The 57,671-nt window shown below is 42.8% G+C and carries 34 protein-coding genes (2 of these 34 running past the window's edge); 29 read left to right on the top strand and 5 right to left on the bottom strand.

Annotated elements, in window-relative coordinates:
- Positions 1-932: the 3' portion of a family 43 glycosylhydrolase gene (locus J3P43_RS10065; protein WP_255901789.1), read on the top strand. The gene continues 697 nt to the left of window position 1, outside the view; 932 of the gene's 1,629 nt are visible here — the last part of the coding sequence; the start codon falls outside the window, past its left edge; it ends in the stop codon at positions 930-932.
- A 410-nt stretch (positions 933-1,342) separates the two neighbouring features.
- Here the strand turns inward: J3P43_RS10065 and J3P43_RS10060 are convergent, their stop codons facing one another.
- Complete coding sequence (locus J3P43_RS10060) at positions 1,343-2,719, bottom strand: glycosyl hydrolase 53 family protein (protein ID WP_255901787.1); 1,377 nt, start codon at positions 2,717-2,719, stop codon at positions 1,343-1,345.
- Positions 2,720-3,221: 502 nt separating this feature from the next.
- Between J3P43_RS10060 and J3P43_RS10055 the strand changes: the two genes are divergently transcribed.
- The 10 genes from J3P43_RS10055 (at position 3,222) to J3P43_RS10010 (ending at position 23,656) form a co-directional block, all read left to right on the top strand.
- Positions 3,222-5,420, top strand: coding sequence for a fasciclin domain-containing protein (locus J3P43_RS10055; RefSeq protein ID WP_255901785.1), 2,199 nt, complete (start codon positions 3,222-3,224; stop codon positions 5,418-5,420).
- Positions 5,421-5,444: 24 nt separating this feature from the next.
- Positions 5,445-8,699, top strand: a complete 3,255-nt coding sequence (locus J3P43_RS10050) for a SusC/RagA family TonB-linked outer membrane protein (protein ID WP_255901783.1) — start codon at positions 5,445-5,447, stop codon at positions 8,697-8,699.
- 16 nt (positions 8,700-8,715) lie between these two features.
- The gene (locus tag J3P43_RS10045) at positions 8,716-10,212 is read left to right on the top strand and encodes a RagB/SusD family nutrient uptake outer membrane protein (protein WP_255901781.1); all 1,497 of its coding nucleotides are present in this window, start codon (positions 8,716-8,718) and stop codon (positions 10,210-10,212) included.
- Between the two features lie 10 nt (positions 10,213-10,222).
- Complete coding sequence (locus tag J3P43_RS10040) at positions 10,223-11,935, top strand: fasciclin domain-containing protein (RefSeq protein ID WP_255901779.1); 1,713 nt, start codon at positions 10,223-10,225, stop codon at positions 11,933-11,935.
- Between the two features lie 64 nt (positions 11,936-11,999).
- Positions 12,000-13,502, top strand: a complete 1,503-nt coding sequence (locus tag J3P43_RS10035) for a fasciclin domain-containing protein (RefSeq protein ID WP_255901777.1) — start codon at positions 12,000-12,002, stop codon at positions 13,500-13,502.
- A 24-nt stretch (positions 13,503-13,526) separates the two neighbouring features.
- The gene (locus tag J3P43_RS10030) at positions 13,527-16,733 is read left to right on the top strand and encodes a SusC/RagA family TonB-linked outer membrane protein (RefSeq protein WP_255901775.1); all 3,207 of its coding nucleotides are present in this window, start codon (positions 13,527-13,529) and stop codon (positions 16,731-16,733) included.
- A 13-nt stretch (positions 16,734-16,746) separates the two neighbouring features.
- The gene (locus J3P43_RS10025) at positions 16,747-18,639 is read left to right on the top strand and encodes a RagB/SusD family nutrient uptake outer membrane protein (RefSeq protein ID WP_255901772.1); all 1,893 of its coding nucleotides are present in this window, start codon (positions 16,747-16,749) and stop codon (positions 18,637-18,639) included.
- 628 nt (positions 18,640-19,267) lie between these two features.
- Positions 19,268-20,290, top strand: coding sequence for a GntR family transcriptional regulator (locus J3P43_RS10020; protein WP_255901769.1), 1,023 nt, complete (start codon positions 19,268-19,270; stop codon positions 20,288-20,290).
- Positions 20,291-20,651: 361 nt separating this feature from the next.
- Positions 20,652-20,867 carry a hypothetical protein gene (locus J3P43_RS10015; RefSeq protein ID WP_255901767.1) on the top strand — a complete coding sequence of 72 codons (216 nt, stop codon included), beginning with the start codon at positions 20,652-20,654 and terminating at the stop codon, positions 20,865-20,867.
- Positions 20,868-21,238: 371 nt separating this feature from the next.
- A complete protein-coding gene (locus J3P43_RS10010; RefSeq protein WP_255901764.1) occupies positions 21,239-23,656 on the top strand; it encodes a DUF4982 domain-containing protein in 2,418 nt (805 codons plus the stop codon).
- Between the two features lie 332 nt (positions 23,657-23,988).
- Here J3P43_RS10010 and J3P43_RS10005 read toward each other — a convergent pair whose 3' ends face one another.
- Positions 23,989-28,065, bottom strand: a complete 4,077-nt coding sequence (locus J3P43_RS10005; protein ID WP_255901761.1) for a hybrid sensor histidine kinase/response regulator transcription factor — start codon at positions 28,063-28,065, stop codon at positions 23,989-23,991.
- A gap of 298 nt (positions 28,066-28,363) precedes the next feature.
- Here J3P43_RS10005 and J3P43_RS10000 point away from each other — a divergent pair, with 298 nt between their 5' ends.
- The 5 genes from J3P43_RS10000 to J3P43_RS09980 all read left to right on the top strand — a co-directional run bounded on the left by J3P43_RS10000 (position 28,364) and on the right by J3P43_RS09980 (position 36,021).
- Positions 28,364-28,735, top strand: a complete 372-nt coding sequence (locus J3P43_RS10000; protein WP_255901758.1) for a hypothetical protein — start codon at positions 28,364-28,366, stop codon at positions 28,733-28,735.
- Between the two features lie 108 nt (positions 28,736-28,843).
- Entirely contained in the window at positions 28,844-31,147 is a 2,304-nt protein-coding gene (locus J3P43_RS09995) for a TonB-dependent receptor (RefSeq protein WP_255901755.1), read from the top strand.
- A gap of 1 nt (position 31,148) precedes the next feature.
- Positions 31,149-31,982, top strand: a complete 834-nt coding sequence (locus tag J3P43_RS09990; protein ID WP_255901752.1) for a PepSY domain-containing protein — start codon at positions 31,149-31,151, stop codon at positions 31,980-31,982.
- Between the two features lie 178 nt (positions 31,983-32,160).
- The gene (pta, locus tag J3P43_RS09985) at positions 32,161-34,254 is read left to right on the top strand and encodes a phosphate acetyltransferase (protein WP_255901750.1); all 2,094 of its coding nucleotides are present in this window, start codon (positions 32,161-32,163) and stop codon (positions 34,252-34,254) included.
- A 564-nt stretch (positions 34,255-34,818) separates the two neighbouring features.
- Positions 34,819-36,021: an acetate/propionate family kinase gene (locus J3P43_RS09980; protein WP_255901747.1), complete on the top strand. Its 1,203-nt coding sequence runs from the start codon at positions 34,819-34,821 to the stop codon at positions 36,019-36,021.
- 66 nt (positions 36,022-36,087) lie between these two features.
- Here J3P43_RS09980 and J3P43_RS09975 read toward each other — a convergent pair whose 3' ends face one another.
- A complete protein-coding gene (locus tag J3P43_RS09975; protein WP_255901745.1) occupies positions 36,088-36,981 on the bottom strand; it encodes an AraC family transcriptional regulator in 894 nt (297 codons plus the stop codon).
- A 129-nt stretch (positions 36,982-37,110) separates the two neighbouring features.
- Here J3P43_RS09975 and J3P43_RS09970 point away from each other — a divergent pair, with 129 nt between their 5' ends.
- The 5 genes from J3P43_RS09970 to J3P43_RS09950 all read left to right on the top strand — a co-directional run bounded on the left by J3P43_RS09970 (position 37,111) and on the right by J3P43_RS09950 (position 48,844).
- Positions 37,111-38,457, top strand: coding sequence for a sugar porter family MFS transporter (locus J3P43_RS09970; RefSeq protein WP_255901742.1), 1,347 nt, complete (start codon positions 37,111-37,113; stop codon positions 38,455-38,457).
- Positions 38,458-38,467: 10 nt separating this feature from the next.
- A complete protein-coding gene (locus tag J3P43_RS09965) occupies positions 38,468-41,824 on the top strand; it encodes a tetratricopeptide repeat protein (RefSeq protein WP_255901740.1) in 3,357 nt (1,118 codons plus the stop codon).
- Positions 41,811-44,708, top strand: coding sequence for an exo-beta-1,4-galactosidase (locus tag J3P43_RS09960; protein WP_255901738.1), 2,898 nt, complete (start codon positions 41,811-41,813; stop codon positions 44,706-44,708). Before J3P43_RS09965 ends, J3P43_RS09960 begins: the two co-directional genes overlap by 14 nt.
- Before the next feature lie 42 nt (positions 44,709-44,750).
- The gene (locus J3P43_RS09955) at positions 44,751-47,180 is read left to right on the top strand and encodes a beta-galactosidase (protein ID WP_255901735.1); all 2,430 of its coding nucleotides are present in this window, start codon (positions 44,751-44,753) and stop codon (positions 47,178-47,180) included.
- A gap of 281 nt (positions 47,181-47,461) precedes the next feature.
- Positions 47,462-48,844, top strand: a complete 1,383-nt coding sequence (locus tag J3P43_RS09950; protein WP_255901732.1) for a sensor histidine kinase — start codon at positions 47,462-47,464, stop codon at positions 48,842-48,844.
- On the opposite strand, the gene J3P43_RS09945 is transcribed toward J3P43_RS09950, so the two are convergent.
- Positions 48,837-50,243, bottom strand: a complete 1,407-nt coding sequence (locus tag J3P43_RS09945; protein WP_255901730.1) for an ATP-dependent DNA helicase — start codon at positions 50,241-50,243, stop codon at positions 48,837-48,839. The genes J3P43_RS09950 and J3P43_RS09945 overlap by 8 nt on opposite strands.
- 48 nt (positions 50,244-50,291) lie before the next feature.
- Between J3P43_RS09945 and J3P43_RS09940 the strand changes: the two genes are divergently transcribed.
- Genes J3P43_RS09940 through coaD form a run of 3 tightly spaced genes read left to right on the top strand, consistent with a single transcriptional unit; the run spans position 50,292 to position 52,192 of the window.
- A complete protein-coding gene (locus J3P43_RS09940; RefSeq protein WP_255901728.1) occupies positions 50,292-51,131 on the top strand; it encodes a DUF3822 family protein in 840 nt (279 codons plus the stop codon).
- Positions 51,122-51,676, top strand: coding sequence for an RsmD family RNA methyltransferase (locus tag J3P43_RS09935; protein WP_255901725.1), 555 nt, complete (start codon positions 51,122-51,124; stop codon positions 51,674-51,676). Before J3P43_RS09940 ends, J3P43_RS09935 begins: the two co-directional genes overlap by 10 nt.
- Before the next feature lie 54 nt (positions 51,677-51,730).
- Positions 51,731-52,192, top strand: coding sequence for a pantetheine-phosphate adenylyltransferase (coaD, locus tag J3P43_RS09930; RefSeq protein WP_255901723.1), 462 nt, complete (start codon positions 51,731-51,733; stop codon positions 52,190-52,192).
- Between the two features lie 11 nt (positions 52,193-52,203).
- Here coaD and J3P43_RS09925 read toward each other — a convergent pair whose 3' ends face one another.
- A complete protein-coding gene (locus J3P43_RS09925; RefSeq protein ID WP_255901720.1) occupies positions 52,204-52,806 on the bottom strand; it encodes an NUDIX hydrolase in 603 nt (200 codons plus the stop codon).
- Positions 52,807-52,924: 118 nt separating this feature from the next.
- On the opposite strand from J3P43_RS09925, the gene pyrE reads away from it, so the two are divergent.
- The 5 genes from pyrE to clpB all read left to right on the top strand — a co-directional run.
- Positions 52,925-53,581 (top strand): orotate phosphoribosyltransferase, encoded by a 657-nt coding sequence (gene pyrE, locus J3P43_RS09920; RefSeq protein WP_255901718.1) that lies wholly within the window; start codon positions 52,925-52,927, stop codon positions 53,579-53,581.
- 10 nt (positions 53,582-53,591) lie between these two features.
- Positions 53,592-53,987 carry an SRPBCC family protein gene (locus tag J3P43_RS09915; protein ID WP_255901716.1) on the top strand — a complete coding sequence of 132 codons (396 nt, stop codon included), beginning with the start codon at positions 53,592-53,594 and terminating at the stop codon, positions 53,985-53,987.
- A 51-nt stretch (positions 53,988-54,038) separates the two neighbouring features.
- Positions 54,039-54,467: a hypothetical protein gene (locus tag J3P43_RS09910; protein WP_255901714.1), complete on the top strand. Its 429-nt coding sequence runs from the start codon at positions 54,039-54,041 to the stop codon at positions 54,465-54,467.
- Positions 54,468-54,556: 89 nt separating this feature from the next.
- The gene (locus tag J3P43_RS09905; RefSeq protein ID WP_255901712.1) at positions 54,557-54,814 is read left to right on the top strand and encodes a DUF4377 domain-containing protein; all 258 of its coding nucleotides are present in this window, start codon (positions 54,557-54,559) and stop codon (positions 54,812-54,814) included.
- A gap of 274 nt (positions 54,815-55,088) precedes the next feature.
- On the top strand, positions 55,089-57,671 hold the 5' portion of the coding sequence (gene clpB, locus J3P43_RS09900) for an ATP-dependent chaperone ClpB (protein ID WP_255901709.1). 36 nt of this gene lie beyond the right edge of the window; the window shows 2,583 of its 2,619 coding nt (coding positions 1-2,583); the start codon lies at positions 55,089-55,091; its stop codon lies beyond the right edge, outside the window.

Genomic DNA, 57,671 nt, shown 5'->3' with positions numbered 1-57,671 from the left:
TTCAGATTTACCACAGCTCTGGTCGGGAAGGAAACTGTATGTTTAAGTACAAGGGGAAATATTATATGGCTGCTTCTAATTTATACGGCTGGGACTCGTCATTAGCCTATTACCTGGTGGCAGATAATATTTATGGGCCGTATCAACCAGTCAATAACATGCTTGTAATGGACGGCGCCTCTGAAGATTACGCCCATGTTACGCAAACCGGCTTTTTTGTTACTCTTCGTGGCAGCAAGCAGGAAACGGTTATTTACTGCGGGGATAGATGGGCGGATTTCGCAGGTAATGGCCTTGGGTACAACCAGTGGGTGCCATTGTCGTTTAACGGAGCGAAGCCTTATTTCAATTCTCTCGGCTCATGGAACCTTGATGCCAAAACAGGTGAGTGGGAAGTTGCCGCTGATAATAATTGGGTAAAAAATGGCAGCTTTGAAGCTGACCGGAAAAAAATGCCCAGCCCGGTGAAACCCGTTCAAACCTATTTGATAGGTTGGGAAACTGCGGTGCTAAAAGGAAATAAGGTTTCTCTCGACACCGCCACCTCTCCTGTGCTTAATTATGCCAATACAGAGGAGGAAAGGAAGGTGGTGATAGGCGAACGAGGCCTAAACATTAGCGATAAAGTACCTTTCGAACGGAAAGTTTCGCAGGTTATCAGCTCATCTCCGTACGTGAAGCTACCTAATGGAGTGTATAATCTTAAAGCTTCAATCAAAAACACTGAGGGGTTTGATAAGCTGGAGATGTATGCAGAAAGCGGAGGCAAGAGGCACGCTACGAATGTAAAGGGTGGAAGCCAGCAATTTAGAATGGTAGAGCTTAAGGGTGTGCAAGTTAGAAACGGAAAAGTAGAGGTCGGTTTTCTTGCTAAGGGAAAAGCATTGGCTTCCTGCCAGGTTGATGATATTTCCCTTATAAAAGCGAAATAAAAAAAATTATTTAAATGTAGAGCCCTGCTAACTAGAATCTGGCAGGGTTTTTTTATTTGGATGCAAGTGTTTGCCAATGCTTGGGTGCAACATCTGGCTAGTTTACTTGTCTCGGAAGCCTTTGAGAGGCGTAAGGTTGAATGTCAGATTGTTTTATATTCTCTTAGGAAGATTATCCAGATAAGTTTTGCTGTTTGGTGCAAAATCGGTGATAGTTTAAATACACAGCAAATTCGGTACACGGGCCTGTTCAGAGAGTTCTCGACTAAGCTCCATGATCTCGCATATGCGGAGGGAGCAAATTTTGTGAGCCGTCTGAAGGATGTTTTTTATGTAAGGCGAGGATAAGTGGTGTCGGATTAAAAAGCTAAGGCCTTCATTTCTGAAGGCCTAGCTTTTTGGGCGTGGGTTTATTTTAAATATTTCTCTGAGATTGGAGTAAACTGGTGCAGATACTCATTTGACTTACCAGTTCTGTCGAATACCGCTTCACCCCAGCTTAGGGGCTCCCAAATAAAGCTGCCTATACCCTTGCCTCCGGGTACTGTGAACGCTATTTCGTTCACGAGAGGCTTCATTTGGCTATATTCCGCAACCATAATTTGTCTGTTGTACTTCTTGGAAAGGGCGGCCATATTCTTTTTTAGATCTTCCGGAGTTCCATGCCATTTAGGGTAGTAAGATAAGCCGATAATATCGTAAGGGACATTGCGTTTAGCCATCGCATCATAGAAAAATTCCGATTCTTCTATTTGTCCTCCAAGAGCTACGTGTAGCATAATAGTAGCATTAGGACTAACTGCCTTAACACCCTTAAAGCCCGCATAAAATAATTGTGCAAGACTATCCAGATTGTTTATATGTCCATCCGGCCAAATCATGCCGTGGTTAACCTCGTTACCCACCTGAACCATATCAGGCTCAGTTCCCTGGTCTTTAAGTTGCTGCATCGCATATTTAGTGAATGCCTCAACAGAATCTTTTATAGCTGCAAAATCCTTCCCTACCCATGCCAGAGGCTTTCTTTGCTGCTGCGGATCGGCCCAGTTATCGCTGTAATGAAAATCAAGGAGAAATTTCATTCCTGCAGCTTTTACTCGCTTAGCTAGTTTCTTGGTGTTTTCAAGGTCGCAAAACCCGCGGTTCGGGGAATAGCCTCTCGGTTGAGAAGGGTTATTGAACAAGCGGATACGTATATAATTAATTCCGTGATCTTTTAGAATAACCAGAGCATCCTTTTCAACTCCATTGTCACTGTATTTTGCGCCCCTTGCTTCGTTTTGCGGCAAGAAAGAAATGTCAGCGCCCAATATCTTATCTGAAATGGTTTTGGGCTTATAGCTCGCCGTTGTAACCTTAGTAGGTTTTCCTGGCTGTATGCTATGGATTTCAGTAGCTCCTTCCCTAAGGCTATCGCCATTAGCCTTAAATTTGATAATGGATCGCGATTTTCCAGCCTTTAATATGATGTTAGCCTTTCCTGCCAGGTTCGCTTTCCAGGTGGTATCAGTACGCATGCTCTCAGCATTCACGCCGTTGATGCTTATGATTTTAGCGTCGCCAGAAACTTTGTAAGAAACGGGCTTGCTAACACCGCTCACTTCATTCCCTTTATTATCAATTAATTTGGCAACAATCAGAACTTCGTCTTTGCCATCGGCAAAAATGGTAGTTCTGTAAGCAGTTATTTGAATTTCCGTGGGCTTGGCTACCTGGGCCTTGACGTCTTGGGAGTAAAAGGTGAGCACAGTTGTGGTACTTACCAGAAGTTTAAAAAAGTTGGACATAGAAATCATATAGTTTTATTATTAATTGTTGACAGGTACTAAAATTTTTGTTTTGGGTATTCGAATTTTTGTGCCGGTGACATTTGCTGCAATAAACTTAAGCATGAATTTCTTTAGGGCATGCACTTTGGGATTCTGTCACCAATCTGTTACCAGTCGCATGTTTGTTCTCTTTTGAACATTAAAACAGGTTCAAAATACGCCGATAGAGGCTTTAAACGCTGTTTTTTTGATGCAAATTCCTCCAAATATGGCATTCAGAGCCGTCCGGTGTGACAAATAGGATAAAATACAGAACCAATTAGATAAGTAGAAATCCTTCATTCTCAGTTCTTTTGAATAAGAACCAATAACCAATTTTAAAACAACCAATAACCAATAATAATAATGTATGATTAAAGCTTTACTTTCTTAGCTAGTGAACCAATTGAACCCGGAATCTGAACCATTTATCCGGGTGTCCTTGTTTAATCTGTAATTACATAATATATACATAATCAATATGAAGAGATCAATACCTGGTTTATTGTACCTTTTGCTACTCATTTTATTTGCCGGCTGTAATAAGAAGGAGCTGGATGAGTTTTATGGCAGACCATCAAATCTTGCACCTCCAATTTATGATCAGCTGCAGGCTAACGGTTACACCAGTATGCTGGCAGTGATCGACAAGGCTGGCTATAAAGATATTTTAGGAAAGGCCGGCTACTGGACACTATTTGCACCTACTAATGAAGCGTTTCAGGCTTATGCGGAATTAAAGGGCCTGTCTAGTATTAATGACATAGACAAGAAGACGGCTGAAACTATTGTTAGATATAATACACTCTATAACTCATACAGAAAAGATAACATCAGCACATTCGAAAGTCCGGAAAAAATTCTGGAACCGGGACTGTCATTCAGGAAGAAGAGTACCTATTATGACTTCGTTTATGAGGAAGACGGCAAAAAATATCTGGGAACAAATTCGAATGGAAACTACAATGAGGCCGATAACAATAATAAATATGTGCCGTTTTTTACTGACGCTCTTTTCGCTGCTACCAATATTACTTTGGAGGATTATAAGACGTTCTTCCCCAATGCAACGTTTTCCGGCTTTAATGTAGTGGACGCAAGTGTCACGCAATCCGATATAGTAGCTCAGAATGGTATGATACACGCGGTTGATAAAGTGCTACTGCCTCCTGTTAATATTATGGAGTATTTGTCATCCAAGCCCGAGTACAGTGAATTTAAAAAAATACTTGAGCAAGATGCCGTATTGACAACTAATTACAAATTGCAGACTCGTTACAAGGCAATTTCGGGATCGGACGATACCGTATTTGTTAAGCGGTATGCAAATATGTCTTTCTCTCCGAACAATGAGAATTTTCTATCGACCGGAAGTTCCGACGCTCAGGCGAATTTCTGGAGTGCGATGATTCCGACCAACGAACATGTAATAGCATACAAGGAGTATCTTCTGAAAGATTGGGGACCGGAGCTTTCGCCAGCCATGAGAAGGCATTTCATTGATTCACACCTTTGGAACAGAGCGCTCTGGCCAAGTGCGCTGACAACCACCGCCAATGCAAAGGCAGAGGAGATCACTTTTGATCCCAGCAAAGTTCTTGAGACGAAGATGCTAAGTAATGGAAATTTTTACGGTATTGATGCGATACAGGAAGCGAATGTGTTTCGTACGGTTTACTCTAAGCCATATCTAAACCGGAATTATCTGTTGCAGGTTAGGGGATTAGATAGAAACCTTAGAAATAAGATAATTGAACCGCTGGATAAGTTCGGATTAATTATGCAGTCTGATGAGCAGTTACTGGAGGCCGGTTACACATTCAACGAAGCGATTAATAACTACAGCTGGAGAAATCCTGCGACTGGTGCTACAATCGTAGATAACAATGCCAGAAACCAATTCTTGAGGCTTATTCATATGTCTGTAATCGACAATTCTTTCGCCAACATTACCGATTTATCCGGGAAGGGAGTATTAAAGGGATCAAAGGGAGAAAGCGAAGTGGAGGAATACTTGATATATGATAATAACAAGATTTGGGCGTCAGGAAATATAGAAACCAATACACCATTAACTATTACTAAGACAGAGCAAACCGTGAATGGCCCCGTGTTTACGGTTTCAGGAGTGCTGGCCTACGGAACAAAGCGTTTGGGTACTAGAATTCAGGAGCTTGCTGCAGCTAAACCTAGTTTATATGGCTACTTTTTCGATTTTTTAAGCAAATCCACCCTGTGGAACAGCAATGGTTCTATTGCAGGTGTTTCTCAGGGCGTCAAATATACGGTGCTAATACCAACTAACCAGGCAATCATGGAAGCTGTAAAGCGTGGCGAACTGCCCGGAAATAAAATTACAGGGATTCCAACTACAACCCGGTCTGCCAATCTAGCTGAACAGGCTGAAATCAATCGTTTTATACTGTATCATTTTGTAGATAAGGAAACAGTTGCTCCCGATGGCGATCCATTTAAACAGGGCCAGATGTCAACAGTGTATGATGACCCGGCAAATCCAGAAAGCCCGGATACTTATATTAGAATTGAAACTACTCCCAATGCTATGGTGGTAACTGATAATCTTGGAAATACTGCCAGTTTAGTTTTGTCGGGCAGCAACAACCTTGCAGACAGAGCGCTGATACATTCTATCGACCGGATATTGTTATATACTAATTAAACGAACGAAGTAAACGTATAAAAAATGAAAATTTGTAGAAATTGGTTTTTCTTCCTCGCCTTTGTGCTGAGCAGCACAATTGCTATGGCCCAGACCACCATTCGGGGGAAAGTAATTGATGAAAAAGATAAGGAGTCTGTGATAGGTGCATCAGTTGTGGAGATTGATAAAGACGGACGGACTGTATCTTCCTTCGTAACAGATATTGACGGGAATTTCGCAATAAAAAATATATCGCCTTCAAACCGGTTAAAGTTTTCGAGTCTTGGCTATCAGCCTCTTACCGTAGCTATCAATAGCCGGACTGTGATTAATGTATCGTTGAAACCATCGTCACGTCAACTTACTGAGGTGGTTATTCAAGGTGCCCGGACATTCAATAACGGCCTTTTGAACATTGATCCTAAACACAATACGATGGCTACGACCACCATAAACGCAAAGGATCTTGAAGAACTTTCAGCTCAATCGATTGATCAGGCCCTTCAGGGAAGGATGCCGGGTGTTGACATTGGTACTTTATCCGGAGACCCCGGTGCTGGTATGTCTATCCGGATCAGGGGTACTTCTACCCTGAACGGAAATACCAATCCTTTAATCGTAGTAGATGGTATGCCGTTTGAAACTACTATCCCATCTGATTTTAACTTCGGAAATGCTGACGAGCAGGGGTTTGCACAACTTCTGAGTATATCGCCTCAGGACATCAACACCATTACTGTGTTGAGAGACGCAGCTTCGACAGCGATGTGGGGTTCAAGAGCGGCTAACGGAGTGTTGGTAATCACAACCAAGAGGGGAGCATTTAGTAAACCTCAGGTTGGTTATACCTTCAGAGGAACGATGCAGAAGCAGCCGCCTACTTTTCCGCTTTTGACAGGCGACGAGTATTCGGTGCTCATACCAGAGATGGTTCGAAATGCAACAGGTATCCCGATGAATCTGACAACTAACAAGGAGTTTTCGTATGATCCTTACGAGCCGGCATATTTTTATAATTATTCCCGGAATACAGACTGGCTGGGGACAATTACCCAAGTGGCTTATTCTCACCAGCACGATGTTAGTTTAAGCGGTGGGGGGGAAAAAGCCCAATACCGCGTTTCTGTAGGATATTCGGATCAGCAAGGTACCACAATTGGTACCGGCGCCAATTTGATCAGAACGCGGGTGAACCTGGATTATAATGTTTCTAGTAAAATTCGCTTCAGCTCTGATTTTTCTTACTCCCATACCAATACCCTGATGAATTATACAAATCCTCGAGGGGAAGCGTATACCAAGATGCCTAACATGAGCCCTTATCTGTATGACGAATTCGGAAACCTGACTTCCAGGTATTTTTCACCGGAAAGGAATATCGAGGGGCAGTACCCAAACACTTTTAATCCACTCGCCATGGCGGAAGCCGCCAGCAGTAAATCTATTGGAGAGCGTCTCGTTCCGTCATTTAGGCTTAATTATAATATAACTCCTGCCTTGCTGGCAACAATGCAGGTTCGTTTTGATATTAATAACACTAAAACAAATAATTTTTTACCCCAGATAGCCACTGGAAGACCTTTCACCGAAGACGTTGTTAACCGGGCTTCCGATTCTGACGGGGATCAATTTAATACCTACGGACAGTTCAATCTTACCTATTCACCTAAATTTAAAAGCGAGAATCATGCGTTGACGTTGTTTTCCTCCCTTCAGGCCAGAAAAAATGACAATATCTCCAGCTCGATGACCGTATCAAATACTGCGTCTCTGCTATTTCAGGACCCAACGAACGGAGGCCGCACAAATCTGAACAATTCCTTGCAGGGATCAATGGGCGTAACCAAGGATGTGGGAGCATATTTTTCCGCAGCTTATACGCTATTGAAGCGCTATGATTTTAATCTGGGTTTTAGAACCGACGGTGATTCCCGTATCAGTCCGAAACATCGGTTTACAACATATCCTTCTTTATCAGCTAAATGGCATGTTTCGGATGAGAAGTTCATCAAGAATCTTGATTATAACTGGATTGACGACATCAGCTTCCGCGTAAGTTACGGTTCTTCCGGAAACCCGCCTAGCGGAAGTTTTTTCAGTATTTATCGTCCGACATCAACCATGAACTATGCCGGAGCATATATGGGGGTAGCTGGTGTATTAAATTCTAACCTTCAGATTACCTCGCTACGCCCTGAACGCACAAACGGCCTGAACGTCGGCTTCGATTTGTGGTTATTCAAGAGCAGGATTAAGGTTGCTGCTGATGCGTACAATAACATTACCCATGACATGTTTCTTAACGGTCTAGCGATTCCAAGTACATCAGGCTTCAGCACTGTGTCGGGCAATAATGGCAAGATGACGAACAGTGGCTTTGAGTTGTTGTTGCAAACAAATCCTATAAAATCAAGAACCTGGAATGTGAATTTCGATTTCAACTTTGCCAGCAACAAAAATGTAATTAACGAAATATCTGAGTTTTACCCCAGGGATAACGGTAACGCATCGTCTCAAGGTAATGGACAGTACAAAACCTTCCTTCAACTAGGCAATCCGTACGGTTCGTTTTACGGGTTTAAAACCAGAGGTGTTTATAAAGATGTTGATGCTACCATTGCTAGAGATGTGCATGGTAAGCCGATTGTGTCACCAGCCGGAGAGACTATATACATGCGCTTCAACTATCCATCAACAGATTATGTATTTCAGCCCGGAGATGTTGCTTATGTGGACGTTAATAATGATGGAAACATAAACCATATGGATCAGGTGTACCTGGGAAATGGAGTTCCTAAGATAACGGGAGGCTTTGGGCAAAGAATTGGGTATAAAGGAAAATTGACCCTGACCACTTTCTTTACCTACCGCTTAGGTTTCCAGTTGGTTAATGAGGCTAAGATGAATACTGTCAATATGCATTCATATGCCAATCAAAGTACTGCTGTTCTGCGCCGATGGAGAAATCCCGGTGATGTTACAGATATGCCTCGTTCTTTGCTGAATGCCGGTTTTAACTGGCTTGGTTCTGACCGTTTCGTTGAGGATGCGGGCTTTGTTCGCTTGCGTCAGGTAACTTTGAATTATACTCTTAATCAAAAGATCGTCGATAAGATACGTCTGAAAAGAGCAAGTGCTTACGCAACTGTAGAAAACGTTTACACATGGACAAAGTATACAGGGCAAAATCCTGATGTTGGTTCAAGACCTGTTACAGGTCCTTTTGATTACCCAACAGATAATGCAGTTACTCCACCAGCAAGAACTTTTGTTCTGGGCTTAAATTTAGGGTTTTAATTAATTAATAGTAACCATGTATAAAAATATCATATATAGAATATTACTTGCTTTAATAGTGGTATCCTCTGCATCCTGTCAGAAGTGGCTGGATGTGAAGCCACAGGACGGGCTCATAAAGCAGGAATTCTGGAAGACTAAAGAACAACTGCAAAGTGCAGTGACAGGCACCTATATCTCTTTGGTTGACAATAATATTGTGAGCCAGTTGTTTCGCTGGGGTGAGTTGAGGGCCGACCTTGTAATGGTTGCTCAGGTTCCAGGTAAGCCAAGTAATGATGAAATTCAACTAGGTAACGGAAATCTTTTACCCACCAATTCAATTGCAGATTGGTCTGGTATTTACCGGGTGATTAACAACTGTAACCAGGTGATTGACAACGCTGCTGGTGTGTCTCAAAATGATCCGACAGTTAGTATGAAGGAAGTGAATGAATCGGTGGCGGAAGTTAAGGCAATAAGAGCGCTGTTATATTTTTATCTGCTTAGATCGTACCGCGATGTGCCCCTGCAGTTGCAAGGTGTATCAGAAGATACACAGGTAATGAGTCTTCCAAAGAGTGGTCCTGACGAGGTTGCGGCCCAGATATTAGAGGATCTTAAGTTTGCTGAAGAGCACGCAGTTGAAACGTTTGTTGCAAATCCTTCATTTGACAAGGGGCGGATAACGAAATTTGCAGTCTTCGCTATTCAGGCAGATGTGTATCTATGGCTTGATCGATATGAAGAAGCCCTGCAGGCATGTAACAAAGTAATTGAGTCTGGAAGATTCAGGTTAGTTCCGGGTGATGGCGCTACTTTCTTCAACGATTTATACTTTGAAGGTAATTCTGACGAGACCATTTTTGCCTTTCAATACACTGTTGAAAGGCCAAATCCATTCTATAGTATGTTTCAGGCTGCCGCAAAGCCCTTAACTGCCAGTACAGCGGCTCTGGATGAGATTTTCAAAAAGGATATTAATGATCCGGAGGCGAAAGATCTCAGGGCAGAAGGTGTATCTTTTCATGCTACAGACCTGTCTATCTGGAAGTATACCGGTAAAAACGACAAAGATCCGAGAGAGGCCAACCAGTCTATTGCGAAGTATAACATTTACAGGTATGCGGATGTGCTGTTGATGAAGGCCGAGGCTCTCGCTTACATACCTGGTAACGGTCAGGCGGTTATGGATTTAATCGACCAGGTGAGAGATCGGGCACGTGCTTTAGACGTAACTAAGCAAGATCCTGATCTAAATAATTCATCAAGCCTTGCACAATACGTATTTGATGAAAGAGGGCGTGAATTTGCTTTTGAGGGTAAGAGGTGGTTTGACCTATTGAGGTTTGCCAAACGGAATGATTACGAAAATCTCGATCTGTTGATAGCCAGGGCTACCTTAAACGTGCCAAGTAATCTGAGCCAGAGTGTGGCTATAAAACTCAGTGACACCAACAGTCATTATCTCCCGGTTCCTTTCAGGGATATGCAGGCAAATAAAAACTTAGTTCAAAATCCGTTTTACAAATAAATTTTAGGATATGAAAACCCAAAAACTAATTTCAAACCCCTTCATCGCCCTTTTATTAGGGATAATGATGATGATCGCAGTCGGTTGTAAGAAGGCCTCTATAGTAGACCTCACTTCAAATGATGTTAATATCACCGGCTATCTGGATAAGTATCCGGACCAGTTTTCGGAGTTCAGAAAGGTTTTAGAGCTCTCCGAAACCAGCAGCTTTCTCCAGGCTTATGGCGCTTATACCTTGTTTTTGCCTACTAACGACGCTGTTAAGGCATTTTTAAACGAGAAGGGCTTATCTTCAGTAGAGCAGATGAGCAAAGAAGAGCTTTTGGATATCGTTACATTTCACGTAGTCCCTGATTCTATCAAAACACCGGATTTTACTGATGGTAAGCTTCGGAATGCCACAATGTACGGTCAATATCTGGTTACCGGGGCCGTGAGTGTAAATGGTGCATCGAGTATCCAAATTGATAAACAGGCAAAACTGGTTACAGGGAATATTAGCGTAGGTAACGGTGTTATTCACGTGATTGACAAGGTGATGAAGCCTGCGCCGCTTACTGTGGCACAAACTCTGGAGGCCGATCCTAAATACAGCATCTTTACTGCGGCACTTAAACTGACAGGCTATTTTGAGAGGTTAAACAAAAATCCAAAAACTAATCCCGAAGCTTCAGAGCAGTATCTAACAGTTTTTGCTGAAACGGATGAAGCGCTCAAGACTGCTGGCTTTAATAATTTAGACGATTTAGTTCAAAGATATTCAAAGTTTGAGGATCCTTCAAAACCTGGTAATCCTCTTGATCCCGCCGATAGCTTAAATCTTTATGTTGCCTATCATATCACAAAAGGGGCACATTATTTTGTGGATATTGTAAATCCCGTGCGCTTACCTACCCTTGCTGTAAAAGGTATAAATACTAAAACTAAAAGTAAGACAGAGATAGTTATCGATGAAGTAACCATAAATGGTGTGGTACATCCAGGTGCTCCGGTGCTTCGTGAGACAGGTGACCTGTCGGCCAGAAACGGGGTTGTTCATGCTGTGAACCAACACTATAAAATTGTTTTCCGCCCTGCGCAAGCCCTATACTGGGATGTTGCAGACCAACCTGAATTCAGAGCCCAGGCAGGCTTTGGAAGCGCCGATATAACCTGGGATCTTAAAAAGTCAAAACCCATGGCTAATTTAAAGTGGAACGATTATGCCATGGTGTACGACTGGATGGGCAGTAAAGGTTTCAGGGGTGATGTATTGCGTACGCAACTCGCCGACCCTAGAACCGGAAATGCCCGCGCAAATTATATAGAGTATCACACGCCGTATCTCGCTCCAGGAAGATATAAATTGTGGGTGTGCTATTTAAGAGCCGGATCGAACGGCGCCATGACGTTCTATTTTAACGGCGTAAGGCTGAACCGGGGGGTGAATATGAGGGACGAGAGTAAAACAGACGACTGGACCGATGAGCAGCGGGAACAGAACGGCTGGAAACGTTACATGGGCCCGGTTACTACCCCTATGAATGATGGAATGGGACGCCTTTTAGGAGTTGTGGAAGTAACTGAAGGCGGTACGCAGATACTAAGACAGGAACTTGGCGGTTTCTCATATCATAACAATTATTACATGGATATGATTCATTTTATTCCTGAAAGACAAGAGCAAATTTGGCCTCGCTTCTGGGCAAACGGACGTATTCAACAAAAGGGCGAGCCCGACTAATTAATATAATTAGATCCGGAGGTAACTTCGGATCTAATTTCAGATTTTTTTTAATACAGAACACATGAACCAACTCAAAGGATATATTTTTATATATTGTTTTCTTTTCCTGATTATTACCGGTTGCAAGGACAAATGGGAGGATGTTAATGAAGTTAATCCTTTATTAAAAACAACCTTGACCCAAAAGATTGCTGCTGAGCCCGAGCTTAGTGTATTCAGCGATTTGCTCGCAAAGTCGCGCTATGGTCAGATTTTGTCATCGTCGCTTAACTTTACCGTTTGGGCCCCTTCCAATGATGCCTTAGCTTCATTGGATCCTGCGATCGTTGCAGATTCAGCCAGGCTGGACGTTTTTATTGGCAACCACATTGCTAATAGTTCTCATTTGACCAATGCGCCAAACCCCATTTTGACCCTCACCGCATTGAATGGAAAGAACCTCATTTTTACAGCTAATACTATAGATGAAATAACAATTACGAAACCTAATCAATACGTGGCTAACGGAGTTCTTCATATTATCTCGGGGAGAATGGAACGGAAGCCTAATATTTATGAATTTCTAAAAGATCACAATACCGCGACCGTGCAGAAAGATTTTGTGGAGTCGTTGAATGAAAAACAGTTTAATCCTGCAACGGCCGTTTTGCTAGGTTATGAACCATCAGGTAAACCTATCTACAAGGAAGGGACTGATAGCGTTATTGTTAACTCATATCTCAATTTTACAGGGATTGATCGCGAAGATAGTTTGAGCACTTATGTGATATTAACTAATGAAGCGTTTTTAGCCGAAGAAGTGAAGTTGAAGCCGTATTATAGCACAAGCACAACAGATTCAACCACACGGGAGACTCGCCGCGCTATTATTAGCGATTTGGTTTTCAGGGGAATATATACGAAAGAAAGTTTACCTGACTCGCTTACATCAACTAACGGAGTTAAGTTCCATCTTGATAAATCTGCAGTTGTATCAAGCCATCGCGTAAGCAACGGGATTGTGCATGTGATGAATCGCATTGATTACAAAATTCCTAACAAACTGAAAACCATTGTAATTGAGGGTGAATCCGAGAGGGTGGTTAAAGTGACAAATGATGCAGGCAGATTCAACTTTACTACTTCAAGAAGGAACCCTGATGGAGTTTCTATATTCACTCAGGTTAGAGGTGACAATTTCGCCGCCGCGCTAGCCTGGTTCAGATATGAGAGACGTGTGAATAGTGTGAAGTATAAGGTTTATTGGAGGGCGGTAAGAGATTTTGATTTGGTGCCAATACCCCCTGCGGTTGCCCCTGTACATTTCCGTCAAAGGGTGGCCTTTAAGAGATTCAACGCGACAGATGCCTTGCCTTATAAGTTTGTTGAAACCAGGGAAATTGTCACTAATCCCCCATCAAATCCGCGGGTGTTTGAGCCGGTTTATGATGATGTTTATCTTGGAGAATATACATTTTCCAATTTTCGCAATGAATTTGTATTCATGGTCAGTAATGACGCTAGTACTACTGGCTTAAATTCCATTGTATTTGATTATATCAAACTGGTTCCTGTCGTAAATTAATTATCCAATAATAGACTTATATATATGCAAATTTTTAAAAAGTCGGTTAATACGGTGTTGCTAGCAGGATTCTTCTTGACCGGATCTTATTCGGTATTCGCACAGCAAACAGACTCTTTAACCCAAAGTCAAACAGACTCTGTTGCTTCGATAACACGGGCAACAAGCGGTCCCCGGGCTAACATTACCATTTTGGACGCCAGTTCAGGCGCAGCCGTGCCGGGGGCAAGGATTACTGTGGCGGGTTATTCAGCTGCCATATCAGATGATAGGGGAAAAGCCATGGTCTCTGTTCCTAATCTGTCTTCTGTTATCTCGATTACAGCCGAGGGTTTTCAATACAAGGAGATAGCTTTAAAGGGGAAGTTGGATTTTATAGTAAAGCTTCATGAAGATGGCTTCAATACGGTTTATGGAGATGTAACTCTTCCATCAGGACCAATATCTAAAACGACTACCCCTTTTGCCGTATCTGCGGTGAGGTTTAATGACCCGGTAAGCGCGGGAGGTAAAGAGACGCCAGATACTTACCTTCAGGGAAAACTAAGCGGACTTAATGTGGTTCGCCGTTCGGGTACACCTTCTATTGGGGCAAACATGTTTCTAAGAGGTGTAAATTCGTTTTATACCAGCAACCAACCATTAATTGTTGTAGATGGTATGATCTACAATAACGATCAGGTTGGGTCGCTTTTTTCAGGATTTTCGAATAACTCTCTTGAGAACATTGACATAAAGGATATTGAAGATGTATCCTTAGTTAAAGATGCCGGGGCTGCTTTGTATGGTACAAAGGGCGGAAATGGTGTGCTATTTATTACTACACGGCGTCCTAATTCCGAAAATACGAAGATTGATTTCTCATCGTCAGCCGGATTCAATTCTTCAATAGATCGTTTACCGGTAATGGATGCGTATTCTTATCGAAGTTATCTCGCGGGTGTCATGCAATCTTCGGGTCAGTCAAATGCTCAGATTTATTCCGCCCCTTATATGCGAGATAGTCAGGTCGGTAATCTTGAATATTATAAGTATCACATGAATACCGACTGGCATAACCAGGTTTTTAATGCCGGATATAATCAGAATTACCACATGAATGTGAGCGGCGGTGATAATATTGCAAAGTATAACCTTTCGCTGGGTTACGTAAATAATGCAGGAGCGATAAAAAGCACTAGTTTAGACCGGTATTTTACCAGATTTAACGCAGATTTTAACTTATCCAGAAAATTTAGCGCCTCTACTAATTTGTCGTTCTCAAGTAGCAATCACAAGTTGGCTAACCAGGGGCAGGCCTTTAAAACATCTGCAACTTATTTAGGCGTGGTAAAGGCCCCATTTCTACATCCTAATGTTATAGGATCACTTGGAGAGCAGTCTCCGAACCTTGCCGATACAGATATATTTGGTGTGAGCAATCCTGCCGCCTTGATAGAGGATATGGATGCCGTGAATACCAATTATCGGGTAATTGCTGCGCTTAAAATGAACTATAACTTTTCTGAAAGGCTTTCACTATCCTCTCAGTTCGGGGTATCTTATGATAAAATCCGCGACCGACTGTTTATTCCTCAAAGGGGAGTGTCTGCAGATACTACACAGAAGGGGCTTTTGTTGAACACAATAGGGTCAAATACAAACAGACTTTTTGCTTTGTTTAACGATACACGTTTTTCTTATCAAAAGAACTTCAATAATATCCACAAGGTTGATGCCTCAATAGGTGCCAGACTTAAACAGGATAAGTATGAAGCCGACTTAGGTGTTACATATAATTCGTCTACAGACGATTACAGAAGTTTAAGTAGTGGTTCGCCAAATTTGCGCGAGATCAATGGTGGTATCGGAGACATGCGTTGGTTAAATACCTACGCTAACGTTGATTACTCCCTTTTTAACCGTTATCTCCTTTCCTTAAACCTGGCGGTCGACGGATCATCACGGTTTGGAAGAGACGTACGAAATGCGTTAACAATTAATGGAAATAAACTGGCTGTAATGCCGGCTGTGGGTGCTGCATGGCTGGTGTCATCTGAGAACTTTATGGCAAATGTTAATGCGGTTGACCTGCTCAAACTAAGATTGAGTTACGGGGTTGTCGGGAATGATGATATAGGAAACTACACTGCCCGATCATATTATGTTACACAAAATCTTTTTGGACTTCAAGGCTATGCCCGTGGAAATGTTGGAAACACAGCCTTACAATGGGAAACCATTGAGAAGTTAAATGGAGGACTGGATTTGGCTTTGTTTAACGAGCGCTTAAACCTGTCTGTGGATATTTATCGTAACAATGCAAAAAATCTGCTTATGTATGATGCTGTTAATCCGGTTACAGGTTTTGACTTTTCTGTTAACAATTCAGGCGGCATCGAAACAAATGGTGTTGACTTATCTCTTAATTCGAGAATACTGGATAGGAAGTTTAAATGGGATATGGCCATTACTATAAGCAGTTATAGAAATAAAGTTACTCGTTTAGCCTCTAACAGTTTCGAAACCAATTACGGCGGGGCAACAATCCTTACCCGCGTGGGGAGCCCTGTAAACTTGTTTTACGGATATAAAAGCAATGGAGTTTATTCGTCTACAGCTGAGGCCAATGCTTCCGGCTTAACGAACAGATTGCCAGACGAGTCGATTGTGACTCTTCAGGGAGGCGACGTTCGTTTTGTGAATATGAACGGAGACGCAATTATCGATAGTGATGACCGCGTAGTTATCGGTAATCCTAACCCTGACTTTACAGGTATGTTTGGTAACAGTTTTAATTATAGAAACTGGTCATTAAACGCCATGTTCACCTTCAGCTATGGAAATGACGTGTATAATGGCACACGAAATATCCTTGAATCAATGTCAGGATATCAAAATCAATTGGTAAGTGCCGAAAACAGATGGCGCGCAGACGGACACGTTACAAACACACCCCGTGCAGCATTGGGCGACCCTGCGATGAATTCACGTTTTTCTGACCGCTGGATTGAAGATGGTTCTTACCTGAGAATGAGGAACCTGGCTCTGGCTTACAATTTCAGAATCAAGTCTGAGTACTTCAAAACGTTAAGGGTTTATGGTAGTGCTGATAACCTTGTAACTTTCAGTAAGTACCTTGGGTACGATCCTGAATTTAGTGCAACCACCAGTGTTTTCCATCAGGGAATAGATGTAGGAGTGGAACCACAATTCAGAACGATTCAAATTGGTGTTAAAGTAGGATTATAATATAAAATTAAATATGAAATTTAAATCACGTGTTCTATGTAAACTCATACTGCCAGCCGCTTTGGCTATGAGTTCGGTATCATGTAAGAATACTTTCGATATTGCCCCGAAGGAAGTACTAGAGGCTGATCAGGTCTATGGAAGTGTTTCCGATGTAGACGCAGCGGTGTTTGCTGTGTACGGCAGGTTCTTGAAATTAGCGGATCGCTATGTTATTTTGAACGAATTGCGGGCCGATTTAATGGATGTAACTTTTAAGTCTGACCGTTATTTGAAGGAGCTTAGCACGCATAATGTTTCGCCTTCTAACCCTTATATTAATCCAAAACCTTTTTATGAGGTAATTTTAAGCTGTAATGACGTTTTAAAGAACCTTAAACGATTACGGGATGAAGGCATCATAAGTCGTGTAGATTATGAGGAACGCTATTCGGATATAGGGTGTTTAAGGTCATGGATTTACTTGCAGTTAGGCTTACACTACGGAACTATTCCTTATGTAACCGAGCCGATAGAGAAGATTGATGATCTTTCGAATACTGCCTTGTTTCCCCGCCTGACTTTTGATCAACTGCTTGAGCAATTAGGTGATTTTGCAAGGAGTCTGCCATTACGAAAACAATACCAGACGGGTATAAGTACAGTTACAGTACCTTCGGGCACATCTACCAACCCTGTGAGCATTGACGGTTATCAAGCGGCTAAGTTGTTTATTTATCGCCGGATGTTTTTGGGTGAACTGTTTCTTTGGCAAAATAGATACGATGAGGCTGCAACGGAATTTAGAGAGATCATGCGTGATAACGTAACTTCCGGGGCAGGTGCTGCAGCTCAAAATCGGACGCATTGGACCGTAACAGCCGGCGAAAGTTCAGCCGAAACCCACTACAGCTATGGGCGGTGGAAAAATATGTTTTCCGATGCGTATAATACGGGAAGTGAATCTAAACCGGGGTATAACCAGGAATGGATTTGGTCCCTCCCTTTTCATAAGGATTTCAAACCTGAAAATCCTTTTATTGATTTGTTTTCATATTCAAATGGATCTTACCAGTTAAAGCCTTCAACGCTTATTATAAAGAAGTGGGAGGACGCTACCAGGGAAGACGGCTCTCCCTATGATTTGAGAGGATTAGATGCTTCCTATGTGATACAGGGCGGTCAGCCGGTAGTAAGAAAATTTCTTGGAGTTTATGACCCCAGAAAGCCGTTTGAAAAAACAGGAATATGGTATATCAACCGGGCAGCAGATCTGCACATGAGAATTGCAGAGGCTGCCAACCGTGACGGAAAGAACAGACTTGCCTATTCTTTTCTTTCTTATCCTTTAAGTGAGATATTCGATCCGTATCAAGGTTCCATATTGTATAGCGAGCATAATCCTGGCAGATCATTTACTACTGACTGGCCCAAAAGAGGTACCAAGAGGGATGTACGTCAGGTAATGCGTACCCCTTATCCTTATCCTTTCGACTATGACGGTGTAGATGCAGACTTTCCAGGACAATTCAGAAATCAGTTTGCTAACCACCGAGGTATACGTTTGCGGGTAGGGCTGCCTATATTACGGGTTGATTCAGCTAAGTTTTTCGATATGAGCGGTCCTGCAAGCGACAGGTTTGTTGCAAGTGATAAGCCTATTGTTGAGCGGCCTGTTATTGATTCGGAAGGGCTTATGCGCGATATGGAAGACAAGATATTAGACGAAGCTGCGCTTGAATTAGCTTTTGAAGGTCATCGCTGGCAAGATCTGGTAAGGATTGCACGAAGGCAAAATAACCCATCTGTTTTGGCGAAGCGGGTGGCGGAGAAATTTAGAGCAGCAGGTGATATCGGTACTGCCAACGCTGTTGAATCGAAGTTGATGGACCCCAAAAACTGGTATTTGCCATTCACATTTCAGTAATCGACCTAGTACCTGAAAGCCGCCTGATTTATTTAGGCGGCTTTTCTGATCTATATACTCGATAGCAATCAAATAAATATCCTTCCTAAAAGTTTGGAAGTAGTTCTTCCTGTACTAAGGAGTTGGTAAATAGCCAACGGATAGATGCATTCAAGTAATCTCCTCAATTTTAATCAATCAAAGTAATAAAAATTTGCTTCTTACCCATTTGATATGATTGGAACAAAAAGATAAAAATCCAGACCAGTTGTGCAAACACGACTGTTATTTTTCTTTCTCCTTTGTAATGCACATGAGAGTATATAACATATTGCTTCTGCAAAATCTAACTACCAGGTATTTAGGAAAAGAATACTCACTTGCAACTTGTATAAACCATTTAAACGCCCCAGGAGTACCGCCCGAAAAGTAATCAAATGCCTTTTTCCAGTGAAGACTTTTAATAAAATGATATGTTGAACAGGCTGCGTGGTTTTTTGTACAATGCGGCGTCGGCTCCCTATATAAATTATGAGTGGTGTTTTGTTCATTAACGCTGGTACTTCAGATCCGGGAAGTTTGACTTGCTGTATACTAAGAGTAATTTAAAAATTGTAATAATTAAGCTCACCTACCCGAATACCTTCAAATGATGCATCCTACACGTGAATTAACCATAGATTCTGATAGTTCGGTCACGAAAATCGACCAGATCGTTCGAAAAATTAAGCGAGACATAGAGGTTGAAAACCTGAAAAGTCACCAGCGGCTACTATCGATTAGTGAATTCAGCAAGCAACATAAAGTATCAAAGGATACTGTGGAAAAGGCTTATCGGGAACTGCAGCGTCAGGGCTATATTTTTTCAGTCTCTGGAAAGGGGAATTATGTTTCAAAAGCTATTGTATCTGCAAAGAGGATATTGATGGTCGTGGATAAGTTAGATTCTTATAACAGAGAAATATATTCTGCTTTCTCGAGAAAGTTGGGCAATATTCTTGAGGTAGATCTCCAGATTCATTACAATGATCCGGTTCTTTTGAACGAAGTTGCGTTGTCCAGTCTTGGGAAGTATGATTTCTATGTGATTGTGCCTCCGCCTCCAGATACTATTATGGAGGGTGAGTTTGAATCTGCATTAGGGGGGATTCCTGTAAATAAGATTATTGTTTTAGATGGAATATCATCTTCAACCACACTTAATTGCATTAATATTGTCCGGGATTTTAGCGAGGATGTTTTTGAGGCATTTAGTTCACATAGCGATCTATTTGACAGGTATCGAGGTATAGTACTTATAGTTCCTGACACTGTGAATCAGCTCAGTTATATATGCGAAGGCCTTAAAAAGTTCTGTGTAACCTATTCAAAAAGCTTAGTGATTAAATCTTGCTTAGAGGGTGTTAGTTTAAATAAAGGGGAAGTTTATATTGTGTACACCGAATCCCACCTTGCAGATATTACCAGAAAACTTCGGAACTCGCTTTACCTGAGAGGAAAAGATATAGGCCTTATTTCGTTACAGGATAGTGTATTAAATGAGTTGCTAGACATTACCGTGGTAACCGGCAATTTTGAGGCACTGGGAGAGACAGCAGCCCAGCTTATTTTACAGAATCAAGTTTTGCCCATAAGTAACGCATACAGATTAATTCAACGTGGATCCCTGTAGGTATCCAAATGCTTTTGAGGTAGTCCAGTATCACCAACGTCACTTTATTGAGCCACAATACCCTTTTATCTACGGAGAGTTCGTTTGGACCATCTCTTATTTTATATCTATTTTGTTACAAAAGTGCAATAGGATAAAAAAAATAATAAATAGGATAAATACCCTGCAACGATTTGTGAGTTCTTTTGAGATAGGAAAGGAGCTGTCCACAACTTTATTATTTAACAATTTATTTTACTCAATGAGAACACTTTATTCAATCCATCGGACCGTTCGCCTTATTAGCTAATCAATTTTCAAATGAACTACGTAAACCTCCGCTGTCGGGTCCTTGTTTGGCTGCCAGTATTCACAGTGTTTAATGCAGGTGATTAATAGATACTGTATCTGGTACGGTAACGGCCGGGGCGACGAAGAGGCCTTGATTGGCTTTTCGGTTAACAATACCGCCAAAAAGCAAGCGGCTATTACCGATGTAACGGGGGGACAGGGGATGATTGGCTTCACCCGGGATATCAAACAGGCCATCTTGGGTAAAAGAGGGTGGGAGTTATATTTCGAAGGCGTGCGCAGGTAGATTTGGTAAGGATGAAGGAAATTTATAGAAAAAATTACAGCCTCAGGAAGAACGCCTTCTGGTGCCACCCAAGGGATTGTATCCTGCCAAAATATATGCTTGACAGGGGGATGGAGCCAGCTCCATAATCCTAATCAATCTATTCGTCTATGTTAATATATACATTGGTGAATATTATTAACCCGTAACCTCGGGGATAATTGGTTAATTTATCTCGTGTTGTCTCTCAAACAGCACGAGATCCTTTTTAATGGACTGTATTTAATATATTTACAGTTTGGTTGGCTTCCGGTTGACAGAAGCGGAAACTAAGCACTTAGAGATAATATTAAAAAAAACTCAATTACGATAAACGTGCACTTAGCTAACAAATGAAACGACAATTTTTACTCTCAATTTCAATTTTAATAACCACTATTACCTTTGCTCAGCCTCGTTCAGTAACGGAACTTTCTACAGGCTGGAAATTCGCAAAAGGAATAAATGATCAGGCGTATCAAACTGAGTTTAACGACAAAAACTGGCAAACGGTATCGGTGCCTCACGACTGGGCGATTTATGGCCCTTTCAACAAAAATACTGACAAACAGGTAGTGGCGATACTTCAAAATGGCGAACAAGAGGCTACCGAGAAAACCGGTCGTACAGGCGCATTGCCCTTTATCGGGCAGGGCTGGTACAGGAATTCTTTTGACCTGTCAGATTTCAAGCCTGGAAAAAAGGTGGTGATCCTTTTTGAAGGAGCCATGAGTGAGCCAAAAGTTTATGTAAATGGCAGGAAGGTAGGAGAATGGAACTATGGCTACAACTACTTTTACTTTGATATTACAAATGATATCAAGGCCGGGAAAAACGTGCTTGCCGTAAACTTGACCAACCTCGGCCAGTCGTCCAGATGGTACCCGGGGGCCGGGCTCTACCGGAAAGTAAGCCTTATTGTAAAAAATCAGGAAAGTATTGACCAGTGGGGTACTTTTATCACTACTCCTCATATTTCAAGTGATTTCGCTAAAGTGAGTATCAAAACCAGGGTATCAGGTGCTAACCTTCAGTTGCGAACCTTCATCGTTAACGCAGCAGGTGATACAGTGGCCCACGACCGCACACAAACGCGCTTCGGGAAAGAGTTTGATCAAAATCTCTCAGTACCCAGGCCTCAGTTGTGGAGCCCTGAAAGCCCATATCTTTATAAGGCTGTTACCCGTTTATATCAGGGTAGTGAGCTAAAAGATGAAACCACCACGCGCTTTGGTATACGGGAGATCAGTTTCAAGCCAGAATCTGGTTTCAGCCTGAATGGAAAAGTACGGAAGTTTAAAGGGGTGTGCCTCCATCATGACCTTGGACCTTTAGGCGCAGCCGTTAACATTGCGGCCCTGAGACGTCAATTGCAAATTTTGAAGGATATGGGATGTGATGCCGTTAGAAGCTCACATAATATGCCTTCTTTAGAGCAACTTGAACTCTGCGATGAAATGGGCTTTATGTTTCTTGCAGAGACTTTCGATGAATGGGCGAAACCAAAAGTTAAGAATGGCTATGCTCGCTTTTTTAATACCGATGCAGAGAAAGATGTGGTAAATCTGGTGCACGCTACCCGTAATCATCCCAGCATTGTGATGTGGAGCTCTGGCAACGAGGTTCCTGATCAAAACGGTTCTGAAGGGGCGAAAAGAGCAAAATGGCTTCAGGATATTTTTCACCGCGAAGATCCAACACGACCTGTTACTGTGGGTATGGATCAGGTGAAGGCAACCATGGCATCCGGTTTTGGGTCGGTGCTTGATGTGCCAGGATTGAACTACCGTACCCATTTGTATGAAGACGCCTACAAACAATTTCCCCAAGGTTTTATTCTGGGTTCAGAAACAGCTTCAACTGTAAGTTCGAGAGGTGTTTATAAATTTCCGGTTGTAAAAGGTATCAATAAAACCTATCCCGATCAACAGTCATCTTCATACGATTTAGAATACTGCAGTTGGTCAAACCTTCCGGAAGATGATTTCATTCTTCAGGATACAAAGCCATGGGTAATTGGCGAATTTGTATGGACAGGATTCGATTATTTGGGGGAGCCAACACCTTACAATAAGTTGCCATCCCGGAGTTCCTATTTTGGCATGGTTGATCTCGCGGGTATACCCAAAGACCGCTACTATCTGTATCGGAGCAGGTGGAATACTACTGATAATACCCTGCATATCTTGCCTCACTGGAACTGGCCCGGAAGAGAAGGCCAGACAACTCCCGTATTTGTTTATACAAATTTTGATAGCGCAGAGTTATTTATTAATGGTAAAAGCATGGGGGTGCGGAAAAAGAATGATTCTTCTCCGCAAAGCCGCTATCGTTTAATGTGGATGGATGTGAAGTATGAACCTGGTACTGTAAAAGTTGTAGCTTATGACAAAAATGGAAAAGCTGCAGCAGAACAGAGTGTTGTAACGCCTGGCAAACCACATCGCCTGGTACTTGAACCCGATAGAACACAGATTAGTGCAGATGGTAAAGACATATCGTTTGTAACGGTCTCGGTGGTTGACGAAAAAGGAAACCCTTGTCCTACTGTAAATGAACAATTGAGCTTCAAAGTGAGCGGCAGCGGTAAATTCAGGGCTGCCTGCAATGGCGATGCTACTTCTCTGGAACAGTTTCATCTTCCAACCATGAAGCTTTTTAGTGGCAAGTTAGTGGTCTTGGTCCAGGCAGATACCAAGCCTGGCGATATTAAACTTACTGTTGAAGGAAAGGGCTTGAAAGAAGGAGAAGTTAAACTAGTCTCTAAATAGGCGAAAGGATTGTGGTAAGTATTAATAGAATTGAGAAGAAGTTTAGCATTTTTGTCTGCTGCTTACTTTTTTATCCTGTGGTACCATTAGAGGCGTAAAACTGGTTCCCGTGCTTTTCCGAAAGGGCTGACATAGGATGGCTCCGGACGAAAAAGGCCTGGGAGTGATCTATTGGGAGCCGCAGGGCGCCAGGGGCGAAGCAGAATGCCTTTAAGTGTCTGGCGGGATGGCGGCTAGTACAGCAAAGCTATGGATGCTTTTCTGGTAGAGTAACAATAGTAGCAACGAAATAAAAAGCTTCCTCCTTCACTGGGAAGCTTTTTATTTTAAGCTTAGTTCCTCGCCCTTACCTCCTGTAAAAACTGTCTGGGAGTAGTGCCAAATTCACTCTTAAACACTCTTGTGAAATACGACTGCGTTTGAATCCCAACCCTGAACATCACTTCATTTATCAATACATCCTCATTCACCATTATTTCCTTCGCTTTGTTTAATCTTACAGATCGGATAAATTCTGAAATCGAATGCCCTGTTATGCTCTTAAGTTTATGATACAAATTAGTTTTGCTCATTGCAATTTCACGGCATAAGCGGTCGGCATCGAAATTAGGGTCTTCCATGTATTTTTCAATTATTGTAAGAACCTTAACTATGAATTCACGCTCTTTTGTAGAGTGAACGAGCTCTTTCAGTTCAGCCTGGTGCCCCTTTACAGAATGAGTCTTAAGCTTTCGCCTTTGATTGAAGATGTTTTGGATAGTTAACAGAAGAAGCTGTACACTGACAGGTTTTGGGAAATAAAGGTCTGCACCCGTTTCAATGCCGCTGATCTGTGCTTCCAGAGAGCTTTTGGCGGTTAGCATGATAAACGGAATATGTGAAGTTTCAATGTTTTCCCGGACTCTTTTACAAAACTCTATGCCACCCATTACTCCCATCATTACGTCGCTAATAATGAGTTCCGGAAACTCTTCTTTTACTTTTAGGTATCCTTCGGCGCCGTTAGATGCTTCGGAAACATGGAAGTAGGCAGAAAGGGATTCTTTTAGCATATTCCTCATCTCATCGTTGTCTTCAACCAAAAGAATCCGTCTTTTATTGGCGGCAGAAATATCTTCGTCTGACTCTGCAAGTGGTGTATGGTCGAAAATGCCTATGTCTGGTTCAGTTAGGATGCTTTCGAGGTTATCGAGACCAGTTTTGGTGTGTTCAGTTCTCTTTTCTGTTGCCGAATAGTCGTTTTCGGTACATGGAATAGAAATGACGATCTCTGTACCCTGGTTCTTCTCGCTCGATACGTAAATGTCGCCTTTATGCAACATTGCCAGGCTCTTTACGAATGCCAAACCCACGCCCGATCCTAAATGGGCATCGGTTATCCGGAAATATCGCTCGAATAAAAGTTTTAAAGAATCGCGGGTTATCCCGATGCCTGAATCCTTCACGCGGATCCCCAGCGCTTCGACGGGGTTATACCCACTTCTGATAGATAATTCGTTTTCAAATGTGCGTTCAGGCCACTCTTTAACAATTTCAACAGATATCTGGCCTCCTGGCGGCGTATATTTTATTGAATTGTGAATCAAATTGGTGATGATTTTCTCCATAACCTGACGGTCGAACCAGGCTTCGGATATTTCTTCATGCTTTTCTATCGAAAGTTGTATGTTTTTCTCTTGTGCCAAAATAATGAATTCTTCCGCGAGCTCATCCAAAAACGAGCTTAAATTACCTTTCGAAACGTGGAGTTGCAACGCACCCGACTCTACTTTTCTGAAGTCCATTAACTCATTCAGCAAGTTTAGCAGGTGAGCCGAGTTTTTAAACAAAGAACGTATATGCGGAAGCAGGTCCTTGTTACTATTCTCCTTAACCAACCTGTCGAGCCGGCCTATAATTAAAGCAAGCGGCGTTCTGAATTCATGAGATATATTGGTGAAAAATTCCAGCTGCATCTGGTGGATCTCGTCTTTCTTTTTTTCTTCGAGCTTTTCGAGTTCCAGTTTCCTTTTGAGCGAAAGGACATAGTACACAATGCTGATGATCAATGCCACTGTAATTAATTGGAACCAAATCCGTTGCCAGAAGGGCGGAGCTATGCTGATTTCGAGATTTGCAATTCTATTGCTCCAAATACCGTCGTTATTTGCCGCTTTAACTTTCAGGATATAATCTCCTGGGTCGAGGTTTGTATAAGATGCTTTGGTAGCGTTGCCAACGTAGTTCCACTCCTTGTCAAATCCTTCTAGCTTATAGGCATATTGGTTGTTATTCGGAGAAGTATAATTTAACGCTGCGTAACTTACCGAAAATGATGATTGTTTATAATTGAGATTGATTACGGGCACAAAAGGAAGGTCTTCCTTTAATGGTGAACCTTCTTCGAGAGGGACGGCTCTTTTATTAAAGATAGAAAGCTCTGTAAAATAAACGGGCGGAATAAAGTTGTTGGTTGGAATGTTTTCGGGATGAAAGTAATTGTACCCGTTAATGCCACCAAAATACATCACTCCGTTGCGGGTTTTTAAAACTGCATTGGCTTCAAACTCCAGACTCTGTAACCCGTCTGAAGTGTTAAAACGCCTGGTGCTGCCTTTTTCAGGATCTAAATTAACAAGTCCATTCAATGTTGAGATCCACAAATGCCCTTTGTCGTCCTCTAAAATGCCTTTAATAAAATCTGCATTTAAAGAAGGTGCTTTGGTGTAGCGGTCGAATCTGTTTTTCTTCCTGTTATATAAGTATATTCCTTTCGCACCAACCCAAATCCTGTTTTTTCGGTCTTTGAAAATGATGCGTATCTCCTGCAGGCTCGCCCCGTCTACGAAATAATGTTGAAAGCTTTGCGATGCTTTATCGAAATAGTTCAACCCGGCGTCATCTGTACCTATCCAGAGATTACCCTTTTTTACATCTTCACACATCGAAATTACATTATTGCCCCACATTGCTCTGGGGATATTCCGGGTAGACGGAATTCGCGTGAATCTCCCCGAGACTGTGTTCAAATAGTTCAGTCCGCCAAAGTAAGTGCCAACCCAAAAATTCCCCTTTTCGTCAGGGATCATTTTGTGAACATAATTTGAGCTAATAGACGAGCTGTCTTGCGGCCTGTTAAGATAGCGGGTAAACTTGCTGTTTTTTTCGTTGTAGAGACTAATGCCGCCGCCCCACGAAGAAATCCAGACGTTTGAATTATTGTCGCCAATGATATCCAGGATAAAATCGCTCCCCAATGAGTTTGGACTTGCAGTTTGGTGTCTGAATTTTATTGCTTTTTTTGTTTCCGGGTTATATTTAGATACGCCGCCGCCATCTGTGCCAATCCAGATATTTCCCTTCTTGTCTTCAAAAAATGCTCTTACATCGTTATTGCTGAGTATATGGGGCGAAGTTTGTATCTGCACCACATTGAATTTTTGTGCATTTGGCGCGTATAAGTAAACGCCGCCCCGGTGCGTTCCGGCCCAGAGATTTCCCTGATTATCTTCAAATAATGCAGAAACCGTCCGGTCCGGGATATAACGATAGAAAGAATTTGTTTTTGAGTCAAGCAGATTAAGCCCTCCCGTAACACATCCCGACCATACTTTACCATCCTTGTCGATCATTAAGGTTCTTACCAGGTTGCTCCCAAGGCTCGAACTTTGCTTTTCCTGGTGATTGTAATTGTGGAATTTACCGGTGCCCGGAGAATAAACAAAAATTCCGTTTCCCTCTGTGGCAATCCATTTCTTTCCCTGACTGTCTTCGCAAATGGTCCGCACGTCTATTCTTGACTTTCCCTGAATATCAAGCTTTTTTAGCTGCTTCTGCTTAATGTCCAATATAACGATGCCCTGATTGGTAGCGATCCACAAATTTTGTTTGCTGTCTTCAAACAGATGATTAATGTGGTTAAGGCTGAGTGGCGCCTTGTTTTTATATTCTGGAGCAATCGAACGAAGCTTACCCACTTTTTTATCGAGAATAGCTAGTCCGGCGCCATGTGTTCCTATCCATAAATTCTTTTTTCTGTCTTCCAGGACGCAGCTAATGTCATTTCCTGATTTTCCTTCCGGGTTGAAGAAAAATCTTTTGAACCTGCCCAGTTTCCTGTCGAATAAGTTTAGGCCATTTGTCGTCCCCACCCATAAATTTCTCTGGCTGTCTTCATAGATGTACTTCACATAATTATCACTGATCGTGTGATTTATTTTCGCATCGTTCCGGTATACCTGCATCTGTGCTCCGTCGTACCTGTTAAGCCCGTCTCCGGTACCAAACCATATAAAGCCATACGAATCCTGATAAATGCAAAATACTGTGCTGTTTGACAGTCCATGCTCTCTCGATATGTTTGTAAGCTTTAACTCCGGCTGATCAGCCAGGGCGGTTAACGGAACGACAATTTTCAAAAGGAAAATCATACAAAAAGATCTGAACGGAATGAAGTTCATCAAAAGAAGCGGAAAAGGTTAGACCTAAATTTAAGGAAAAAAGAGCATAGCAGTTACCCACGAATAGCCCAGCTCTGTAATATTGAGCAATTTTAATCAGATCTGATCAAATAGATAAAAAAAAAGATAAATAGGGCTTATTCGCGGATGTGCTTTTTAATATCTGCCCATGGCGCGCCACCGAATAATCTTTGTGGTACTGCAAATTATAAGGATAATACTACCTTTGCGCATCGCTTTAAGAGTGTTGAGAAAAACAATCTGCAATATGTTAAGAAAGGCTTTAGCAGTATTTCTGATAGTGTGCCTGCAAGGCTTAAGCTTTGCGGGGCTATTGGCCACTGTTGGCTTTAAAATGAACATGGAATACATTGTGGCGAAAATCTGTGTAAACAGAACGAAGCCAAAGCTTAATTGCAAAGGCAAATGTTATTTGAAAAAGTCGCAGAAAGAGGCTAAACAGCAAAAAGAAGCAAACGACACTACTTTAAAAGACGTGTATTACCTGGCCTCGGCTCAGGAGCGGGTGCACGAGTTTTGTGTTATCCCTGCCAAGCTAATTTACATTCTTCAAAATCATAATAAAAAGCAAAAAGGCTGGCCTGAAAGCCCTTTTCATCCTCCCGGTATACGTTCCTGATTTATTGAGATTGTTTCAAAATCTCAGACGGCGATCCTTTTCAGGATTTAAGCCCGTATTAGTTTAATGTTTATGCGATGAATTGATTTCATCCAAAAGGAGAGTGAAATGAAAACGCTAGCGTTTTTCGTGGGAATACTTTGTGCGTTCACAAGTTATTCTCGTGCCCAAACTATAGAATTGCAGGGCAAAGTGATAGACAAATTGACAATGGAGCCAATAGCGGGTGCTTCCATAAAGGTCAATAATTTAAACATCGGGAAGTCGGATGCTTCGGGTAGCTATAAAGTCTCTGTTTTACGCACCGATACGTTGTACGTTAGCTATGCCGGATTCCAAACCTGCTGTTATCAGCCGAATATTGACGACAATGTGATTGCCCTTGAACAGGAAATTCAAACACTTAAAGAAATAGTTGTTACAGCAGGCCGTGTTGCCGAAAGCAGACGCGAGTCGCCGGTGGCAATTAGCACCATTGGTACACTCATACTGAAAGAAGCCAAAGCCAATTCGATTGACCAGGTGCTGAATAAAGCCAGCGGAGTGTTTATGGTAAATCTTGGTAATGAGCAGCATCAGATGAGTATCAGGCAGCCGATGACGACAAAAAGCCTGTTTCTGTATCTGGAAGATGGCATACCGGTTCGTACTACGGGGTTATACAATCACAATGCTTTAATCGAAATGAACATGGCAGCCATGAAGCAGATCGAGGTGATAAGGGGGCCAGCATCGGCCATGTATGGAGCGGAAGCAATAGGAGGGGCGGTGAATGTGATAACCCTGTCTGCGCCAGCCCAAGCCACAGGGCAAATCAGTATCCAGGCCAATACCAACGGTTATAAAAGAACCGATATTCAATATGGCGACTCTTTCGGCAGAGCCGGAGTTTTAGTATCGGGTTATTACGCCGACAAAAACGGCGGACGACTTCAGCATAGCGATTTTAGCAAGGCCGCCCTTAGTGTAAAAAGCAATTACAACTTCAACGCAGGCACACGAATGGTCAACGGCATATCCTACAATAACTATTATAGCGATATGTTTGGTGCGCTGGACAGCAGTCACTACGCTGGCAGAAATTTCTCTTCATTAAACAATTTTACATTCCGTAAAGTGAAAGCCTTGCGGATTAAATCGCAGCTTGATCATAGATGGAATGACTTCGCTGAAACCAAGGCATCGCTGGTTTACCGCGATAATCGCATTGATCAGAATCCTGCCTACAAGATAAAAAATGATTATCGCAGGGTTGCCGGTACTTACCAGGGCAATCCGTTTAAAGCGCATGGGGAAATTAGTACCAGCCAGTTCAATACGTTCGCTCTCTTTTTGCAGCATGATCAGAAGCTTGAGAAGCTCGGAAGTAAAATATCTGCTGGTGCGAATCTGGATTTTAGTCCCTCAAAGTATCAGGCAGATTATATCAGTATCGACAAAGATGAAGCGGGTTATTTTACCGGATATTCAAAAAGTGATTCGGCCTTAAGTAGTTATTCTACGGCGATTACGAACCTCGCATCCTACCTGAGTTACAATCAGAAAATTTGGAGAGGTTTAAAGCTGGTAGCCGCCATACGGTATGATTATTATCATTACAACTACCAAAACAAACTTTCAGGCACGGCATTTTCGGGTGCACCCAATACAAAAAATAACTTCCAGAGCTTTACCCCGAAACTGGGACTTACGTATAATTATCAGAACGTTGGCTTCTATACCAATTTCAGTCAGGGTTTTGTTCCGCCGCAAATCAGCGAATTATACCAGGGCGTAAAAGTGCCGTATTTATCACCCCAAAAATTCTATAATTATGAATTAGGGGGCTGGCTGGAACTTTACAAAGGTAAGATATTTGCCGACTGGAGCCTCTACAGCATGAAAGGCACCGACGAAATTATTTCGGTTCTGGCCGACGATGGTACTTCAAAAAACGAAAATGCAGGCAAAACCAGCCATCTGGGTTTTGAATACGGGTTAAATTATCGGCCATCCGCCGAATTGAAGCTGCGTCTAAGCGCGGCAAATTCACGACATACCTTCATTCAATTTGTCGAAAAGGGACTTAATTACAATGGGAACGTGATGGCAGGCGCTCCCGGATTTTTGGCAAACGGGGAAATCTCATACAGACCAGCGTTTTTAAAAGATTTACGTACAAGTGTAGAATGGCAGCATCAAAGCAGTTATTGGCTCGATAACATAAATTCAAAAAAGTATGGTGGATTTAATGTCTATAATGTGAGGGGAGCGTACCAATTTAAGCAGTTCGAAGTATGGCTTAATATTTTAAATGCAGCCGATACTTATTATTCGGTGGCCGCCAGCAAATCAGCTTCTGGATATAGTTACAACTTAGGACAACCAAGAACTTTCAATACAGGCATTTCTTATCAGCTAAGTAAAAAATAATATGTTTTTACGAAAGAAAGCTTATAAATGGCACCGTTTGCTCAGCGCCATTGCCACCGTACCCTTTACCATGTGGGCCGGAAGTGCAGTTTTACATCAGGCAAATGCATGGTTCAAGCCCGCGTTTGAGAAAGCTCCATACGAAATGCGTTTGTCGGGAAGCGATTATGAGCAGACAACCATACTCGTTAAGGCGCGTTACCAATCAGATGCAAAGGTGGAGAATATTCAAAAGATTGAGACATTTAACCTCGGCTACTCCGCTAAGAACAAGGTGCTTCCAGTTTTCCAGGCAACCATGGCATCGGCCAATCAGACCATATTATATGTGGATCTCAGAGGAAAGAGGATCATTAGTGGTTCTACCCAGACCAGCCGCGGCATCCATAAATGGTTCGGGTATCTTCATAAGTGGGATTTCTTGAAGCCCTGGCCGTCAATTCGTGCTACCGGCATTATTTTCTTTTCGTTGATAACACTATTGGCGGGGTGGTTGGGTGTTTATCTGTATTTTCTATTACCCTTCTTCAGAACCAGGAAACAGATACACCCAACTCAGAAAGAAAAGTTATGGCATCGCAGAATCGGGATTTGTGTATCAGTATTTATGATATTATTCGCCGTAACCGGGTTGATGCACGCCGTTTCAGATGTGTATCCGGCCATAGAATCTACGGTCAAGCCGGTGTTCGATCAGTTGCATATGTACCGATTTACAGCGGATCTGGGCCAGCAGTTTCGATTCTGGTGGCTGTTTGGTATTGCTGCTTCGTTCGTTCTGCTGGTTTTGAGCGGATTGATTTTATTTTTTCGATTGTTTGCAAGGCGATTATAAATCGGTGAGAGTGCAGCTAAGAATGAGTCCGGTCAAAAGATCGGGATATTCATTACATTTCGGCAGTCTGCGCGTTGTATGGATAACCGTTTGATTTCAGTTTAATATCATTCTGAAAGATGATGGGTGCCACACTATTTAAAATAGTATGAAGTACTTTTGAACGTAATTTAATGTTATGACGAAAACGATTTTTATAGCGTCTGCCGAGCCATATAGTGGCAAATCAATTGTTGCTTTCGGACTTGTGAATATGCTGCTGGGTAAGGCTCAGAAGATAGGGTATTTCAAGCCTATCATTAACCATGATCCGCGCGAGAAGAAAGATGTTCACATACAAACCATAATAGAGCATTTTAATTTGCCTATTAATTTTGAGGACGTATATGCATTCACCCGCCAGGAAGCAATGCGCCATTTAGAGAGCGAGAGCCAGGGCGAGATGATAGATACCATCATTACCAAATTTAAAAAGTTAGAAGAGAACTATGACTTTACGATTTTAGAAGGAAGTGATTATGATGGGGAGGGTGCAGCTTTTGAGTTTGAGTCAAACGTACGTATTGCCAAGAATTTGAATGCGCCGGCGATATTGGTGGTATCGGGTGAGAGAAAAACTACCGCCCAGATAATTAATGACGTTCTGAACTTATTGAGGAACTTTGAAGCCCGCGAAATTCAGGTCCTTGCAATTGTTGCCAATAAAATACACGACGGTCAGGTTGACGATGTGCGACAATTGTTAAATGCTCAATTACCTACTGATACTATTTTGGCGGTAATTCCTGCTGATAAAGGTTTGCAAAGCCCAACTATCAAAGAGATTTATGAAAGTTTGGACGGAAAACTCCTTTTTGGGGAAGAGTACCTTTCTAACCAGGTTGATAACTTCGTAACCGGAGCGATGCATGTTCCCAACTTTTTAAATCATATAAAAGAGAATGTTCTGATTGTAACCCCCGGCGACCGGGGAGATATTATCATCGGGTCTCTTCAGGCAAATTTATCTTCGAGTTATCCTAAAGTTGCCGGAATTGTGCTTACCGCAGGTTCAGAGCCTGAAGAGCCAATCGTTCGTTTGATTAATGGTTTGCAGAACGTTGTTCCTATAATGTCGGTTCAAACCGGCACCTTTCAAACAATTACAGAGATCGCTGCAGTTAAGGCGCGCATCACCCCGGATAATGTAAAAAAAATTGAGCTTGCGATTGATACATTTAACCGGCACGTAGATATTGCGTTATTGGATGAGAAGATCGTTACATATGAGTCTGATGGAATGACGCCCCATATGTTTCAGTACCAGCTTGGCAAATGGGCAAAAAGAACGATCAAAAACATCGTGTTGCCTGAAGGCGATGACGACCGGGTTTTAAAAGCCGCCGCACGCCTGGTTGCGCAAGAGATAGTGACATTAACCATTTTGGGTAATCAGGCTGATATAGGGGCTTCGATAAAACGTCTTGGGCTAAGTCTTGATCCTGCAAAGGTAAATATCATCGATCCGGCAAACTCGGAGTATTATGACGATTATGTGAATACTTTGTACGAATTGAGAAAGGACAAAAATGTTACCCTGGAAATGGCCCGCGATCTAATGACCGACGTATCTTATTTCGGAACCATGATGGTTTATAAGGGACATGCTGATGGAATGGTTTCTGGAGCTACTCATACTACCCAGCATACTATCAGGCCAGCTTTGCAATTCGTTAAAACAAAACCCGGAATTTCTACGGTGTCTTCGGTGTTTTTTATGTGCCTTGAAGACCGTGTATCTGTATTTGGAGATTGTGCGGTAAATCCCAATCCAACCGCAGAACAGCTGGCCGAGATCGCTATTTCCTCAGCAGAAACCAGTCAGCGTTTCGGTATTGAGCCGAGGATTGCGATGCTTTCATATTCTTCGGGAACATCGGGAGCAGGCGAGGATGTTGAGAAGGTTCGGCGCGCTACAGAAATTGTGAAAGAAAAACGTCCGGACTTAAAAGTTGAAGGACCGATCCAATACGACGCAGCAGTAGATCCGGTTGTTGGTAAACAGAAAATGCCCAACTCAGCTGTGGCAGGTCAGGCGAGCGTGTTGATTTTTCCGGATCTAAACACGGGAAATAATACATATAAGGCCGTTCAGCGGGAAACCGGCGCTTTAGCCATAGGGCCAATGTTGCAGGGGCTGAATAAGCCGGTTAACGACTTAAGTCGCGGATGCACCGTCGACGATATTTTTAACACTGTTATTATTACAGCTATTCAAAGCCAGGAAGGTTAAGAACCGGCTCTTTTGACTTTTTAATTTTGATTTTTGACTTTCTCAAATGACTTTCTCAAATGAAGCAATTTGCTCTTTTGACTTTTAAATTTTGATTTTCGACTTTCTCAAATGACTTTCTCAAATGAAGCAATTTGCTCTTTTGACTTTTTAATTTTGATTTTTGACTTTCTCAAATGACTTTCTCAAATGAAGCAATTTGCTCTTTTGACTTTTAAATTTTGATTTTTGACTTCTCTAATGACTTTCTCAAATGAAGCAATTTGCTCTTTTGACTTTTTAATTTTGATTTTTGACTTTCTCTAATGACTTTCTCAAATGAAGCAATTTGCTCTTTTGACTTTTTAATTTTGATTTTCGACTTTCTCTAATGACTTTCTCAAATGAAGCAATTTGCTCTTTTGACTTTTTAATTTTGATTTTTGACTTCTCTAATGACTTTCTCAAATGAAGCAATTTGCTCTTTTGACTTTTTAATTTTGATTTTTGACTTTCTCTAATGACTTTCTCAAATGAAGCAATTTGCCCTTTTGACTTTTTAATTTTGATTTTTGACTTTCTCTAATGAACGTATTTGTAATTAATTCCGGCAGCAGCTCAATAAAGTACCAGTTTTTTAAAATGCCGTCAGAGCAGCCAATATGCAGTGGCTTAGTTGAACGCATCGGGCTGGAGGATTCTATCATAACGCATAAAGTGTATACCGGTGGCCATGAGCAGGTGATCAGCCGGACACTCGATCTTCCCGATCACGAAGCCGGCATGCAGGAAGTGGGTAGATTACTCACAGAACCCGAAATCGGGGTGATCCAGAACCCCGATGAAATTGAAGTGGTTGGTCATAGGGTTGTTCACGGAGGCGAGAGTTTTTCAAAAACTACCGTGATTACGCTTGAAGTGAAAGAAGAGATCAAGAAGCTGTTTCCACTGGCTCCTTTGCATAACCCAGGTGGATATCTTGGAATAGAAGTGGCGGAAAAGATCTTTAGAAAAGCCACCCAGATCGCAGTTTTTGACACAGCCTTTCATCAAACCCTCCCGGAAAAAGCTTTTCGCTATGCTATCCCAAATTCCTATTATACAGATTATGGTATCCGGGTATATGGCTTTCATGGTACCAGTCATAAATTTGTAGCAGAGCAGGCTAGTGAATATCTGGCCAAACCATCAGCCAAAATCATCACCATTCATCTTGGTAACGGCTGCAGTATGGCTGCAGTAGACGGAGGAACGTGTGTAGATACCAGTATGGGAATGGGCCCTTTAGACGGCCTGGTGATGGGAACCCGAAGCGGTAATATCGACGCATCAATCGTGTTTCACCTTGTTTCTCATCTGGGTTACGATGTTGAACAGGTGAGTAACCTTTTAAACAAACGCAGTGGCATGTTAGGTCTCACCGGGTACAGCGACATGCGCGATATCAGGAAATCTATGGATAAAGGCGACAAGAATGCGAGGCTCGCCTACGATCTATACGCGTACCGTATTAAAAAATATATCGGTTCGTATGCAGCAGCTCTCGGCGGGCTCGATGCTATTGTGTTTACCGCCGGGGTGGGAGAGAACGATCCGCTGACCCGCAAGCTTGTTTGCCAGGACATGGACTTTTTCGGTATTAGCCTAGATGAAGATAAGAATCAGAAGAGAGAGCCTGGTATCAGAGAAATTAATACAGCAAATGGGCGTACAAAGGTCCTGGTGATTCCGACCAATGAAGAATTGGAGATAGCGAATCAGTGCCTGGGCTTATTAAGGGAGATGTAGCGTCTCTATTCGGCAGGGGGCGGTCTTGTAGTTGTCGGGATTCTGCTGCTACTCCAAATATCAGTATCAACGTTGGTGCTGTATTCGATATTGGGTAGGTGAGATATTCATTTGTTTTTTAAACATTCTCGAAAAATAATACGGGTCATCAAATCCAATCTCTTTACAGATTTCTTTAACGGTCATTTTTGTAAAGTAGAGGTATTGGCAGGATTTCTGGATCTTCAACTGCAGGAAATACTGGATCGGAGCATAGCCCGTGCGTTTCCTGAACAGTTCAGAGTATCGCGATACTGAATAGTTAGCCCGGCTTGCAAGTTCTTTGATCAGCATATTCTTGTCGAGATTGCTCTTCATGAAGAGTAGAGATCTTTGTATGTCGTCCTCGTTTTCATCGCTGGTTCTGCTGCCGGTATAGATAAAAGCACTGATAAATTGCAGTAAACGGATATGCAGGATTTCAATTTCCTGGGCATCAAGATCGCTTTCTGAGAGATTAAATAGCTGATCGAACGCTGAAACGTTAACCGGGTCATACGGAATTGTAGGGAGAATATTCAGCTTGGATATAAACCTCTCATAGAGCAGGTCGGCAGCGCTGCCGCTGAAGTGAACCCAGTAAATACTCCATGGGTCATCCAGCGAACTCCCATAACTATGCGCAATATTTTTAGGAAGAATATAATATGTATTCGGGGTAAGAATAAATTCTTCTTCGCCATCGAGTTTTATCCATCCCTTGCCACCAACGCAATAAAGCAGAATGTACTGCTCGCTGCCGCCTTTTCTGTGCCGCTCGTGGAAGGAAGCATTCGGATAGTAGCCAATTGCTGTGGGGTAGAGGCTTTTAGCAAAGACGTTTTCTTCGATTCGTGCAAGCCGGTCGGGTGAGAATACAGTCATTCTCTGTCCTAAAAATCCTTCCTGGATCGTCTTTAAATTGCCCGTAATATTACTCATGTTCCTTTTCAAAGATAATCCTTGATTTGGATTTTTGTCGTAAGATAGTCCATCTATTTAAAGTCTTACTCCATTTTGAATGCTGAGTTATCACTTAACTTTACAATTCCAATTGAAACCCGAAGTAAAATGGATAAACCAAACCCGACTTTTAATCACCGTTATATCCTGGGTATTTCTTTTATCTCCGCTTTAGGAGGATATCTATTTGGATTTGACTTTGCTGTCATTTCAGGTGCACTTCCGTTTTTACGGGAAAAATTTCACTTCACCGCATGGTGGGAAGGTTTTCTCACAGGATCCCTGGCACTAGGCTGTATCGTCGGGACCTTAATTGCCGGCAAGCTTGCCGATAAATATGGCCGGCGACCTGGCCTGATGCTGGCCGCGGGGATTTTTGCACTGTCATCCTTCGGAATGGCTTTTTCAGACGAACTGTCCTTTTTCGTTTCTATGCGCTTTGCGGCCGGTATTGGAGTTGGAATGGCATCCATTCTTAGTCCCATGTACATAGCTGAAGTTTCCCCGGCGCATGTAAGAGGGCGTAATGTTGCAATCAATCAGTTAACAATAGTTATAGGGATTCTGATAACCAATTTAATTAACTACACACTGGCCGATAACGGACCGGAAGCATGGCGCTGGATGTTTGGAATAGGTGCGGTGCCTTCTGCCTTATTTTTACTGGGAGTGGTGTGGTTACCCGAAAGCCCTCGCTGGCTTTTAAAGGCGGGCAAAATAGAGCAGGGAAAAGCAGTTTTGCATAGCATCGGTTCGGCCGATTTTGTGGCGAAAACAACCGCAGAGATCGAAAAATCGTTAATTGGAGGAACCAGGCCGTCCTTTTCGGCAGTTTTCCAGAAAGGTGTGAGGCCTGCCGTTGTTGTAGGGATTACACTCGCTGTATTTCAGCAGCTCTGTGGAATTAATGTTGTATTCAACTACACTTCAACCATTTTCGAGTCTGTTGGTGCCAGCCTCGATCGTCAGCTTTTCGAAACGGTTTCTATCGGAGTCGTGAACCTGGTTTTTACCTTGCTGGCGATGTGGCAGGTCGACAGACTCGGGAGGCGCCCCCTCATGCTCATCGGCTCTTTGGGCTTGTCGGTGGTATACATCGTGTTGGCATTTCTGTTACAGAGTCAGGCTTCTGCCGAATTTGTCTCGATTTTTGTATTGCTGGCTATCGGCATGTATGCTACATCTCTCGCACCGGTTACCTGGGTGTTAATATCAGAGATATTTCCCAATAGCATTCGCGGAATGGCATCATCTGTTGCGATCGTATCGCTATGGGGAGCTTATTTTCTGCTCGTTTTTACCTTCCCGATTCTGGCCCAGAAACTAGGGACTTACGGTCCGTTTTACCTGTACGCTATCATCTGTTTCCTAGGTTTTCTTTTCGTATTAAGGAAGGTGAGAGAAACAAAAGGACAGACTCTTGAAGAACTCGAAGATAATTTTGTAAGACATTGATACCAGTTATATGAGCGATAGTCCTGTAAAAGTTTGGGAAGAAAAAGTAACTATCCCTACCTATGGTATTGGCGAGCCCGACAAAAATCCTATGTTTTTTGAAAAACGGGTTTACCAGGGGAGCAGCGGGACAGTTTATCCAAACCCGGTTATTGAAAAAATCTTCGACCAGAAAGTTGATAAAGAGTATACTGGCTTGTTTCTCGAAAATGAGTATCTCAAAGTTATGATCCTTCCGGAGCTCGGAGGCCGCATCCAGATGGCTTATGATAAAATCAAAGAACGGCACTTTATCTATTATAATCAGGTAATTAAGCCGGCTCTGGTTGGATTAACAGGTCCCTGGATCTCGGGAGGAATTGAATTTAACTGGCCACAACACCACCGTCCGAGTACCTTCGAACCAATAGATTATACCATTGCCGAAAATGAAGACGGAAGTAAAACGGTCTGGGTAAACGAGATTGAAAAGATGTTCCGAACCAAGGGGATGGCGGGTTTTACCCTTTATCCAGACAAGGCGTATCTTGAAATCAAAGCTAAACTCTATAATCGGACTAATTTACCACAAACATTTTTATGGTGGGCAAATCCCGCGGTAAAAGTGAATGATCACTATCAGTCTGTGTTTCCGCCCGATGTAAATGCGGTTTTTGATCATGGAAAAAGAGATGTATCCACCTTTCCAATTGCTACAGGCACCTACTACAAAGTAGATTATTCTCCCGGAACAGATATCTCCAGGTATAAAAATATTCCCGTGCCGACATCTTATATGGCTGTCAATTCGGAGTATGATTTTATGGGAGGTTATGAACATGATTCCCGTGCTGGCGTTCTGCATGTAGCAAATCACCACGTATCGCCAGGAAAGAAGCAATGGACTTGGGGGTACAGTGATTTCGGTAAAGCATGGGACAGGAACTTAACTGACGAAGATGGACCGTACATCGAACTCATGACAGGGATGTTTACCGATAATCAGCCCGACTTCAGCTGGCTAATGCCTTATGAAGAAAAGACATTCACGCAATATTTTCTGCCCTATCAGGAGCTGGGCCTGGTGAAGAATGCTACGAAGGATTTGTTACTGAACGTTGAAAAGGCCGGTGATAGAGCGATGCTGAAACTATATGCTACCTCTAACCAATCAGATAGAAAACTTACTTTTTCAGTAGCTGGAAAAATTGTTTACGAAGAAACGTTTTCTCTCAGCCCTGGAAAAGTGATGCAGAGAGAAATTGAGCTTCTTGAATCAGTTGATGAAAGTCGGTTTTTAGTAGAAGTACTAAGTGCTGAAGGATATGAATTGTTGAAATACGATCCAGCCTCCAATAAACAAAACCCCTTGCCTGCGCCGGCTAAAACTGCCTTAAAGCCAGAGGAAATAGAGAACAACGAGCAGTTATTTCTTACAGCGCAACATCTGGAGCAGTACCGGCACGCTACCTACAATCCGCTGGATTATTACAACGAGGCCCTGAAGCGCGATCCGAAAGATATTCGCTGCAACAATGCCCTGGGTTTATGGTATCTCAGAAGAGGGAAGTTCAGCGCTGCGGTTGATTACTTTGAAAAAGCAGTAGAAACCATTACCAGCCGGAACCCGAATCCCTACGATGGCGAACCATATTATAATCTTGGTCTGGTACAAAAGTATCTGGGAAATTTTAAAGAAGCCTACGACGCTTTCTACAAGGCCACCTGGAGCGGTGCATGGCAGGATATGGGATACTTCTCTGTTGCTCAGTTGGATGTAATCAAAAGAGAGTTCGATCTGGCGTTGGATCATATCAACAAGGCGATAGACCGGAATGCCAATAACGGAAAAGCTTACGCATTAAAGGCAGCGATATTCAGGAATCTTCAGAAATATAAAGAAGCATTAGCAGTATGTGATCTGGCGCTTGATCGTGACTTGTTTAATCTTGGTGCACTTTATGAGAAAGCGGAAGCTCTGAAGCACCTGAACCTGGCAAAAGAAGCGGAGCAGGCAATGGAACAGCTTCTTGTGCTTTCGAGGCAAACCTCTCATAATCTAACCGAATACGCCGTTGATTATGCCGCCGCAGGGTTATATAGAGAAGCAATAGGATTACTTCAGCTAACGGCTGACGATAATCGCAGCCCACTTGTGGACTACCATCTGGCCTTCTATTATCATCAGGTAAATGATTTACGAAGCGCAGTTCATCTTACAAAAGCGGCCGAAGCGAGTTCTTATTTATGTTTCCCTAACCGTGTTGAAGATATTTTCGTTCTTGAGTTTGCGATTGAGCAAAATCCTTTAGATTCCAAAGCGCCTTATTATTTAGGCAACTTATGGTACGATAAGCGCCAATATCCGGATGCGATTAGCAACTGGGAATTGGCGGTCCGGCGAAACCCTGAATTTCCTGCCGTACACCGTAATCTTGCCATCGCTTATTTCAACAAACAGGATTTGGCTGAAAAAGCAGTGTCGAGCTTTGAAAAAGCATTTGAATTGGACAAAAGTGATGCGCGCGTGTTAATGGAGCTTGATCAGTTGTACAAACGCACCAATAAAGCTCCGCAAGAACGTTTGAAGCTGCTTGAAGATAATCTGGATACTGTTCTTCAACGTGATGATCTTTATCTGGAGCGGGTTGCGCTTTACAATTTTCTGGGCAATTACCGGAGAGCCTATATTTTGATTATGGCCAGAAAATTTCATCCCTGGGAAGGAGGGGAAGGCCGGGTTTCAGGTCAGTATATCTATGCGCTGGTTGAGCTGGCCAAACAGGCTATTCAGAATGGCAAAAGTCTTGAGGCAATAGATTTGTTGGAAGCAGCACAGGTCTATCCTCATAATTTAGGGGAAGGTAAATTGTATGGCGCGCAGGAGAACGATATTTTCTTCTGGCTGGGTATCGCCCACGAAACGCTGGGACAAAACACTAAGGCTACATCATTCTTGCAGAAAGCAACAGTCGGCTTGTCTGAACCAGGTGCCGCAATGTTTTACAATGACCAGCAGCCTGACAAGATTTTTTATCAGGGACTAGCCTGGGAAAAATTGGGCGACGAGGATAAGGCAAAAGCGATTTTCCAGAGCCTGTATAATTATGGAGCATCACACATGGACGAGGAGGCAAAAATTGATTATTTTGCCGTATCGCTCCCAAACCTTCTGATTTTTGAAGATGATCTCCAGGTCAGACACCAGATTCACTGCCTTTACGTATCGGCTTTGGGATTGGCCGGATTAGGCAGAATTTCTGATTCGGAGAAAGCTTTAATCAGAATTTTGGAACGCGATGCCATGCATTTTGGCGCTCAGGCTCATTTAGCTCTGATTTCGAACGGGAGTATAAATTGGAAATACAATGCACATGAAAAATTTTAATAAGACTTTTCTTCTGATCATTTTTATTGCCTTTACAGCCTTTAAATCCGATGAAACCATTTCTCTGAGCGGTGATTGGAAATTTCAGGCAGATCCGGAGGACAGGGGAATTACCGGAAAATGGTTTTCCGGTTCGTTTAAAGATAAAGTTAAACTGCCCGGTTCAATGGCCGAAAATCTAAAAGGCGACGAAATTACGTTAAAAACAAAGTGGACGGGCAGTATTTACGACAGCTCATTTTACTTCAATCCCCGACTTGCGAAATACCGCGAGCCTGATAATATCCACATCCCATTCTGGTTAACGCCCGCAAAGCACTATGTAGGCGCAGCCTGGTATCAGAAAGAGGTAATTATTCCGGCTAGCTGGAAAGGTAAACGCATAATACTGCACCTGGAGAGAGTCCATACCGAGACCCGTGTTTGGGTAAACAATCAGGAAATTGGTATGCAAAACAGCCTTGTAGCCGCTCATGAGTACGACCTGACGGAAAGTTTAACTCCCGGCAGTCACCGCATCACTATTCGTGTCGATAACCGGGTTAAAGAAATAAATGTAGGCCCGGATTCGCACAGTATAACCGACCATACACAGGGAAACTGGAATGGTATCATAGGCAAAATCGCGTTGAATGCAGGGTCGCCTGTATTCTTCGATGATATACAGGTGTTCCCTGATCTTAAAAACAGGAAGGCAAAAGTTAAACTCCTGATCCGTAATACAACTTCAAAAAAGGTTTCCGGAAAAATAAAGCTTTCGGCAAAAAGCTTTAATTCCACTGTTACAGACGAAACGAAATCTATTTCAGCCGATTTTTCACTTGCAAAGTCTGACAGTGCTTCACTTGAGCTGGATCTGCCTTTTGGAGATGGCATGTTAACCTGGGATGAATTTAATCCTGCGCTCTATAAACTGACCGCAACACTGAAAACAAAACATGCCGAAAGCACCCGGGAACTGCAGTTTGGTATGCGGGAAATCAAGATCGATGGCAATCGGTTTTTGGTTAACGGCAGACCGGTTTTTATGCGTGGAACTCTTCACAATTGTGAATTTCCGCTTACTGGATATCCGGCTACTTCGGTAGATGAATGGGAGAGAATTTTTAAAGTAGCGAAAAGCCACGGACTGAATCATATTCGCTTTCACTCCTGGTGTCCTCCCGAAGCAGCCTTCATAGCAGCCGACAAAGTGGGTCTTTATCTTCAGCCGGAAGGGCCAAGTTGGCCCAATCACGGTCCTAAGATAGGTCTCGGGCAAGCGATCGATCAGTATTTATACGACGAGACCAACCGAATGGCAAAAAATTATGGTAATTACGCATCCTTTGTTATGCTTGCAGGCGGAAACGAACCTGCCGGTAATCAGGTACAATACCTGAATAAATTTGTAGAATACTGGAAAAGTAAAGATGATCGCCGCGTCTATACCGGTATGTCGGTAGGCGGCAGCTGGCCGGTAATTCCTAAAGCCGAATTCCAGGTCCGGGGTGGCGTTCGAGGCTTAGCCTGGGATAAGCGACCGGAGACAGTTTCTGATTTTAGTGCCGCTATAGCGAAGTTCGCCGTTCCTTTTGTAGCCCATGAAATCGGACAATATTGCGTGTTCCCAAATTTCGAAGAAATAAAGAAATATACCGGTGTTTACCGTGCTAAAAACATGGAGATGTTCCGGCAAGATCTTCGGGATCGCGGCATGGCTGATCAGGCCCGCGACTTTTTGATGGCCTCTGGAAGGTTGCAGGTTTTGTGCTACAAACATGAGATAGAGAAGATGCTTCGTACGCCCGGATATGCAGGTTATCAAATGTTAGGTTTGCAGGATTTTCCGGGTCAGGGCACGGCGCTCGTTGGAATGATTGATGCGTTTTGGGAAGGGAAGGGCTACGTTTCACCCGAAGAATTCAGGCGATTTAGCAACAGTACGGTTCCGCTTGCGCGTTTCCCAAAATTCGTCTTTAATAACAACGAGACTTTAGAAGCGGGGATTGATGTGTTCCATTCAGGGGTATCGCCTTTAAAAGATGCGGTTGTAAGCTGGTTAATCAAAGATAGCGAAGGGAAGGTACTTAGCAGTGGCCGCTTTGATGCGATGACCATTGAAAACGCCAACGGCATCCCGGTAGGAAAAATAAACTTTCCTCTGGCTTCCATCACAAGGCCTGCCCGTTTAAATCTGGAAGTAAGCGTCGATAATACGTTATTTGTTAACGACTGGGACTTTTGGGTCTATCCGGAAAAACCGGAGTTTGTAAAAACCGACGTTCACTATACTACAATATTGGATGAAAAAGCAAAGGCTGTTTTAAACAGAGGAGGAAAAGTCTTCCTGAACGCTGCCGGAAAGGTCGTAAAAGGAAAGGAGGTGGCAATGCACTTTCTGCCTGTTTTCTGGAATACGTCCTGGTTTCAGATGAAGCCCCCACATGTAACCGGATTGCTGATTCAGGATAAGAGTCCGGCTTTTGCTAATTTTCCTACGGCTTATCATTCTGACATACAGTGGTGGGATATTGCTAACCGTTCACAGGTAATGATCCTGGAAGATTTTCCGGTTGGGTTTAAACCCTTGGTTCAGCCTATTGATACCTGGTTCCTTAACCGTCGCCTTGGTTTAGTATACGAGGCAAAAGTAGGAAAGGGCAAAATAATAGTGAGCAGTGCAGATTTACGAGAAGATATCGATCGTCCTGCCTCAAAAGCATTGTATAGTAGTTTGCAGAATTACATGGCCTCGGATAAATTTAATCCTGCCGTGGAGTTGAGTTTTGAGGTAATTAAAGATGTATTTGTTAATCCTTCAAAAGAGCAATTTAAGGCCTACACGAAAGATAGTCCCGATGAATTGAAGCCGGGGTCTAATCAGAACAAAGTTAAACCATAGCCGGACCTGCCTGGTTGAAGGCGGATCTGCTGTTGCAACATTATGAAACGATATATACTATTTACGGTATTCTTTTGCTTCCTGAATCTGGCGGCAAGTAGCCAGACCGTCTATTCAATCGATGCAAGTGCAACTCCGGAAGCACCCCGAAATACCTTAAAGCTAGGCGGTAAGGGAAAGGATGGGCAGTCGATTTCAGTAAATAATCAATACATCACTATAAACGGTAAACCCTGGATTCCGATTACCGGCGAGTTCCATTATTGCCGTTACCCGGAGAAGTACTGGGATGAGTCGCTTAAGAAAATGAAAGCCGGCGGGATAAACACTGTAGCAACATATGTTTTTTGGAATATTCATGAGCGGAAAGAAGGGCAGTTCGATTGGTCGGGAAATAAGGATCTTAGAAAATTCATAAGCTTGTGTAAAAAAAATGGTTTATACGCAATTGTGCGTGTTGGGCCCTTTGCACATGGTGAAATTCGTAGTGGCGGTCTTCCTGACTGGCTTCTTGGAAAGCCGTTGTCTATCCGTTCCAATGATCCGGTTTATTTATCATCAGTAGAAAAGTTTTACAATCAGATCGGGGAGCAGATCAGAGGGACGTATTTTAACGATGGTGGACCCGTGGTGGGAATTCAGTTAGAGAACGAGTACCAGCACTCAGCTGCTCCATGGGGATTAACGTACCCCGGGCAGCCTAACGACATGACCGCTGCGGAAAGGGATCTGGCGCTGACACAAGAAGGAGTAGGTGTGTCACGGGCAGAAAACCCGTATGCGCAACTGGGTAACGACCATATGAAAATCCTCAAAGAACTAGCGGTGAAGGCCGGAATGGTTACCCCGCTCTACACAGCAACAGGATGGGGTAATGCAGCCATCGTTCCAAACGAAAGTATCCCCGTAACGGCGGCCTATGCTTATCCATTCTGGACTCCGAAGAAGGATATTTCGCCCTTCTTTCTGTATAAAGATATGCGTAGGAAGCCCGATTATGCACCTGTTCGTTACAACCCTGAAGATTATCCCGTATTCCCTGCCGAGCTTGGTTCAGGGATAATGACAATTTATTCGCGCCGACCAATCGCGGAGCATAAGAGCTTTGACGCTATGATAAACCGCTGCCTGGGTAGCGGCGCAAATGGGGTAGGTTATTATATGTATCATGGCGGTTCTACGCCCCACCAGGATTCTTATTATTTTAGCGACGAGGCATATGGCTTACCCAAAATATCCTACGACTTTCAGGCTCCTATAGGAGAGTTTGGGCAAGTGCGTGAAGGTTATCACCGCTTGAAGTTGCTACACTCATTTCTCAATGATTTTGGAGATCGTTTGGCTCCTATGCAAACAGTTTTGCCGGCAAACGCATCGTCACTAAAGTCCGACAACATAACTGATCTGCGTTATTCGGTGCGAAGCAATGGGACATCGGGCTTCCTGTTTTTAAATAACTTCCAGGACGACACTACGATGACCCCAAAAAAGGATCTTCGTTTCTCGATCAAAACAACTGCAGGAACTGTGAATATACCGGCCTCGGGTTCTTTTGCTCTTCAGCCCGACGAAAACCTTTTTCTACCGTTCAATCTCGATGTTGAAGGGGTTAACCTGCGATATGCAACTGCACAATTAATGGCCAGGATGGATGATCCTGAAAATATTGTGTATGTATTTTTCGCTCCGGCGGGCATCAGGCCCGAATTTTCATTCGCTGAAAACATATCCCTGAAGGCAATAAACCAGGCTAATATTAAAAGGAACCAAGCGCATACACTTGTTACGGCACTTGGCGACAGAGCTGAGTTTGAATTGACGGCAGGTAGTAAACGTGTTAAATTTCTAGTGATAACGAAAGAAACGGCGCTGAATTCGTACCGGGTAACTATTGAAGGAAAGCAGCGACTCGTCTTTTCGGAGAACACGCTTATCCCTGCAGACGAATCCTTCACCATTTTAAGTAAAGGGAATAATAAGCCCACTTTCGAGATTTATCCGAAATTATCATCAACGGCTCTTAGTGGTAATTACAAAATTGATTCGAAGGCTGCGAAAAGTAAATCTGCCTCGGCTTATGCGATTTCTTTGCCGGAGAGCTCTTTTGCGGTGCAGACCCTAAAGTTTGGCGAGAAGAAATTTTCAATTAAGCTGCCTGAGTTGAAGCCGCAGCTCAATAATATTTTCCTCGAGATCGACTATACAGGCGATACGGCAATGGGTTTTATAGATGGAAACCTTGTTGCCGACGAGTTTTACAAAGGTATACCCTGGGATATTGGTTTGAGAGATTTTCTAAATACCCATACTAGCCGGGAGATGGTTTTCTACATCAGGCCACTGCACAGAAATGCAACGTACTTGCGCGACCTGAATCAGACCGGGCTGCCTGATTTTGGCAGCGGGCGATCTCTGCTAAAATTGAATAGTGTAAAATTTGTGTCTGAATATAAGGCAGTTGTCGGTTTTTAGGCATCAGGATACGAGTGTGGCAAAAGTTAGAGTCTTGACCCTCCAGAAATATCTTGCTTCAAGGCTCAGACGCCGCCAATTGCTGAACCAGCCTGATATCAGCACGAGCTAGCTAAAACTATTCGAAAATGCTGATGATCAGCTCTGATTTCTAATTCCTCAAAATGCCTGCTGAAAAGCATCATACTTGAGAGATTTCCTTAAAAAAAGATGGTTCAACATCTATTTTTAAGGAGAAGGTTATGTATTTTTGATTAGTACTTAACCGGGGGAACGTATTTATGAGAAATGCTCAAAGCATCTTTTACCTAATTGGTACCACTATTCTCCTGATAGTTATCAATACAATCTTCTTTCTGTTCCAGACATCAAAAAACGAGAAAAACCACGCTGAATCGATGAAGACCTATGCGATCATCGAAACTGCTACAGAGTTACTGAATAATCTGGAAAATGCAGAAACTCAGCACAGAGCATACTTGCTTTCGCAAGACTCCAGTTATATTCCTGCATTTAATCTGGCGGAACAGCAATTAGACGAAAATTATATCAAGCTCTATTCATTGCTTAATGATAGCCCTTCACAGCTGCGGAATTTAAACCGGCTTAATGAGTTGGTGGAGTTGAAGAGAAGGCAAATCAGAAGGACATTGTCTGAAAGTAGATTACCCGGGGCCGATGCTGTATATCGAAATTCGGGGGTTGAACAGGTGAAAAATACAGAGTTGAGAATCAGAACCCTCATCAACACTATTACCAATACCGAAAAGAAAAACCTCGACAAAAGTAACGTAGTGATCGAGAAGCTGACCCGGCGGATACAGGTATTTACCGTTATAAGTAATTGGATATTATTGATTATTGTGATATCTGCTCTGATCAACATTATACAGAGCCGCGAGAAAATAGAGAAGCTATTTAAAGAGGTTGGGCAGAAAAACAAACAACTTGAAGCACAAAAGGTAGAACTGCAGACCCTGAGTCAGGACCTTATCAAGCAAAATACCGAATTGGAGCGATTTGCCTATGTTGCGTCCCATGATTTACGTTCGCCCGGTGTTAACTTGATTGCGTTGCTTCAGTTGTACGATGATGCGGAGGATGTAAACGAAAAAGAGAGCCTGATAAAAATTATTAAAGAGGTTGCCGACAATCTTATTGTTAAGCTCGACGACCTGATAGATCTGCTGAGGAATAAACATGAATCTTTTGCCATACACGAGAAATTAAGTTTCATGCAGGTATTCACTACGGTTGAAAAGAATTTGACTGCCGACATTAAAAGAACTAAAGCGAAAATTCAGTTCGACTTTTCAGAAGTGCCGGTTATCCATTATCCCAAGAGTTACCTGGAGAGCATTATGCAGAATCTTCTTTCGAATGCAATTAAGTACCGTCATCCAGAAAGGCAGCCAGAAATTTTTATCCGGACCTTTGAAAAAAACCAGAAGACTTTTCTCGAGGTGCGGGACAATGGCCGGGGTATCGATCTAAAACAACATGGAAAAAATCTTTTTGGTATCTATAAAACCTTTCACGATATTAAAGACAGTAAAGGCGTAGGACTCTATATTACAAAAGCGCAAATTATAGCGATGGGGGGTACTATTGACGTAGAAAGCCAGCCCAATAAGGGCAGCACCTTTACCGTGTGTTTTAACTAAAGAACTTTGCGTTAAAGTTTACCAGAAAAAGTTCTTTTACCGACCGGGTTACTGCAGTATACATCCAGCGCAAAAAATCAATATTTAACATTTCTTCGGTTAGATATCCCTGGTCCACAAACACCGCATCCCATTGGCCGCCCTGGGCTTTATGACATGTAACAGCGTAGGCAAATTTGATCTGCAGGGCATTGTAGTAAGGGTTTTTTTTTAGCTCTTCCATCTGCATCCTTTTATTGGCAATATGCCGGTAATCTTCCATTACGGCTTCAAATAAACGTTTATTGTCTGCGCCCGACAGACTTGGCGTTTCACAATAAAGGGTTTCCAGCATCACTTTGCAGCTTAGAGGCTCGTCGTCCGGGTAGTCAAGAAACTCGAGCACTACGTCGGCAAATCGAAACCCATACATCTCAGAAATATTTTTAAGTTTTCTGATCTTTGCAATATCTCCGTTGGCTATAAATGCATTGCTTTGTTCATCGGCCGAGAGCCAGAAATAGTTATTCCGGACAACCATTAGATAATCGCCGCCGCTTAATTCTTCTTCGCGATACAAAATCCTGTTTCTGATCTGCAAGTTGTAATTATTGGCGCTCTTGTTAGAACGGCAAACGATCAGCGTGTTTTCTATGCCATATTTATTGTAGGCGTATTCTAAGCCCTCTGGAAGCCTTTCGCCCGTCATATTAAAAACGTCGCTGAAGCCTTTTACTTTTAATTGCGGGAACTCCTGCCTCCCAACGCGAATCAACTCTCTGATGTGGGTAGCATTGAATAGAATACCCGACTGCTTTTCTTGCCGAACCACATCCGTCAATTCGAATGTATAAATGGTTCTAGCGAACGCTTCTCTAAGAAGCTTTGCGTCTAAAGCAGGACTATAGTCCGAACCAACCGGGGGAAGCTGGGCGGTGTCGCCAACCAGCATCAACTTGCAGTTCTTGCCACCATCCACATATCTCAGCAAATCTTGCAGCAAACTCCTTCCGTTAAAGTCAGCAGATTCGTTCGATATCATTGAGGCTTCGTCGACAATAAAGATGGTATTCTCTGCCAGGTTTTCGCCGATGATAAAACTCATATCAAGGCTCATCGCCGATTTCTTTCGATAGATCTTTTTATGGATAGTAAATGCCTTCTTGCCAGAATAGTTGCTTATCACTTTTGCCGCCCTGCCGGTAGGAGCAAGCAATACAGTTCTCAAATTTAAACGGGGCAACACTTTTACCAGGGAGGCGACAATCGTTGTTTTTCCAGTACCGGCATAGCCTTTCAACACAAAACATTCGTCTCCCTGTTCACTCTCAACAAACTTATCCAGCTCGCGAAATGCATATTCCTGCTGCTGGGTAGGATTTACAGGAAAATGCTGCTGAAGTAAACTGCTAAGAATCATCTGCGGTAAAATTGCGCAATTCCATTCAAAAAAATTAGTTTTGTTGTAATGAACGAATTCGGCATTCTGCACATAAAAGACGAGAAGTTTAATCCGGCTCAAACCCGTGATATGCAGCTTCTGATAAAAATAGCTCCGGGGCGATTTTCTTATGCTATCATTAACGAAAAGGAAAGTCGTCTTCAGGTTCTTTACGACTCGCCATTAAGCGATGGTCTCAACGGGATGCTAAGCAATTTACTCTCAGAGAACGAGTACCTCGGGTCAAGCTTTGCGGCGGTAAAAGCTTCTGTACAGACTTTCAACTTTACACTGATACCAACATCCTATTATACCCGGGATGATTTGCCGAATTACGAAAATCTGATTCAGGCCAGCGAGGAGACAAAAACGTTCATTTCGACAATAAACTTGGAGGGTATTAACTGCGTTTCTGCGCTTCCCTCTGAAACAATAGCTGCGCTGACAAATTTTTTTCCCGGAATCCGCTTTTTTAGTCAGGTTGAGCCTTTTGTTGAGGGCGGCTTGAAAGCCAATGACACCGACGCCCAGAAAGTATTTATTCAATTTAATGAAAAATCGGTTGAAGTTTCTTTAAGCAACGATGATAAACTAGTTTTTTACAACCTCTTCAATGTTGAAAATGCAGATGATTTCAATTATTACATCCTAAATATTCTGCATCAATTCAAAATTGAACCGCAAAACACCGCAGTTTTCCTATCGGGAAACATTGATGCGGGAGATGCGAATTACCGCCGGGTTGAAAAGTATTTTAAGGATATCAGATTTGCTGACAGTTCGCAGATCACGCTTTTCTCCTCCAATTTTGAGCGTTTACCTAAACACCAGCATTTTTCTTTAATAAGCCTGTTATTATGCGAATAATCGGGGGTAAACTTAAAGGTTTGCGCTTTTTTCCTCCAACAAATCTGCCGGTTAGGCCGACTACCGATATGGCAAAGGAGGCACTTTTTAATATTCTGAACAATCAGCTCGATTTTGAAGGATTAAAAGTATTGGATTTGTTTAGCGGCACCGGAAATATCTCGATGGAGTTCGCATCGCGGTCGGCAGCAGAGGTTGTTTCTGTCGACATTAACATGGGCTGTATTAAATATTTAAAAGATATTTCGAAAAAACATCAGGTTGATAATATTGTGCCCTTTAAAGCCGATGTGTTTAAGTTTTTAAAAGAAGAAACAGAAACTTTCGACTTAATATTTGCCGATCCGCCTTACGACCTTCCCCAAATCCCTCTTATTGCTGAAATTGTTTTCGATCGAAATTTATTAAAGCCAGAAGGTGTGTTGATCATCGAGCACCCCAGCCATAAAAAGCTCGACAATCATCCAAATTTTTCCGAGCAAAGAAAATATGGACATTCATCGTTTAGTTTTTTCAGATACAGCAATAATATCACTTCAGTATAGCCAGCTTCAGATTAATGTCTTTTGCATTTAAGCTTTTACCTTTACCTTTAAGTCATGAAAATCGCACTGTTTCCCGGATCATTTGATCCCGTGACTATTGCTCACGTAGATATCCTGAACCGTTCTGTTTCGCTATTCGACAAAGTTGTGATAGGGGTTGGGAACAACAGCTCAAAGAGGTCGAAGCTTAAAACCGATGTGCGAATTCAGATCCTCGAGGCGGTTTTTAAGTCCGAGCCCAAAATAGAAGTGGCATCTTACGAGGGGCTTACGGTGGATTTCTGTAGAGAAATCGGCGCTCAATATATGTTAAGAGGCATTCGCACGGTGTCCGATTTCGAATATGAAAAAGCCATCGCACAGATGAATCACGCCCTGGAACCAAGCATTGAAAGCATTTTCATTCTCAGTAATCCAGGCTACTCGTCCATAAGCTCGACCATTGTAAGAGATATTCTGAAGCATAAGGGCGATGTAAGTCAGTTTGTGCCCAAAGAAGCATTAGAATACTTGTAACCAGGTTTCGCTTATACCTCTAACAAACTAATCACATCGCGAATAAGGGGATAAGTGTTTTCCTTTATATAGTCAAAATCGCCCGAAGCTAGCCACCTGGCTTCTGTGATGCCCTCCTCCAACTGGGGAATAAGTGCCTGGCGTGTGGCCATCATATTAAACCATGTCGTTTTCTTAAACACTACCTGTCCTTTTTCTTCGTACACATGCCAGGTTTTGCAGAGCATATCGCCAAGTTTTGAAACGGTGATTCCGCATTCTTCCTCTACTTCTCTCACGGCTGCTTTCTTAGTTTTCTCACCTTCATCCAACTTTCCTTTCGGGAGATCCCATTTGCCTTTTCTGAAGATAAAAAGGAATTGGTTCTCATCATTTCTCACCACTCCACCAGCTGCTTTAATCACCAGGAAAGATCTGCGCATCTTTTTGAAAGTCTGTTTAGGATCTTTTGTTAATAACACGTTTATAGAAGCAGGGCCTCCTTTGGCCACTTTGTAGAATTGTCCGAAGTTAAAGTCGTTTTCATCAACCTGTTGGTAATTCCCTAAGCCGCCCGGCAAAACATCGGCTATAATCAGAACGGTATCGTTTATATAAATTCTATACATCTTCATTGTTGAGAGGGAATTAAGGTATAATCCCGTGGCAAAGATTCACATTTTTTCAGGCAGATTGTTATGGATTGTTCAATTAACTTTAACTGCCCAATTTTTATTTTTATACATTTGTACCATGATCAACAAGAGTGAGATTGAACAGAAAGTAGCCGAATTTTTGTTACAAATAAAAGCAATTAAACTACAACCCAAAAAGCCATTTACATGGGCATCCGGCCTAAAATCGCCAATTTACTGCGATAACCGGATAACCTTATCTCATCCCACTATCAGAACATATATCAGACAAAATCTGACAGCACTTGTTCAGGAAGAGTTCGGCTCGGTTGGTTTAGTTGCCGGTGTAGCTACTGCTGGAATTCCTCAGGGTGCCCTTGTTGCCCAAGAGTTGGGTTTGCCCTTCGCCTATGTTCGTGCTAAGGCCAAAGAACACGGTACCGGAAGTTTGATCGAAGGCGAAGTGTTTGACGGACAGCGGGTTGTTTTGGTTGAAGATCTGATATCGACCGGAAAAAGCAGCCTCCAGGCGGTTGAAGCCTTGCGCCAGGCAGGATGCGATGTCGCGGGTCTTGTGGGAATCTTTAGTTATGGGCTCGATGAAGCTACCCAGAATTTCAAGAATGCAAAATGCCGTTTTGCTACGCTGTCTAATTACGATGCATTAATAAACTACGCTTCCGAGCATCGTTTTATCAACAAAGAAGACCTTGAACTGTTACGTAAGTGGCGCGATAACCCTGCAGAATGGGGAACGCGCTTGCAAGCACAGTAAAATCTCTCCTATGTCGATATTTGAAAGTAAAGTAGAACTAAACAGACCGGTAAGCGAAGTTTATAATTTTCTTGCCGATTTTAATAATCATCAGCAATTGATGCCGGATAATATCTCGAACTGGTCGTCAACTACAGATGAAGCCCGTTTTTCTGTACAAAACATGGCCAAGCTTGCCCTGAAGATTTCTAACCGTATTGAAAATCAAACCATCATTATTGTTCCTGCAGAACAGGTTCCGTTCAATATGGATATGCGTTGGATTGTTGCTGATCTTGGAAACAATACCACCGAAGCTATTTTAACTATTTCTGCGGAATTGAATATGATGATGAAGATGATGGCGAGCGGCCCCTTAAAAAAACTGGTGGAGCATCAAACCCAGGCCCTTGAAAAAGTTCTATAAAGGCTTGTAGCGCTACTCGTCATATTTACGTAATACCTTAAACCCTGTATTATGAAATATCCTGTTTTATTGTGCATCATCTTATTCCTTAGCTCATGTACCGACCAACTGTTAAAAGAAGACCCCGGTACTGAACCCTGTCCCGCCATGATCTGCACGCAGGAATTCAGATCAATTGTGGTAATTTTTAAAAATTCTGCAGGGAGCCCAATTAGCGTTAAGAATTTCACTTCACTAATAAGAAGGACGGGAAAAACACCACAATCAGGAGCTGTTGATACGGTACACTTTAAAGGAAATTATGCTGTAGTGACAGACGGCGACACTAAAAATCTACTAAGCCAGGGCGATACCATTGATGTGAGCGCGGTTAACCCAGGTACCAACCAAAAGAAAACGGCTCAATTCGTTGTATCGGGTGGAAAATGCGCCTGCCATATCGAAAAATTGTCGGGGCCTGAAACAATCGTATTTGATTAGCGATGGCCGGAAGAAAAAATCGTATAACCCTTATAATCTTACTACTGGTAACCTGCTTCGGATGCAAAAAAGAAGCCGGGGAGATTATAATGAGGGTAAACTATCATACCGTAACCTGCACCGGAGTTGGACCAGGCACTTGCTTGCTGGTACAAACAGGCGAAAAGCTGAATAGTGACCAGTGGGAGTATTTCTATTTTGACAACAGTATCCAGGGCTTCGATTATGAACCAGGTTATATCTACACTTTGAGTGTGGATATGGAAAAAATCACGAATCCTCCTGCGGATGCATCAGACACTAAATACACTTTAATCAAAATCCTGGCGAAGGAGAAGGTCAATTAAGCCCAACTTTCATAGTTGTAACAACCTGAGTGGGTAAACCCGGTTGAATGGAAAGCCCGAAGTGCTGGTCCCGAAGCCGGGGCGGACTTGGAAGGAAAACGGGACTTCCGAAACCGAAGCAGCAGTAGCCAACCTTTTCAAAAGAAGTCAAAATTTCCGCTTAATTTGCTGTTCGGCAGACTTTTAGTCATTCAAAATAATTTCCACACGACAAAATTTCCATATTCCTGAAAGCAAAGGTGTATGGCAATTGTTTTGTCTGTACATCAGCATTATGAACTTCAATAATTTTACAATCAAGGCACAGGAGGCTGTACAGAAGGCTTCCGAAATAGCAGGCGGCAATCAGCAGCAGGCTATTGAGAATGCGCACCTTTTAAAGGCGCTGCTTATGGTTGATGAAAATGTAATCAACTACCTGCTGAAAAAACTTAACGTGAACCTGAATCGCTTAAATACGGTTCTGGATGCAGAAATTCAAAGCTACCCGAAAGTAAGCGGCAGCAATATTTATCTTTCGTCTTCTGCCAATACGGCTTTGATTAAAGCTCAAAGCTATTTAAAAGAATTCAAAGATGAGTTCGTGTCTGTCGAGCATATCCTTTTGGGTATTTTAAATGCCAACAACAAAACGAGCGGCATGTTAAAAGATGCGGGAGTTACCGAAAAAGATCTCAAAAAAGCTATCACCGAGCTGCGTGGCGACAACCGGGTGACGGATCAAAACGCAGAGGCTACTTACAATGCCCTTAATAAATATGCCCGAAACCTGAACGAATTTGCCGAATCTGGTAAGCTTGATCCCGTTATTGGCCGCGATGAGGAGATACGAAGGGTTATCCAGATCCTATCGCGACGAACAAAGAACAACCCGATTTTAATTGGAGAGCCGGGCGTGGGTAAGACAGCCATAGCAGAGGGAATTGCCTTCAGGATTATAAAAGGAGATGTGCCCGAGAATTTGAAAAGCAAAACTGTGTTCTCGCTGGATATGGGTGCACTGATTGCTGGCGCGAAGTACAAGGGTGAATTTGAGGAACGGTTAAAAGCGGTTATTAAAGAAGTTACGCAAAGCGATGGCGAGATAATTCTGTTCATCGACGAGATTCATACCCTCGTTGGCGCCGGTGGGGGCGGAGAGGGTGCAATGGATGCGGCGAATATCTTAAAACCCGCCCTTGCGCGTGGTGAGCTACGCTCGATTGGTGCAACTACGTTAAATGAATATCAAAAATATCTTGAGAAAGACAAAGCTCTCGAACGTCGTTTCCAAAAAGTGATGGTAGACGAACCGGATACGCAGGACGCTATCTCCATTCTTCGCGGACTGAAAGAACGTTATGAAACTCATCATAAAGTTAGGATTAAAGACGAGGCCATCATTGCCGCTGTAGAGCTGTCGCAACGCTATATTGCCGACAGATTCTTGCCGGATAAGGCAATTGACTTAATGGATGAAGCTGCATCTAAGCTTCGACTTGAAATGGATTCGGTACCTGAGGCGGTAGATGAACTAGACCGCAAGATCATGCAGCTGGAGATTGAACGTGAGGCCATCAAACGTGAAAACGACGAGAAGAAAGTTGCCGAACTGAGTGAAGAGATAGCTAATCTTTCGGCCGAGCGCGACTCCTTAAGGGCGAGCTGGCAAGGTGAGAAAGATCTGGTTGACTCGATTAATACGGAAGTTGAGCAGATTGAAAACTATAAGCTGGAGGCTGAACAGGCCGAACGTGCCGGCGATTACGGTCGGGTAGCCGAGATACGCTATGGTAAGATAAAGGAATCTCAGGATAAGGTTGAGGCACTGAAAAAAGAACTGTCCGAGAAACAATTGGAAGGACGAATGCTGAAGGAAGAGGTTACCTCTGATGATATCGCAGGTGTGGTATCGCGGTGGACTGGAATTCCGGTCACTAAAATGATCCAGAGTGAGCGGGAAAAGCTTCTTCATCTTGAAGAGGAACTTCATAGAAGAGTTGCTGGTCAGGAGGAAGCGATTGAAGCAATTTCTGATGCGATTCGCCGCTCGCGTGCAGGCTTACAGGATAAACGGAAACCGATTGGCTCATTCATCTTCCTTGGAACTACTGGCGTGGGTAAAACAGAGCTGGCAAAAGCCCTGGCTGAGTTTTTATTCAATGATGAACACAACATGGTTCGGATTGATATGAGCGAATACCAGGAACGTCATGCGGTGTCACGATTGATTGGCGCGCCTCCGGGATATGTAGGCTATGACGAAGGCGGACAGCTGACTGAAGCTGTTAGAAGGAAGCCATATAGCGTTATTCTGTTAGACGAGATTGAGAAAGCACATCCGGATGTGTTTAATATCTTGCTTCAGGTACTTGATGACGGACGGTTAACCGACAATAAGGGCCGTGTAGTGAACTTCAAGAACACTATCATCATTATGACCTCGAACATCGGTTCGCACCTGATACAGGATAATTTTAAAGAACTGGATGAATTTAACCACGAAGAAGTAGTTGCCAAAACCAAGAATGAACTATTTGAGCTGTTGAAGCAAACCATCCGTCCGGAGTTTTTGAACAGGATTGATGAACTGATTATGTTTACTCCGCTTAACCGCGACGAAATCAGAGATATTGCGCGACTTCAGTTCAATCAGGTAAAGCAAACTCTTGCGGAAATGGGAATCGAAATGGATGCTTCGGAAGATGCTCTGGATTGGCTTGCACAGTTGGGTTACGACCCACAATTTGGAGCAAGGCCGTTGAAGCGAGTGATTCAAAAGCGGATTCTGAATGAGCTATCAAAGGAGATCCTTTCAGGAAAAGTGGATAAGGAAAGCCGGATTCTACTGGATGTATTTGAACACAAGTTTGTGTTT

It is taken from the genome of Paradesertivirga mongoliensis (assembly GCF_024436395.1).
GTDB classification, from domain to species: Bacteria; Bacteroidota; Bacteroidia; order Sphingobacteriales; family Sphingobacteriaceae; genus Paradesertivirga; species Paradesertivirga mongoliensis.
The sequence above is the reverse complement of the archived record's forward strand: the minus strand, read 5'-3'. Positions and strand labels throughout refer to the sequence as shown.

Bases quoted from the DNA above. Each gene is read 5' to 3' on its own strand.
- J3P43_RS09935 (WP_255901725.1), top strand. From the start codon at position 51,122: ATGCGAATAATCGGGGGTAAACTTAAAGGTTTGCGCTTTTTTCCTCCA.
- J3P43_RS09945 (WP_255901730.1), bottom strand. From the start codon at position 50,243: ATGATTCTTAGCAGTTTACTTCAGCAGCATTTTCCTGTAAATCCTACC.
- J3P43_RS10015 (WP_255901767.1), top strand. From the start codon at position 20,652: ATGCAGGTGATTAATAGATACTGTATCTGGTACGGTAACGGCCGGGGC.
- J3P43_RS10035 (WP_255901777.1), top strand. From the start codon at position 12,000: ATGAACCAACTCAAAGGATATATTTTTATATATTGTTTTCTTTTCCTG.
- J3P43_RS10055 (WP_255901785.1), top strand. From the start codon at position 3,222: ATGAAGAGATCAATACCTGGTTTATTGTACCTTTTGCTACTCATTTTA.
- J3P43_RS10020 (WP_255901769.1), top strand. From the start codon at position 19,268: ATGATGCATCCTACACGTGAATTAACCATAGATTCTGATAGTTCGGTC.
- J3P43_RS10025 (WP_255901772.1), top strand. From the start codon at position 16,747: ATGAAATTTAAATCACGTGTTCTATGTAAACTCATACTGCCAGCCGCT.
- J3P43_RS10030 (WP_255901775.1), top strand. From the start codon at position 13,527: ATGCAAATTTTTAAAAAGTCGGTTAATACGGTGTTGCTAGCAGGATTC.
- J3P43_RS09955 (WP_255901735.1), top strand. From the start codon at position 44,751: ATGAAACGATATATACTATTTACGGTATTCTTTTGCTTCCTGAATCTG.
- J3P43_RS09965 (WP_255901740.1), top strand. From the start codon at position 38,468: ATGAGCGATAGTCCTGTAAAAGTTTGGGAAGAAAAAGTAACTATCCCT.
- J3P43_RS10040 (WP_255901779.1), top strand. From the start codon at position 10,223: ATGAAAACCCAAAAACTAATTTCAAACCCCTTCATCGCCCTTTTATTA.
- pyrE (WP_255901718.1), top strand. From the start codon at position 52,925: ATGATCAACAAGAGTGAGATTGAACAGAAAGTAGCCGAATTTTTGTTA.
- J3P43_RS09915 (WP_255901716.1), top strand. From the start codon at position 53,592: ATGTCGATATTTGAAAGTAAAGTAGAACTAAACAGACCGGTAAGCGAA.
- J3P43_RS09960 (WP_255901738.1), top strand. From the start codon at position 41,811: ATGAAAAATTTTAATAAGACTTTTCTTCTGATCATTTTTATTGCCTTT.
- J3P43_RS10005 (WP_255901761.1), bottom strand. From the start codon at position 28,065: ATGATTTTCCTTTTGAAAATTGTCGTTCCGTTAACCGCCCTGGCTGAT.
- J3P43_RS09950 (WP_255901732.1), top strand. From the start codon at position 47,462: ATGAGAAATGCTCAAAGCATCTTTTACCTAATTGGTACCACTATTCTC.
- J3P43_RS10050 (WP_255901783.1), top strand. From the start codon at position 5,445: ATGAAAATTTGTAGAAATTGGTTTTTCTTCCTCGCCTTTGTGCTGAGC.
- J3P43_RS09995 (WP_255901755.1), top strand. From the start codon at position 28,844: ATGAAAACGCTAGCGTTTTTCGTGGGAATACTTTGTGCGTTCACAAGT.
- J3P43_RS09905 (WP_255901712.1), top strand. From the start codon at position 54,557: ATGAGGGTAAACTATCATACCGTAACCTGCACCGGAGTTGGACCAGGC.
- J3P43_RS10060 (WP_255901787.1), bottom strand. From the start codon at position 2,719: ATGTCCAACTTTTTTAAACTTCTGGTAAGTACCACAACTGTGCTCACC.
- coaD (WP_255901723.1), top strand. From the start codon at position 51,731: ATGAAAATCGCACTGTTTCCCGGATCATTTGATCCCGTGACTATTGCT.
- J3P43_RS09970 (WP_255901742.1), top strand. From the start codon at position 37,111: ATGGATAAACCAAACCCGACTTTTAATCACCGTTATATCCTGGGTATT.
- pta (WP_255901750.1), top strand. From the start codon at position 32,161: ATGACGAAAACGATTTTTATAGCGTCTGCCGAGCCATATAGTGGCAAA.
- J3P43_RS09925 (WP_255901720.1), bottom strand. From the start codon at position 52,806: ATGAAGATGTATAGAATTTATATAAACGATACCGTTCTGATTATAGCC.
- J3P43_RS09990 (WP_255901752.1), top strand. From the start codon at position 31,149: ATGTTTTTACGAAAGAAAGCTTATAAATGGCACCGTTTGCTCAGCGCC.
- J3P43_RS09975 (WP_255901745.1), bottom strand. From the start codon at position 36,981: ATGAGTAATATTACGGGCAATTTAAAGACGATCCAGGAAGGATTTTTA.
- J3P43_RS09940 (WP_255901728.1), top strand. From the start codon at position 50,292: ATGAACGAATTCGGCATTCTGCACATAAAAGACGAGAAGTTTAATCCG.
- J3P43_RS10000 (WP_255901758.1), top strand. From the start codon at position 28,364: ATGTTAAGAAAGGCTTTAGCAGTATTTCTGATAGTGTGCCTGCAAGGC.
- J3P43_RS09980 (WP_255901747.1), top strand. From the start codon at position 34,819: ATGAACGTATTTGTAATTAATTCCGGCAGCAGCTCAATAAAGTACCAG.
- J3P43_RS09910 (WP_255901714.1), top strand. From the start codon at position 54,039: ATGAAATATCCTGTTTTATTGTGCATCATCTTATTCCTTAGCTCATGT.
- J3P43_RS10010 (WP_255901764.1), top strand. From the start codon at position 21,239: ATGAAACGACAATTTTTACTCTCAATTTCAATTTTAATAACCACTATT.
- J3P43_RS10045 (WP_255901781.1), top strand. From the start codon at position 8,716: ATGTATAAAAATATCATATATAGAATATTACTTGCTTTAATAGTGGTA.